We start from the raw sequence: 54,271 nt of genomic DNA on the forward strand, positions 1-54,271 counted from the left end.
CGAATATCCCGCCTCCGGCGGGGAGTTGGGAAAACGGCCTCCGGCCTATTTCCCAACTGCGTTCCTCCGGAACGAACAACAAGGGCGAGTTTTGCGTTCCTCCGGAACGGAACTAGAACGGAACTAGGCTAGTTTTGTAGGTGAGTTGAGTAGTTGTGTGAGGGAGAGTCATGTCTGTTCCCTGAAGGAGGGGTCGGGAAATCTCCGATTCCCTTTTAGGCGAGGCAGTTGCAATTCAGTATTCCGTGAAAGGAATTACACCACGGAATATGTGTGTGGGCTAGGGCCCCTCCGGGGCCAACACCCCTGTGCCGGGACAGACCCGAGGGGCGGGCTGCCTCCGGCAGCAGGACACAGTCAGAAGAGAAGCAACAGGAGACACCATCGAGACGTCACCGGAGCCGCCGTAGGAGCCCACGCACAGAACCTCACTGACACACCCTCACAGACCCCACCCACCCACGCGCGGGCACCCCGTGACCGCGCAACCTACAACTACACGGCTCCATCCCCGCCGCGCCCGCAGACCAAGCCCCACCCTCCTTTTCTTGATCATTGGGCGTAGGGAGTCGGGTAGAAGGGGATGCCTGACCCCCCACCACACTCCGCAACGGGTCTGAGCTGGTCTTTTCTGCTGTGTGCCGGGATCGGGGTGTACCAGATGTTGAACCAGATCCCCGTGCCAGATGGTGTAGCAGATCCCGTACCAGATACGGAGGTTCGGTGTGTTGCTTCACTTCCGGGCACTCTTCCACTATTATTGAAGACGCCGAAGGGGTTGGCACCCCAGACGCTGCCGAACCATCAACAGAGAGGCACCATCATGGAGATCACGATCTCTGAGGGAATCGTCCGCCGCACCGAGGGCGGACAGGGTGCGCCGAACACTCCGCAGGCGATCCAGGCGCGCACTATCGCCAACTTCCTTCCGCTGCACTGCCAGCGCGCCGGAGCGAAGATCGTGCACAATGTCGACGCCCGGTACACCGGCATTCGCATGGAGACGAGTGCAGGCCCGGTAATCATCGAAATGCCGACGGAAGCTGGCGGCGTGTTCCGGGTCGTTCAGGAATTCATCGAGCCGGTCAACGGGAAGACGGAGCGGGAATTGGTCCGCTTCCCTCAGATCTACAAGGCTCAGGGGATCGCGTACATGACGTCTGAGTTCCTGCGCAGTCGCGGGTTCCTCGGCTAGTACCTCACGCGAAGGATGCGGGGAGGGGGGGTTCCCCTCCCCGCATCTTCCACTATTATTGAAGTCATCGGGGAGCGGCACTCCCCGACACCGCCGAACATCAACTCCGTTGAGGGGAACCACACATGACCCAGCAGGCGACCGAAAACGCGATCTCCCGCACGGCCCGCACCGACACCCGCAATGCCGACCTGAACGACTTGGCCCGCATCCTGAAGGACCAGCACGGCCGCAAGGTCGACATCGTCACCCCCGCGTCCGCGCTCGGCGTCCAGGACGGAAGCCTGACCGTGCGCGGTGTAGAGGCGATCATCGACGAGGACGGAGTGACCGACCCGAACGGTTTCTACCGTCCGACCGCCGTCGCGGAAGAGGGCCTCTCGGCGAAGCTGCGCATCCCGGTCGGCTACCTGCGCCGGATGCGGGTGGAGAACCTGCCGCTGTACGACCTGAACGTTGCCGGGTGGCTGGAGCAGGAGCCCGAGCGCCGCTTCCTGCTCCGCACGTTCAAGGGCGATGACGGAGGGCAAGGCGTTGCACGGGCCTTCCTGTCCGACAGTTACAAGCTCATCGACAACTTTGATCTCCTGGTGGCCGCGCTGGACGGTGTCCGCAGGTCGGGTCACCCGGTGAAGGTGACCGGGTGTGACCTGACAGACCGCCGGATGTACGTCCGAGTGGAGTCGGAGACGGTCGCCGTGCAGGCTCGCGAGCTGCTGAAGGGGTACCGCTCCCCTTACACCGGGCAGACCGGCGACGAACTGCCCCTCGTCTCTGCCGGGTTCCTGATCACCAACAGCGAAGTCGGAGACGGAGCGTTCACCATCACGCCCCGCGCCGTGGTTCGGGTCTGTGAGAACGGCCTGACGATGACGAAGGACGTCATGCGTGCCGTGCACCTGGGCGGGAAGCAGGACGAAGGCATCGTCCAGTGGTCCGGTGCCACTCAGCGCAAGATGCTGGAATTGATCGCGGCCAAGACCACCGACGCCGTGACGCAGTTCCTCTCCCCCGCGTACGTCGAGACCAAGCTGCGAGCGCTGGAAGGCGCAGCCGGACGCCCGGTCACCGACCCGGTCAAGACCATCGAGGTCGTGTCCAAGCAGCTCAACATCACGGACACCGTGCGCGACAGCATCCTCGGCCACTTCATCCAGGGCGGGCAGCTCACCGCCGGAGGGGTCATGCAGGCCATCACCTCTGTTGCCCAGACCCTGCCCGACGCCGACGCGGCGCACGAGCTGGAGGGCCGTGCCCTGCCCGCCCTCGCGGCCGCCGCCGCTCTCTAGTCACCCTCCCCAGCCCCGGGGAGAACAGCTCTCCCCGGGGCCCATCCGGCAGACCGAAGGATCGCCATGGCTGACTACTGCACCAATAAGCGCCCTGCCACCGGGAGTGTCCGGCAGCTGCGCACTGCGCACCTGGGGAGCAAGTTCTCGAAGATGCACGGCCGTTGGGTCGGCGACTGCCCCGAGTGCGGCCGCCAGGGTCTCGGTGTCACGGCTCAGGACAACCTGCCCCGTCACAAGCCGATGACCGCCAACGCCTGACCCGCAAGGCGTGCGCGCGCTGATCCGTGGCGGCTCGCACGCCTTGCCCTTCCCATCGGGGGCGCCGCACCCCGGGGTGCGGCGCCCCCCTCTCCCCGAGCGTCGTACAACGGCGCGCGCATCAACTAGCCCCGCTGGAGGCTCCGCCATGCCTGAAAACAACGACGGCCCCGTTCCCCCCGCCGTGCCGCGCCCCCGCCACCCCTTCGATGCTCCCGCGCCCCGCATCCCCTCCCAGGGGCGCCCGCACGAGGAGTAGTCCCGCTCCCGCCGGCCGAAGGCTGCCCGCGCTCACCGCCCCCGAGGAGGCACCGCCATGAACCACCACGAGATGGAGTTCCACCGCCCCACCGCCCCCGCGAACACCGACTCAGCAAGTCTGCGGCGTGCTGTCACCGCCCTTTCGCGTCTGCTTGCTGTGCTTGGCCCCGGTGAGCACCACATCGTGGGTTCTCGCGGTTTCGCAGATGTCGCTGCCGCGCACATCACACTCGCCCCGCTCAGTACGGGAATGGTCATTTCCCACAGTCCGCTAGAGACGATGGAGCTCACCGCAGTGCTCGCTCGGGCGTTCAGCGATCCCAAGGGGATGGGGGGCGGACTGGTCGTGCGCACCCAGGCTTCCCGGGGCGAGGGGGAGCGGGTCCGAGGGTGGCGGCTGCGGGATGGCTGGCTGCTCCCGCTCACCGAGGGAGAGGTGTTCTCGGCGTATTGCACAGATGCGCTGACAGGTGACCCCCTCTCCCCTGAGTCCGACGTCGAGTACAGCGCGGGTCTGTCGATTCCCACCCCGGAAGAGATCTCCTAGTCCGCTCCGCTACCGGCCACCGGCGCCACCTGCTCACCGGCATGGGGACGCCGGACCGGCTGCCGAGCGCAGCGCCACCCCCGTCCGGCGCGAAGCGCGGGACATTCGCCAGCGCGCAGCGCGGGGCCCGCACTGCCTTCAGCAGTGAGCGCAGCGAACTGCCCTCCCTGGAACAGCGCGCAGCGCTAGGCCCACCCGCTCCGCGGGGACCAGTGAGGCCGCCCCGCTCCCCCTGCGCCTCTTGTCATCTGCCCGACCCGTTCTCTCACTTGAGGAGGCTCCATGCCCACCACCCTCACCGTGCCGCTCCTCGACCTCACCGCCCTGCGGCGCGGCTACACCGCGTACAACATCACGGCAGCCCTGAAAGCCATTGGCCACATCGTCGGCCAGGGCTGGACTCCGCTTGCTCCCTATCCCGGTTCGGACACGTTGTGGCTCGTGCGGTGCGAACTGTGTGACACGGTAGGCCTACGGTTCTACTCCCACCTGCGCCGGGGACGGCCGCTGAAGCGGCATCCGGGATGCCTCCCTCTCGCCGAGCAGGCCGCCGCCCTGGCCGCGCTGCCCACCACCCCCCGGGCCGTGTTCCGGGTCGAGGAGATCCTGCGCGAGGCGCTCACCGCAGCAGGCCATGACACCCGCGTCTTGCAGGCCCGCGAAGCACTGGTGGTTCGGCTGCCCGGTGGACCGGCGGAGATCTGGATCAACGGCACCGGCGCCAGCATCGGATACGAGCCGGACGAGCACACCGGATGGATGGCTGTGTTTCGGCCGGACGGCGACGACACGTGCGGCCCCGACGGGCAGCTCCTGTACCGCTCCGACAGCCGCACGTTCGGCGCGGACACCGAAGGCCTTGTGAAGGCCGTCCGGGGCCGCGCCGCCACGTACGCCGCCGAGCAGGCCGCATCGGCGGAGGCCGCCTGATCCGGCACCCCTCCCCGCAGGTAGGGGCCGCACTTCGCGCCCCTACCTGCCACCCCACCCGCGATCTGCCCTCCAGGAGTTGTGATGTTCAGTCTTGCGACCGCATCCGGGCCCGTCCGCATCGTGCCGGCCGAACCGGACCCCAGCGGCGCCGTCCGCTACGCCCTCACGGGCGCGGTGAAGGGCACCGTGCACGTAGTCGCCTCGCACAACCCGCGCCAGTGGGACGACTTCCGCGCGCTGCGCATCAGTCTCGGATCCGAGAACGGCATGCGAGTCATGCCCGCCGAGCCCCTGCCCCGTATTCGTGGGCGCGCCTACACCGGGGTCATGACCCGCATCCTGTCCGAGCCCGCCGACCAACCCGACTCTTGGAGGGTGAGCCCGTCCGGGCTGCGGGATCTCTTTGACCGCGACGCACCGCCCCAGGCCGCAGCCACCCTGCACGCTGTCATGCGCGCATGCGGCGAGCACTACGCGGCCCGGGATGATCTGCCGGATCTGCAAAGCCTTGCCCGGTGGCTGGAAGCACCCATGCTGTGCGGGTGGCTTGAGCCGATGATCAGCACCGCACGGGCGCACGTCGCTCGGTACCAGCGGGACGAGCTCCAGCACCGGCAGGATGCGCGGCAGTGCGTCCGAGCGTGGTGGTTGCTGGCACGGCTCGGTGCCGCGCAGCCGTCCCCTCTGCTCGCCTACCTCCTGGGCGGTCACCGGGACTCTCTTGCTCACCGCGCCAGCTATCTGCCGCGCTGGGCCGAGATCAGCGCTACCGGCGCCGCCGACGTACAGCGCCGCCTCACGCATTTCATGTCCGAGTACGAGCAGCTGCGCCACCGCGGCCGCACACCGCTGCGCGTGGTCCGCGCCGCGCAGTGCGCCTCCTGACCCGATCACCCACCAGGCGGGCCCACTCCACTGCCCCTTGATCACACTGGAGACCCTCATGCGCTTGCTCACCGCATCCGAACTCACCGCGCTCGCCGGGCAGGTGGCCACCCAGTTGGGAAGCCAGTGCCACGTTCTGCCCGACGACCGCCAGGACGACGCCGTCCGGATCGTCGACGACGAAGGGCGCGCCCTGATCCTGTACCAGGAAGAGGCGAAGCCGGAGCGGCTGTTCCTCACCGCTTGCCTGCCCGAGGCCGCCACCGCGCAGGGATTCGCCCTCCGTCCTGTCACCGTCGCGGCCAGCAGCGCAGCAGCGCACGTGGCCGCGCACATCCGTCGGCGTCTTCTGCCCGCGCTCGCCCAGGTCCTGGCCGATTACGAGAAGCGCCCCACGCCGCAGGCACCAACCGCCACCACCGAATCCGCGTCTGATCCCGCTCCGGCCCTCGCCGACGTCCTGGACGCATTCGCCTCGCCCTACATCCCGGGCCGGTGCGACGGGTGGGTGATCGGCGAGCTTGTCAGTCGCCGCCGCTCCCTGCCCGCCGTCTGGTGGCAGACCCTCGCCGCCCCAGACGACAACTGCCGCCTCGGAACGGACGGCCGAGGTATGGTCCCCTTCCTCGGGGATGCGCTGCGCCGTGCAGGATTCCACACGACCGAGCCGCGGCACGGTCGTTGCGTGTACGTCGCCCCGCCGCGGCCGGAACTGCCGCATCCCCGCTACACGCTGCGGACCTCTGCGGGGCGCAGCGGCTCTTGGGACGTAGTGGACAGGTACACCGGAGCGGCAATCCGCAGTTCCTCCGATCTGGAACGCGCCGGGTACTTCGCCGAGCAGTTGGAGTCTGAGCACGGCGTTCAGCGGGAGTCGCGGGTTGCTTCGCTGGAGCTGCCGGGCATTCAGACTGGCGCTGCGGAGTCGACTCTGCTGCGTGTGGTTGCCGTCCTGCTCGCGCGGCAAGGGTTCATCCCGTACGGCCTGGACTGCGTCGACCATGCGGACGTTCCCGGCTTCCTGGCGCTGGCCTCCCCCGTCAGGCCCGGCCAGGTGGAGGTACACCGGGTGCTGGAGCCGTGGGGGAGCGGACGGCCGGCGCCGGGGGGTGGTGCCCTCGGTGCCGGGCATCGCTTCGACCGCGACCTCGCTTCCTACGCCCGGTGCCTGACAGCGTCTGGGTTTCAGGCAGTAGTAGACCGCGACCGCGTGCGGGCGGAGTTCACCGTAGGGCCCACGCTGCTCGGCGGTCCCGGCGACGCTCGTGCCGGGGAAGAGGCTGCGGCGCGGCTGCCCGTGTGGATCAGGCCCACTGAGTGGAGCCAGTAGCCCGGCGCCTGAGCGGTTCCGCACGGATCAAAGGGGGGGGTTCACACCCACCAATGTTCCACTATTATTGGAGATGCGGCGAGAGGCCGACTTCCCCTCCGAGCCCCTCGCCGCTCCCCCGCCACGCGATGCCATCCGGTGCACTGTGCCCCCTTGGAGACGACATGCTGCGCACCCTCCTGCGTGCCCTCATCCGCCCCCGCTCGATTCTGATCCGCACGTCCAGCCGGTGGCTGGCGCTGCCCCCGATCGCACGGGACTTCCTGCCCGAAGCCACAGCCGAGGAAGCAGTGGCCTACAACCGGGCCCGCAAGGCCGCAGCGATCACCCTGTACCTGTTCCGCGCGGGAAGGCCCGCATCATGCCGCGCCCACGACATCGAGGCCGCCGCCACCGCCCTCGGCTGGGTCACCGTCTCGGCGGAAACCCGAGCAGCCATCCGCGCGAACCTCGGCGTCCTGTACGCCGATTCGGAGATCTGGCGCAGTTCACCGGCGGCACAGCGGTGACGCCGCAACAGCACTCAGGGCGGGTCTTTCTTCCCGAGGACTTCGACGAGCCGTGCGAGGACTGCCAGGCCCCGGCCGGAGCCTACTGCCGCCCCGGGTGCGGGTCCGGCTACACCGCCGACGACGCCCGCGCGGACGCACAGGAGCGGACCGAGAACCCTGCTTGACGCTGACCCAGCCGCCTCCCAAGCCGGCCCCGGCACTACCACTTCTTAACAAGGAGCTGTCCGATGCGACTTGCCAACCTGCCCGCAGGGACCGTCATCCTGACGGCCCCCGTCGCCACCGTCGAGGCTGGAGAGCTGGTCGAGGGCGACCTCATCACCATCGACGGGAGCACGGTCACCGTGACCGGCACCGAGCCGTGCGACCTGCCCGGGATGGTCCGGCTCTTCATCAGCTACCGCCCGTACGACAACGACATCATCCGTTGTCAAGGGTGGGTCCTGCCAGCCAACGCCTGCTTCACCCCGCTCCGGCTGCTGCGCACCGACCGCGTTACCTGCGTGCCGTGCAGCACCACGTATGACGTTCGGGTCGACCGTGCGAGCGAGGGCCGCATCCGCTCGTGGGTCTGCTTGATTCACGCCGCCCTGCCCGTCAGCTGAAACGACAACAGGAGACGGCCCCCGGCCCCGCAAGTCCCCTGCCTGTACCGCCGTCGGCGTACAGCGGACCCGCGAACCCGCACCCCCAAGAGAACCCAGCGCTCCAACGCCCGTTACCGAACCGCCCGAAAAGACCCCGCGCGACGGCCGGTGCCAGTTCTGCGACTGCCGAGGCGGAATCGCACCGAGGGCGCCACGCCCTGCCGCGCCGCTCGTCCATCCCCCGGAAAGCAAGCCTCCCCGGTCACTCCGTAGCGACCCGGTGACCGATCCGACGGCCCCCTCACACCAGCGGACAACTACGAGTGCCTGTCCGCCACCCCGCCATGCCTGGAGGACCCCTTGATCACGATCACGCACACCCATGCGGAAGGCACGCTCGCCGACGGCACCTCGAAGGGCGACGGCTCCGGCGACGTACTCAAGCGGTATGGCTTCCGCTGGATGCCCTCCATCGGCATGTACGGCATCCCGGGCACCATCGACCGCGCCGCCACAGACCTGCGCGCGGCCGGTTTCGACACCGAACTCAGCGTGGACGACACCCCCCGCCCCTACGACATCGTGCAGGCCGCCGCCCGTCGCCGGCTGGACGAGCGGCGCGCCGCGATCGGTGGGCGCGCCGACCGACTGGCCCAGGAGTCAGCTGCTTTGCTGCGTCGCTCCGATGAGCTGGTCGACGGCATCCCCATGGGACAGCCAATCTTTTCCGGCAAGCGCGGCCGCTGGCACCGCAAGGCACAGACCCGGGCGGCCGACGCCTTCCTCAAGGCCGGTGCCGCCGGGCGTGAGGCCGAGCGGCAGGCCGACCGGGTGCAAGCCTCGCTGAACCAGCAGGAACGGCGAGCGACGTTGCAGGTCACCGCCCGGCGTATCGCTCGCCTGGAACGCGAATTGCGCACCATCGAGCGGGCGTTGACGGGGCCTCAGGACGGGCCGCCAGCTGGCGGCCTGCGCGCCGAGCAGCTCCGGGCGGAGCGTGCCGTGGCCGAGATCCAGCTTGCCGGAGACCGGTCCGTACTGGAGCAGGCGCGCGGTGCGGGCGGGTTCGGGCAGTGGAGCCGGGACACCCTGCACGTGGGTGACCGGGTTCAGATCCGTGGAGAGTGGCGCCGCATCGTGCGGAGCAACGTCAAGACCGTGTCCGTCGACACCGGCTACTCCTGGGTGAGCCGTTACGGGTTCGAGGAGATCACCCAAGCAGCCTGCCCGCACCCGCATGCCCCCGATGCCCCCGAGGCCCAGACGGGAGCGGTCCGCAGTCCCAAGCCGCGCCGCAGCACACGCCACCGTCCCGCGGGAGTTTCCCGCGCGGACACACAGGCGACGACCTGCGCGGACGGCGCCCTGTATGTGCAGATCACATGCTTCCTACTGGCCGGGCCCGCTGTCCGCCTGATCTGCGGATGCGGAGGCAAGCACTGGTCCAGGGCCCTGGACGGCTCCCACACGACGGCCGCTGCCGTGCCCGCCACCCTGGTGGAAAGCCTGATCGCGGCAGAGGGCTATCAGGTCAGCGGCGACTGGGCCGACCACAAGGTCACCGGCGAGTGGGCACACACCGCACGACGCGCCCCGGTTCAGCGTTTCATCCAGCCCGGCAACGAACCCAGCGCCGGTGTCGGCGAGCTGCTGCATCACTGGCGGGCCGACCGCTGGTCCCTCAAGCTCGCCGACGGATCCGCCTACGAGATCACCTGGGTCCCCGAGGGCCCGGACCACTTCCAGGCCCGCCGGCGCGGCAGCACCACCTCCCTCGGTGCCGCTCCCTCCTGGCCTCAGGCGCTACGCCTCATCCGGGCACACGCCGCGCCGATCGTCCCGGGCGGCGAGGGCTGACCGGCAACCCGACCGCGCATCCCCGGCTCCCGGCGGCGTGCCCCCGCACCGCCGGTGCCCGAACGCGCCTTCGCCCGCTCCTGCCTCCGGCCGTTCGGGCCCGCACCACCGCAGGAGTTCACGGTGTCCGGTGCCGGCGTCCGCGCCGTCCCGGTCACCGTCCTCGCCCGCAAACCGCCCCTGCCCCTGCCCCTGCCCCTGGAAGGAAATGCCATGAGACGGCACAGCAAGCGCCATCTCCCTCTGCCCACCCCCAGTGATACCCGCACGGTGACACCCGACAAGCGCTGCGTGGACTGCGGGGAGAACGGGACGGTCGAAGTCGCCGTCCTTCCCCGGCGCGACGGCACCGCACGCCGCGTCCTGGCCTGCACCGCCCACGCCGCAGTCCGCCGAAACTGACGCCCCAGCCCGCACGCACCGCCTGAGGGAAGCAGCGCTGCGCGTGAGCCCTCGCACGACGACCAGCCGCAGGAGACCCACCGTGCCTTCCGCAAGCAGCCCCTACACGACGATCGAGGAATGGGAGGAAGCCGCTGCCACCCAGCGCGCAGCGGCCCGCGGCGTGGCCCGCCTCATCGCCGACACCCTGCGTCGCCAGTTCGCTGGGGCCGCCTACCTCGTCCTCTATCTCGCTCCCGAACACGACCGCGCCACGCGCCTGTTCCCTCACTCCGTCCGCGATGTGGGGGGCACCATCCTCCACGACTTCGAAGACCACCTCATGCCGCCGGTCGGGCATGGCACTGCGATCAGTGCCGCATGGGGGGACCTCTCCCCCCGGGACCCCTTCGACCTGCGGCGAATCCTGCGCTGCCTCGACACGACCGGAGCCGTCTTCGACAACTACCCCGAGGACCTGCGCACTGACGATGACCCAGCGGAGACCACCATGCCCTGCCTGTTGCTCCACGCCACCGCGCGCCCCGCACCCTTCCATGACGAGAACGACGCCGACGCCAGCGGACGGCTGCTCAGGCCCCACAGCCCGCTCTCGTTCGCTGAACACGGAAGGGCGGATCGTGATGACTGAATTGTTTAGCCTGCCGGGCCGCTCCACCGCCGAGCGGCAAGGGCTGATCTCCCATGACCAACTGCCGAAAGGGGAGGCGGTGGGCAAGCAGGGTGTCTTCGCGGCGCTGGAGAGGTCCGGCCACTACGCCGGCCTGATGGTCGCACTGGCCGGGACCGAGTCACGGATGCGAGCACAGGAGAATTCGGTGGCGCTGGAATTCTTCGGGGACCGGAGCACCGGGTTCATGTGCGGCGACGTCTGCGTCTCGTATGTGAGTTGCGGCCTCCACGTTAGTGTCGCCCATGCCCCGGCGGGTCGCTGGTTTCTGGCGCTCGGCGCACTGGGAACCGTGGGTGTCCTCGGTACCGACTCCACCACTGCCGTCCCAGGGGCTCCGCAATGGTCGTGGGCCCCCGGGGGGCACGGGCTGGCCGAAGGCCTGTGGGGCGGTTCCCTCGATCTGGGGGACGGGCTGGACTGCTCGGTCAGGATCCAGCCCGCACACCAGCAGAAATCCCCGCAGGCCCAGGTGACGGCCGCGTTCTCGGTGGTCCCCAACCGGATGGAGCAGCGCGACGCGGCATGGGGATACGGGGCCCGGTTCCTCGGTGCGCTCTGCTCGGGTGATCCGGCCTGGACCGCGAAGGCCGCGACCCGGCGCATGGTCGCGGAGTCACTTGCCCGCTGCGCGGCATATGAGGAGCCCGTACGCGACGGGGCCCGTGTTCCGTCAGAGCCGTCGGACAGCGGTTCCACCGGCAATTTGGTTACCGAGCCCCGGGGTTGAGCGGATGTGGGGGTGGGTTCACACCCCCACATCTTCCACTATTATTGAGTCATGCCGGAGAGGGGCACCGCACCTCTCCGCGTTCCACCGCCAGTCCGAGGAGGACTCCATGGCTACCGCCACCAAGCCCCCCACCAGCGCCCAGCACACCGAGGTAACTCCCGACCTCTGCGAGATGGTGGTGGTCCACCTCGATGCGGACCGCATCGTTCGCGACAGCTGCAACGCCCGCGAGACCGACACCGCCCCGGACGACACCCTGATCGACTCCGTCAAGGCCGTCGGGATCCAGGACGCGATCAGCGTCCGGCCGCTCCCCGGCGGCACATACGGGGCGTTCAAGGGCTGGCGCCGGGCCCAGGCCCAGCAGGCCGCCAACGCCACCGCCGCCGAGGAGCAGCGCGAAGTACTCCAGGTTCCCGCCTACGTCCGTGCCGACCTTGTCGGCCGGGACGGGTGGACCCGGCTGCTGAGCCTGATCGAGAACGACCACCGCGAAGGTATGGCCGAGCGGGACAAGGTCAAGTCCGTGGAACTCGCGCTCGTGGACATGAGCGAGGCGGAGCAGACCCAGGCCGCGAAGGCGCTCCGTGTGAGGCGAGGAGCGGTCAAGCACGCCCGCCGTGCCCAGAAGCTGGACGATGCGACGCTGCGGCGCGCGTCAGCCGGAGGCATGGATCTGGAGCAGACGGCGCAGCTCGCCGAAGTGGCGGACGTGCCGGGGGCGGAACGGCGGCTTCAGAGCGCGCTGGGCCGGGACCAGGAGACGGGTGAGGGCGGCCGGGGGCACTGGGACCAGGAGATGGCCCTGCTTCAGGCCGAACTCGCCGACAAGCAGGCGCGTGCAACGGCGCTCGCGGCGCTGAAGGAGGCGAAGATCCCGCTCCTTCCGAACCGCAACCACGTGCCGTTCGGGGAGAAGGATCTTTCCCGGCCCCTGTCGGAGCTGACCACCCCGCTGGGCAACCCGCTCACCGAGGCCAACCACTCCGGCTGCCCCGACCACAGCGCCCGCCTGGACGAGGCGCATCAGCCGGTGTGGCACTGCGCCGACCCCGCCGCCCACGGCCACAAGGTGCGTCCCGAGGCCCGCAAGCCAAAGAACTCCCTCTCCCCGGAGGAAGCGGCCAGGCGGAGCAACTCCATTGCCAGCACGCGGGCATGGAAGGCCGCCCGCGAGCCCAGGTATGCCTTCCTCGCCAAGCTCTGCCGCGCCAAGACCCTGCCCGAAGCCGCCCGCGCCTTCGCCCTCAAGCACTTCGTGACCCGCTGCTCCGACCCCCGAGACCCCGAGGTCCTCGGACTGATCCTCGGAGCCAAGACCGACGACCCGGCGCCGCTGAACGTGCCCAAGGCCCGCGACACCGCCCTGGTGTTCGCGAACGTGGCCGCCGCATTCGAAGACGACCTCCGCCCCGACAAGGCATGGACGTCCCTGCGCCCCAGCGCCGCAGCCTGGCTGCTCCTCCTGGAAACGCTCCGCCGACAGGACAACGCCTACGCCCTGTCCGAGGTCGAGGCTCAGGCCGTCGCGGCACACCGCCACCGGACCGACACCGCCGGTCAAGCCGCCTGACCGTGCCCCTGGGTGCAGCGTGCACCAACACGCCGCACCCAGGGCCCCGCACCGAAAGGGCACCACTGTGAAGGTCACTGCCCAGCACGTCGGAACCTGCGTCGCCTGGAACATCCGTTCCGGCGCAACCGTCATCGTCCGGCTCACCGGTTTCGGCCCGGACGGCGTCTCCTACACCTGCACCGACGGATTCCGCGAGTACCAGCCCACCTCGTTCGCCATCAGCCTGGACGACATCACCGGCCGCTGGCGCCCGGCCACCGCCGAAGAGACCGCCGAGTTCGAGCGCCTCTACCGGCCCGCGCCCGAGAACTGGGACTGACCCCACCCCGCACGGCACCGGTGCGCGGGCCAGCCAGCCCGCGCACCTGCTCCGGGCTGCCCCGGCAGCTCCCACGGCACATCCTCAGGAAGGCCACCCCATGGACGTCTTCGCCCTGTTCTCGATCTACATCCCCGTAGCTCTCGGCCTGTGCGCGCTCGCGGGCGCACTCACCGGCCGCCTCTCCGCGCGCCATTTCTACGCCCTGCTCACCACCGCAATGCTCATCCGGAGCATCGCCAACATCGCCCAGGGCAAGGCGCTGTACGCCGCCACGGACGCCGCACTCACCGCCTACTACGCCTGGCGCTGGTGGAAGAACGGCGGCGGCGACGACACCAAGCGCCGCCTGCGCAGCGTGGCCAAGGGCTTCACCCCGACCCGCCGTACCGCCCCCACCACGGCCTGACCAGCCCCCCACCGGCACGGTCGGTGCCCCGTCCGTTCACCCGGCCCACCCGGGCCGGGTGCCCCTTCACCCACCGGAGATCACCATGTCCGAGACCACGCTCACCGACGTCTGCGCCTACATCCGCACGCTGCCCGGCCGCGCCGACATCGCGGCCGTCCAGGAAGCCTGCGCCCAGCAGATCCTCACCCTCGACCGCGCAGCCCGGCCCGTCATCACCTCCGGCCGCCGCGCCAGGATCACCGACATCCGGCCCGCCTTCCTCGCCGGGCTGACCGGGACCGTCCAGGAACCCAACAAGACCGTCACCCGCTGGCACTTCCTCCTTGACGAGGAGTCCACCATCGCCCTGCGGCGCGACCCCCGCACCACCTACACCGTCCCCGACGACACCACCCGCTTCCTGCTGCCCGGCAAGGGCATCCCCGCCGGGTGCATCGAACTCCTCGACGCGTAGACCGTGTTCGCGGGGACGGCTCGCCGCCGTCCCCGCTCGGGCCCCGCCTCCGTGGCACCCCCAGGAAGAACCCGACCATGGACGACGGCGGCCCTGAGACGAAGCGCCGGCTGCGCCGACTCGTGCGCCACTGCACCCCGGTCCCGCACCGCACCCATCACGTCGTGAGTCCAACCCACTGCCCTGCCTTCGCCTCGTGGCCCCCACCACGAGCGGATGAGTCTGGAACCGCGGATCGGCATCAACCCCTGCCCAGGTCCCGGCGCCCCCCGCCCTCCTGGAAGGCCTCCACTGCGGCTGGCCTGTCGTTTGCGGTACCGGCCCTGCCATCTGGGCCCCTCCCGGCGCACCCGACGCGTACTGGCTCTCGGCGGCCGCCGTGGCGACTCCGCTCCCGATGCGGTGTGCCGGTCCGCCCACCGCCGGGCGTACGCGGGGGGGGTTGACCTTCACCTCTCTTCCACTATTATTGAAGACAGAGGAGGGTTTCATGCCATCTGAACTCGTCATGCCCATCAGCGGGACCGTGACCGGAGACGTCGAATGCCGCATCACCGAGACGGGCACCGTCATCGCCCGCTTCCGACTCACCGCCCACCCCCGTGAGTGGGACCCCCGCGCCAAGGCCTGGCGCGACTCAAAACCGGTCTCCTACGTGTGCACCGTGTGGCGGGACCTGGCACGCAACGCTGCCGAGTCCCTCACCGACGGCGTCACCGTCCTCGTCCACGGCCGCGTCACCGACGTCCGCGACAACACCTTGTGGCTCAGCGTCAACGACCTCGGCATCAGCCTGAGCCAGCGCATCGCCTACACCGAGCAGAGCCTGCCCGGCCCCCAAGCCGCCGCCCCCGTCAGCGCGCCAAAACCCGCCGCACCCGCAGCTGCCACCACCGCCTCCCAGCCCGCCGCCCGCGCATCCGCCCGCCCCACACCGACAGACTCCCGGCCGCCCTGGTGGACAGCCGAACGCACCCAGGGCTGGCCCGCCTTCACCCCCGCGCACGCCGACCAGCGCGGCTGACTGCACCACCAGCCGTACGGCGACTGCTGCGCAGTCATGCCCTCCCCACCCGTTCGCCCCGGAGACTCATCATGTCCTGCACCGCGCCGGGCCCTCAGTTGCCCTTGTTCGGCCACGCCCCCGACGACAACGCCGATGTCGACGTCGTCATCAACTGGGGGTTGGGCGTCGAGTCGACCGCCTATATCGCTCGGATGCTCACCGCCCCCGCCACGCACGGCATCGACCTGAAGCGCACCGTCGTCCTCTACATGGCGACCGGCAGCGAGTGGCCCGAAACCCGGCTCCTGGTCGAGAAGTTCATGCTGCCCCTGCTGCGCGAGCACCGCGTGCGGTTCGTCCAGCTGGCCCGCAACGGCCACCTGCGCCAGGACGGCTTCACCGTCCTGGACGACTCCCGCACCCCCGAGCGGCTCTTCGCCCGCGGGCCCTGGACCTTGTGGGACGACCTCGAGTCCGTGGGCACGGTCCCCCAGCAGGCCGGCACCCGCAAGTGCAGTCTGTGGGCGAAGGGCGACGTCGGCGACTGGTGGCTGGGGCAACTCTTCGACGGCCGTCCCTTCCGGCAGATCATGGGCTTCAACGCCGACGAGGAAGGCCGCCGCTTCGGCGACCAGGCCGCCTCCAAAATGCCCGGGCGCACCGGCGAGTTCCCTCTCATCGACTGGGGGTGGGGCCGGCAGCGGTGCGAGGACTACCTGCTGGAACGGTTCGGCGTCCACTGGCCCAAGTCGTACTGCACATTCTGCTGCTTCCCCGCCTCCATGGGCGCGCTCCCCGCTCACCTGGAGCGCATGCGCTGCCACCCGGAGCTCGCGGGCGCCGTGCTGCGCCTGGAGTACACAGCTATGAGTCTCAACCCCAACGCCAGGCTCTACGGCCGCCGGAGCCTATTGGAGCTCCTCGACCCGGACCAACCCCGAGACCGGGCCTGCCTGGACGCCTTCGAACGCGAACTGGACATGCCCTGGGCCCTCTACCGGGTACGACGGCTGTTCCTGCTGTCCCACGACGGCCGCCGGCGCCCGGTGATGTATGCCCCCGCGGCGCCGCCTGGCCGATGGCCGAGGACCTCTTCACCACCGCCCCCGCCCGCGTCATCGACAAACAGGACAAGGGCTTCGAGCGGGAATGGCACGCCCTGCTCACCGGTGCCGCCGCCCAACTCCCCCTCACCTGAACCCACCGCGCCTGGAAGGAACGTCCCCATGCCCACCCGATTCCCAGCCTCCGCTCTCGCCACGGGCCAGCGCAGTGCGGTACCTCGCGACTCCCTCGGGACCTGAGGCCCGAGCGGCGATGCGGGCCGGCCTGCTGGCCTGCATGACCCCCGGCCCAGGGCAACGTGATCCCGGACGGCGCGCCGTACGCCTGCGACAACGGGAAGTTCGGCAAGGGGTGGCCCGGGGCCGAGCAGTGGTTTTCCTGGCTGCGAGCGACCGTGGACCGTTATGGCCGTGCCCGCTGTCTGTGGGGCGTGGCTCCCGACGTCCCCATGGACGCCGAGGGCACGCTGGCCGAGTCGTTGCCCTGGCTCGAGCCGATCCGCTCACTCGGCGTTCCCGCCGCCTTCGCCGCCCAGGACGGCAGCGAGCACGGGCTCATCCCCTGGGACCGCTTCGATGTTCTGTTCCTCGCCGGATCCACAGCCTGGAAGACCGGGCCTGCCGCTCACCGCCTGGCCGCCGAGGCCCGCGGACGGGGTCTGACTGTGCACATGGGCCGGGTCAACTCCCTCCGCAGGCTGCGCATCGCGCAGGCCTTCGGCTGCACCAGCTGCGACGGCACCTACCTCTCCTTCGGACCCTCCACCAACCTCCCCCGCCTTTTGACGTGGCTGGACGAACTCCACGCCGCCCCGACCCTGCTCGGAGACCACACATGACCACGCGACTGCGCTACATCGGCGCATCGATCATGGGCATCCTCGACCCCAACCCCTCCCCCACCCCCTCCACGATGAGTGACACGGAAGGAGCCTGGGTCCGGGCTCATGCCTGGACCGAGGGACTGCAGCGCATCGAGGACGCCTACCCGCACGGATTCCACCGCTGGTGCTCGTGCGAGCGCGGCACCTGCACCTCCTGTGCCGCAGAACGACACGAACAGTGCATCAGCGCATCAGGCCCCCGAATCGACACGGATGCCGGCACCGTCACCGACCGCCGCGGCTTCGTCGTCGCGCTCATCCAGTACAAGGCTGGTGAGCGTCCCTGCCGTTGGATCTGCCCCTGCACGCACGCTGCAGACGTCGGCGCCGCCGAGAAGCGCCCTGCCGTGCGGTCAACACCTCCCTCATCGAGGGCTGAGCCCGACCCGGCCGGACAGCTCTCGCTCTTCGGCGGGGCCGCCATGCCGCTGAAGCCAGGGAACGGGCAGGCACGGTGATGGCCCCGGTCCAGGAGATGCTGCCTTACGAGGACCTGCCAGAGTTCCCGACGGCCTCCCCATGGTGCCAGCGGTGGCGCAAGGGCCAGCATTCCTGGCGACATGTCCGGGACGGTGGCTTCGACGCGCGGCTCTACCAAGTCGACGCCATCCGCGAGGACGAACCAGGCAAGGAGTTCGTGCTCGCGCACCACTATTCGCGCTCGTACCCGGCGGTGAAGGTGCAGTTCGGCCTGTACAACATTTCCGGAGGCGAGCGCCAGCTGAGCGGCGTTGCCGTGTTCGGGGTTCCGGTCAGCAAGGCCGTTCTCACCAACCCCCTGCCAGAGCTCCAGCCCTACACCGAGTCTCTGGAGTGCTCACGCTTCGTCCTACTGGAGGAGTGCCCGGGCAATACCGAGAGCTGGTTCCTGGCCCGCTGCTTCGACGCGCTTCTCGCCGACGGGGTGCGCGGCGTCGTCTCGTTCGCCGACCCCGTCCCGCGGCGGACCGCATCCGGAGTCCTAGTCATGCCCGGGCACGTGGGAACGATCTACGCGGCGACGAACGCCTTGTACACGGGGCGGGCAACCGCGCGAACGGTGAAACTCCTGCCGGACGGCACCGTTTTCCACGCACGGACGGCGCAGAAGATTCGTCGGCGGGAGCAGGGCCACGAGTACGCCGTGGATCAGCTCCGCGTGCTGGGTGCTCCTCGGCCGCAGCCGGGCTGCGACCCGGCCGTGTGGCTGCGCGAGGCCCTGACGTCGGTGGGCGCCCGCAACGTCCGCCACCGCGGTGCGCACCGGTACGTGTTCCGGCTGGGCCGAACCCGCCGCGAGCGAGAGGAAATCAAGGTCGAGATGCCCGTCCTGCGGTCATATCCGAAGCAGCCCGACCCCGAGCCGATGGTCCGCTGACCGCGAGCGGTTCGCTTTTTTGCCGCTCTCGGCCTCCCTTCTCTATTTCCTTCTTGGAGTCCTCATGTCCGCGTGTCTCGCTGCGGGCCCGGCCCGGGGTCCTGATCTGGCCTCGTACGACCTCATCGCCCCTCAGCTGTCCGGCGGAAATGACAGTGCCCTGACCATGTGGCTTCTCATGAACGCCGCCCGTGCGGCGGGGGTGACAGAGCGCGTCCGCAGCTTCCACGCCTGTCTCGGCCCCCTTGACTGGCCTTCCGTGACCTACCAGGGCACAGTCTGGCCGGGCGTGGCGGAGCTCGCCGCGCTGCAGAGCACGGCCTTCGGTCTGCCCGCCGGCCAGCACACCCAGGTGACCCGTACGCTGCCCGGCCCCGGCGGGAGCCGGATGCCGCACTCGCTGCTCACCGAGATCGCGGCCTACGGCCGCTTCCCCCGAATGGGCAGCAAATTCTGCACGAAGGCCGCAAAGGAGTCCGTGGTCTCCATGGCCTGGACCCCCTACGTCACCGAGATGTCCCGCGAACTCGGCCGGCCGGTACGGATCCTGAAGGTCCAGGGCCACCGCCGCGACGAGAGCCGCCTCCGCAGCACCATGGCCGCCTTCCGTACCGTGCAGGTCAACAGCGCCCGCATCGTCGACGAATGGCTGCCCGCCCTCGAGTGGCCGCGCCCCGCAGTCCGCGAGTGGAGCCAGGACCACCCCCGTCTACGGCACTGGACCTACGATTCCGTCCCCGGCGCCGGGGACTTCCAGGGCACCTCACGCTGCTCGTGCAGTCTGTGCGGTTTCGCAGGCCTGCGCGACCTGCTGCTTGCCGTCGCCCGCCGGCCCCGCCTCGCCGCCCTGTACGCAGAAGTCGAGACCGCCCGCGGCGACCGCCTCCGGCCCGACTGGAGCATCACCGACCTGATCCGCCATGCCTCCACCTGCGGCATACCCGACCCCGGCGTCATCTGCCCCGACAACGGACCCGACTTCACCGCCCTCGAGCGCCAAGTCCGCACCCAGCTCACACAGCCGCCCCGCAAGCCCGTCGGTCTCGCCGCCCACCACACCGGTCGGACGCTATGTGAAGGCTGCCAGGCAACCACCTGACCACCGCCCTCCCCGCCACGGAAGAATCGGACCGATGACCTACCCCACCGAACACCTCATGGACCTGGTCGCGCTCGCGTACACCACGACCGACCCCGACGAGCTACTCCGGCTGCTCCGCGACAGCCACCAGCTCTACTACCAAGGCCTCGCCGAGGCCCGCGCCGCGGTCACGGCTCGATCCCAGGACCTGCCTGATCCCATGCTCCTTGAACAGTGCCGCACGCAGCAGCTCTTCCTGCCCGCCGACGCCACCCGTGAGGACGCCCTCTCCGCGCTTTCCTTCGCCCGCTGGGAGAACACTCCCACCGCCCTCGCCTACAGCTCCATCGCCGAACGCGCCGCAACCCACGGCGTGAGCCTCCTGCCCGAGGAGGGAAACCCGTAGGGGCCGTCCGCCTGCCTCGGTCCGGCTCTGCTCGGGCGATCGCCTTGTCGGAAGTCTCCCGTAGCTTCCTTCCACGAGTTCCTCATTTGAGCGCCTACTGCTTGATGTTGCGGCGACCCGAGCTCTGGCCGGATCCCGCGATGAGCAGTTTCTGAGGCTCATCCGCGACGAGTCCGCCGACGAACTGGCCCGCGACGACCATTACTTCTAAGACGAGATTGCCCAGGCGCGCCCACGGCGTATGAGGCTCTGCGGGCCGTCGTCCACGGCGGACCCTTCAGCAAAATCCACGAGCACGCTTTCCAGTACGGCTACGGGTACAGGCATCTGTGCGAGCTGACCGTATCGTTTCTCGACAACGACTCGTTCACCCCTCACCGGGGTGACTGCGTGTCCACGGTCGACCAGGGCCTCAAGGCGCTAGGCATCACGGCCGTATCCGTTGAGAGCTTCAGTGACAGCGATCTCCCCAGCCCCCTGCCCTACACCTTCACGCCTGGCTGCGGCGAGTGGACATCGGGCCAGATCGCACGCGCGCTAGAACAGTTCGAGACCACCAAGCCGGCGGCGTCATCGGTTTCCGCGCCTGACGGGAAGCCCACAAAGAAGCCCACGTAAGTGGACGGCGAGGCCTGGCCGGACGAGCGTCCGGCCAGGCCTCGCTGCTCATTGCAGCTGCCGTACTTTCCCCTGGAGGCAGCCGGCTCTTCATCGGCCGCACGGAAATTGCGTCGTCTCCGATGGACCGACGCCCCCATCTTCTGCCATTATGGAGGAACCAAGGGGGGCTTGACCGCCCCGCCAACTCCTGTGGGACGGATCTCCGCATGCCCGCCACCGCCAACCGCGCCCGCCTTGTGGGCACCGCCGAGATCGGCGAAGAGTTCGGTGTGAGCACCGGAAGCGTCACTCTCTGGTACAACAACCGGGCCACCACGGGATTCCCGGACACCGTCGGCACGAAGGGCCGGGCACGCCAGTGGGAATACGGCGCGGTCAGTGACTGGTTCGCGGCCAGGGAGAAGCCCCGCCTGCAGGAAGCCGGCGTGGCGATCGGCGGCGACCCGGACGAGCTCCTCAATGCCACTCAGGTCGCCAAGGCTCTCGGCTACAAGAACGCCAACCAGATCACCAACTACCTGCGCAACAACCCCGGCTACTTCCCCGAGCCTGACGTTGTCGAGGAGCTCGGCACGCCCGATCGCCCCTGGACCCGTAAGCAATGGCGGCGCTCCACCGTCGCCGAGTGGGCTGCTACTCGCCGCGGGAAAGGAAACCGGCGCGACCTTGCCCGTGAAGCGACTCTGCCCGAGGTCTCTCCCGAGGGTGATGCCGACGAGCTCTTGGCCGCCCCCGCCGCGGCCGCGCTCCTCGGCTATAAGAACGCTGCCAGTTTCAGCAGTTCCCTGTCGCAGGGGAATCTCCCCCTCCTCAAGGAGACGGACGGGATCCTGCCCGCCGCCCGCGGAAGCAGCCCAGCCTGGACCAGGCGCCGTATCCTCGACCAGGCCGCAGAGCGCTCGAACAGAGTAAGAAGGACTTCGTCCCCCGCAGGGTGACGTACAGACACGGTGTCTGGTCAGGGCTGTTGATGCCCAGGCGGGCCAGAACACCGTCCGGTGGCCGGCACGGAGGAGTCGCCAACTCCTCCCCCGCGGCGGCACACGCCGCCGCGGACCGGCCACTGCGAGCTCCAGAGCCCCACCACCCGCGTCTCCCCGAACACCCTGCATTCCGCGCTCCTTGCACCCGGAGCGCGGCAACCATGTGCGTGTCCCGCTGGGCTGCGCCCTTGCCGCGGGTAGTCGGGCAGCAGCGCGGGACGGGGGCTCCGCACCCTGCGATTCCCCCGCCCCTGCGGTTGCCGTGTAGGCGCTGAGAGTGGACTGGCTGCTAGAAGTGGTCGGGCAGCCAGGGCTCGAACTCGGTGGTACTGCGGACGACGGTCGTGAGCGCCCTATCCGATACTGCGTGGACGCCGGCGAGGCGGGCCGAGGTGGTGGACCGGTAGCCGCCGGCGTACCAGACCGCGAGCTGGCGCCGGGTGAAGAAGACCTGACCCTCGACACGGGTGGGGGCGATTTCGGCTTCGCCGGTCTTCACCTGGAACATCCATCGGCCCCACTCACCGGCCTCGTTCTCGATCTCGATAGGTACGGCGGCAGTGAGGTCGGCAGGCCATCCCCGAAGCCGGATGGCCTCGGGGATGTTGAGAATGCGGAGCATCCAGGGGTGCCAGGCTTCGGCGGTGGTGCGGTGGTGGCGGAGTCCCTGGAGGAGGGTGGGGTACGGCGGGAGTACGCCGCGGCGGAACTCGATCGTGTGGGCGCGGGTGTTGTGGCGGCCGAGGAAGGCGAGCATGGCGGCGGCTGTTGGGTGGCTGGCGGCCCAGAAGTCGTGGACGACCAGGCTCATGCCGTGGCGCTCGTGCCGTTTGGTGGCCAGGGTGAGCAGGCCGGTGGTGGGGTGGCCGGGCCGGGCGAAGCGGTAGGCGGTGAGGTTGCTCTTGGCCTGCTTCCACCGGGTCCACCAGTCGGGTCGGTGGACGGGGCCGTTCCACTGACGGGCGAGACGCTGCTGGAGGGTTTCGGCTTCGTCGGTGAGTCCGTGCTCGACCTCGAAGTCCTCGTTGGTAAAGGACCGTTTGAGGTCGTCGGTGGCCACGGTCCTGGCGAGGACGTCGACCGGGGCTTCCCATCCGAGGCGGCGGGCGTAGCCGGTGGAGGAGGTGACGATGGCGGAGATCACTGCCCCGCGCTCGACCAGAGGTCGCAGTCGCTCGGCGGCCATCGCGGCGGCCAGGTGGTCGCCGCGCTCTTCGGGTGCCACGCAGCCGTCACCGAGGCAGGCGCTGGAGACGGGTGCGCCGCCGAAGAACTGATCGACGAGGAGGCCGAGGCCGCCGGCGACGACGCGGCCGGCGCGGACGGCGACCTGGAGGTCGGCGTGCTCGCGCAGGTGGGTGATGTCTGCGATCCGATGGCCGTAGGCGCGGGCGGCGAGCTGGTCATACTGCTCCCACAGACCGTCGACGGCCGGGGTGAAGGTCAGATGCTGGTTCATCGTCGCCTTCTAATAGTTGGTGGCGTCGCGGACGGCGTTGGCGTCCAGGGGAACCAGGAAGGCCCGGGCGAAGGCCAGGACGCTGGTGCCGTCCTGGTTGTGTGCCGTGGTGTGGCAGGTGATGACCCCGGTGTCGGGGCGGCTGTCGCAGGCCCGGCGGGTGAGGATCTTCGTCTCGGCGTACAAGGTGTCGCCGATGTGTACGGGCGCGGTGAAGCGCACGTGGTCGACGGCGAGGTTGGCCGTGGTCAGCCCGCTGACGCTACGGACGGTCATGCCGGCCACGAGATTGAGGGTGACACCGGAGCAGACCAGGATGCGGCCCCACTGGGTCTTGCCGCTGTAGTGGGCGTCGGTGTGGATGGGCGCGACGTTGCCGCTCAGGGTGGCGCCGAGGAGGCTGTCGAGTTCGGTGACGGTCCGGCCGGGGCGGTGCTCGATGACCAACCCGGGGGCGAGTTCAACAAAAGAGAGGCCGACGCTTTCTCGGACCCGGTCCTCCCCGAGGGACCGGTATCCCTGGGGAAGGCTTGCGGCGCTCATTCCGCGTCCGCTTTGGCGACGAGCGCGCGGGCGGCGTTGAAGAAGGGGGTGCCGCGCATCTGCCCATCCACGGTGGTCACTGAGCCGCCGCTGGCGTCGGCGGCAGCGACGATGGCGCGGGCTTGGGCGATCTCTTCGGCGGTGGGCGTGAAGATGTCGTTGATCACCTTCACGTGGCGGGGGTGGACACAGCCCTTGCCGTAGAAGCCGAGTTCTTTGGCCCGCTCGGCGTCGCGGCGCAGGATGTCGGGGTTGTCGAGTTCCCAGGTGGGGGCGTCGATGGCCGGGATGTTCGCGGCGGTGGCGGCGTTAATGAGGGCTGAGCGGGCGTAGCGGAGGGCGTCCCAGCTCAGGCCGCAGCGGACAGAGGCGGCGTAGTCGGCGGAGCCGAAGATGACGCCGCCGAGCCGGGGCGCGCGCATGATCGCGGGGAGGGTGTCGAAAGCGCGGGGGCTTTCGATGAGGGCCCAGATGTCGGGGGTGTAGCCCTCGGCGTCGAGCGTGGCGGCGACGAGTTCGATGTCGCGGGGGGACTCCACCTTGGGAACCACGATCAGGTCCGGCCGTGCGGCGTAGGCGGCGAGGGCGATGAGGTCCTTGATGCCGTCGAGCGTGGTGAGGCTGTTCATTCGAATGCCGAGGGTGCACGGCGAGCCAGGGAGGGCAAAGAACGCTTCGGAGGCGGTGCGGGCGGTCTGCTTGTCGGGGAGGGCGACGGAGTCCTCGATGTCGACGACGGCGACTGCGGCGCCTGACTCCTGGGCGGCCTCGAAGCGGTCTCGGCGCAGGCCAGGGGTGATGATCCAGGCCCGTCCGGGCCGACGGCTGGTGCTGGTCATGGGTGGTCTACCTTCCGTTGCGCCTGGTGGTGATGAGGACGTCGAGCTGGCCGAGGGTGGCGGTGTTCTTGATGTCGCTGTCGCTGATGTCGATGCCGTAGCGGTCGGTGAGGATGACGGACAGCTCGACGACGGCGAGGGAGTCGAAGCCGGCGTGGTCGAGGGTGGCGGCGTCGCTCAGCCGGTCGGGGGGCAGCTTGAGGTCGTCGGTCAGGATTCGGGTGAGGTCACCGGTCATGTCCGGCTCCTTCCGGAAGGCGGCGGGGGGCAAGGTCGGGCCAGGTGAGGGTGGTCGCGCCCCAGGTCAGTCCGGCGCCGAACGCGGTGAGCAGGGTGCGGTGTCCGGGCTTGAGTTGGCCGTCGGCCACGGCGGAGGCCAGAAGCAGCGGGATGGACGCGGCGCCGGTGTTGCCGACCTCGGCCAGGTTGCTGAGCTGGCACGCCTCTGGAATGCCGAGCTGGCGGGCGACGAAGGACGTGATGCGGCTGTTGGCTTGGTGCGGGACCAGCCGGTCGACGTCTGCGAGGTCCCATCCTGCGGCGGCGGTGGCCTTCCGGGAGGCGGTGGACATGCGGTCGGCCGCGTGCCGGAAGACGTCCGCTCCCTCCATGTGCAGGGCGCCTGGACACTCGGCACGGATCAGATCCGCGCCCGTGCCGTCGCTGCCCAGCACCACGGGGCCGAGCGCTCCCGGCTCGTCCGGGGTGCCGTGGCGGAGCAGCACGGCGCCAGCTCCGTCGCCGAACAGAGGGACGGTGGTTCGGTCGTCAGGGTGGGGCAGACTGGCCAGGCGGTCCGCCCCGACGACGAGGACCGTGCGCGCGGCGCCTGCAGCGATAAGTCCGGCGCCAGTGGCCAGAGCGTAGAGAAACCCGGTGCAGCCGGCCGCGAGGTCGTGGGCGGGGATTCCGCTCAGTCCGAGCCGCGTGGCAACGGCGGGCGCGGTGGCCGGACAGCAGCGGTCAGGGGTGGTCGTGGCTACCACCAGGGCCTCTACGTAGTCCGGTTCGGTGCTGGTCAGGGCCATCGCGGCGGCCTGGACAGCGAGCTCCGTGGTGGACTGGTCCGCTCTGGCGATGTGCCTACGGGTGATTCCGGTCCGCGAGCGAATCCACTCCTCGGTGGTGTCCAGGCGGGCGGTCAGGTCGGAGTTGGAAACGACGTCCGGAGGCAGGGCCGAGCCAACCGCACTCACCACGGCGGCCGGCCCCCGTACGGTCGGCGTCATCGCGTGGCCGCCTTCAGCTGCCGGGCGACGTCGCCGATCAGGTCCTCCTGCCCCGCGACAACCTGCCGTCTGCCGAGGGCGAGAAACACGTCGATGGGGTCGACGCCCTCGGCACGGGCGGTCTCCAGGACGGGCCGCTTGAAGCCGGAGAACACCCCGGCCACCCCGCTGGCCACGGCGATCGAGTCGATAGACGGCGGCGCCTTCATCAGGCGGTCTGCGGCGACGTCGGCGGCGGCCAGGACCTCACGCAGACCGATCCCCGTATCGAAGCCCCGCCGTTCGAGGACGGCCACGAGGGCTTCGAGCTGGGTGTTGCCCGCCCCCGCACCAAACCCGCGGGCGGTCGCGTCGATGACGCAGGCCCCGGCGTCCATGGCCGCGAGCGAGTTCGCCACGGCCAGTCCCAGGTTGTTGTGGCCGTGGAAGATCACCGGCACGTCCACGGCGGCGGCGATGGCATGAACGCGCTCGATGACATCGGCCGGGAGATAGTGCCCGGCGGAGTCCATGATGCCGACGGCCTGCGCGCCGTACTTCACCATGAGGGCGCACTGCTCGGCGAGGCGGCCGGGGCCGGTCATGTGGCTCATGAGCAGGACGCCCTGGGCTTCGGCGCCGAGGTCGCGGACGGTACCGAGGTGGCGTTCGGTGACGTCGGCCTCGGTGCAGTGCGCGGCGATCCGTACAACGTCAGCGCCGCAGCGGACGGCGGCCGCCAGATCCTGGGACGTGCCCCATCCCGGGGCCATGAAGACGCCCATCTTCGACGAGGTGAGGACCTCGCGGACGGTGGTGAGCATCGTTGCGTCGTCCAGGAGGGCGCGTCCGATCTGGAGGCTGGAGGCGCCCAGGCCATTGCCGTGACCGACCTCTACAACCGGCACCCGGGCCGCGTTCGCGGCGGTGGCGTACGCGCGGAGCTGGTCGGCGTCGAGCTGATGGCCGACCGCGTGGTGGCCGTCACGCAGGGTCGGGTCGTAGATGAGGATGGACGGCCGGTCGTGCGGCGTGCTGTTCATGGGCGTGGTTCCCTTCGGCGGGAGACGGCGACCGACTGCTCGGCGAGCAGGACGGCAGCGGCGTTGATGATGTCGACGCTTCCGGCGTGGCGGGGCAGTCGGTCGCCGGAGGCGGTCACCTCCACCACGACCGAGATCCGGCCCGGCTCCACGGTGAGCGCGCTCAACGTGAATCCCGGTGCGTAGGCCCGCACCGCGTCGACGGCGGCCGCGATGCTCGTGCGCACCGGCGCAGGGCGGATGTCGTCGACGAGGACGGTCATCGCGACCCGGAACGGCGGGGCGGGGCGGGCCGGGCGGGACTGATGTTGACCATCACCTTCACGTTCCGGGTACCGGTGAAGGTCCGGATTGCGTGGGAGGTGGTGGCGATGTACTGGTCGAGGTTGAGGCGGGTGGCTCGGCCGGCGCTCGCGCTGGCCCCGGTTGAGACCACCTCGATGTAGGTGGGGGTGCAGCGTTGGGCGATGGCGTGCAGGACCGGGATGGACGCCTGCCCGCCGCAGCTGACGAGGTTCAGGTGCTGGCGGGCAGTCGAGTGGTGGCCTTTGACGCCCGGGACGATGACGGTCCCGAGAGCCGTGGGGGTCAGGTCGATCAGGGTGGTGCCGGTCGGGCGGAGAGCCGCCCAGTGCTCGGCGTGGCTGTCGGCGTTGGTGGCGTCGAAGACCACGTCGAACGGTCCGGCCTCCACCACGGCGTGAACTCCGCCGGTGGTGGTCGGCAGGCCCATCTCGGCCGTTCGGCGCATGCCCAGGCTGTCTCTGTCTCGGCCTGCTACCAGTGCCAGTTCCAGCGTCGACGTCCGGGTGATCTTGTCAGCGAGGTCGATTCCGATCAGGCCGGCGCCGAGTACGGCGACGCGCCTGCGTTCTTTAGCAGCCATCGGCCGCTCCTTCAGTCAAGGGAGGAGGTGCTAGAGGTTCGGGCACCGGATGCCTCGGATTAGCGGACGTGCAGTTCGACCGGCGGCAGGTGCGGCGAGTGGACGTGGACCGTGGTGTTGGCCTTCAGCGGGAGGCTCGCGTGCACGGCCCCGGCGAGGACCATCTGACCGGCTCGCAGTCCTTCGCCGAAGCGGTGCAGCCGCCGGGCGAGCCAGGCCAGGGCACGGAGCGGGTCACCGAGGACGGCCCGCCCTTCCCCTGTGGCGACGGCGGTTCCGTTGACGCTGACGACGAGCGGCTCGGCCGACAGGTCCAGGTCCGTATTCAGGGGCACCATGGGCCCGGTGACCACCCGCGCGCAGGACGCGTTGTCGGCGATGCTGTCCGCGAGGGTGATCTGCCAGTTGGTGAACCGGGTGTCGATCACTTCCAGGGCGAGGAAAGCCTCCTTCACCGCTGCCCGCGCTTCCTCCACGCCGATGCTGGGGCCCACCAGGTCGCAGCCGAGCCGGAAGGCGAGTTCCGCCTCCACCCTCGGCTGCATCAGGGCATCCCGGGACATGGTGCTGCCGGTGGGCAGCACCATGTCGTCCAGGAGGACGCCGGAGTCCGGCTCATCGACGCCCCCCTGCTCCTGCATGGCCTTGGAGGTCGCTCCGGCTTTGTGTCCGATGACACGGGCGCCGCCCGCGATGCGCCGTTCGACCGCGGCGGCCTGGATGCGGTAGGCCGTCTCCATCGACAGGCCCGGCCGCAGAAGGGTCAGCGCGTCGATCGGCACTCTCTCGTACTCCGCCGCCAGCAGAGCCGACGCGGTGGCGGCGATCCAGCGGTCATCCCGCTCATCCATGGAGATCCCTCCCAGGGCATGGGCATCCGTACGGTTCGCAGACATGGGCAGAGCAGATCCGTGGCGCCGCTGATGCGGCCGGCCGCCGGGGCTCGGGCCTGATGAAGAGTCAACCGGGGGGCGCTTCGCAGCGGTACGGTGGCGGGCAGGCCAAGCGGTATATCGCGTATATACGGGGCAGGTGCTCATGACCACGCGCACGCCGAACGTCCGGCTCAAAGACCTTGTCGCAGAATCCGGCCTCACCTACGAGGCGTTGGCCAAGGCGGTTTGTGCGGTCGCCGCCGAGTGCGGCGAGCGTTTACGCACCAACAAGTCGAACGTCGAGCACTGGATCTCCGGCTCGTCCCCCCGGGGGGACACCCCCCGCTTCCTCGCCCTCGCCCTCTCCCGGCGCCTGGGCCGCCTCCTGACCCCCGCCGACCTCGGCCTGACCTCCACAGCCGAGGCCGAAAGTGACACCATCGGACTGTCTCTCGGGAGCGACCCGCTGGACGCCCTGCTGCCCATGTGGAGGTACGAGTTGGACCGCCGCCGCTTCCTGACGGGCTCCGCCTACTCCGTGGCTGCCGCAGCCTTACCCCTCAACCACGTTCAGGACATCGCCGCACGCACCGCTGCTGCGCGCACTGGCCACACCGTCGGTATAGCCGAGGTCGCCGCCGTCCGTGACATGATCAACGCGTTCTCCGAGATGGATGAACGCCACGGCGGACAGCACGGCCGCAGCGCTCTGGTCACCTATCTCCGCGACGATGTCGCGCCGTTGTGCCGAGCCCGGTTCCGCACTGATGAGGTTCGACAGCAGATGTTGTCTGCCGCCAGCCGTGGCGTTCACCTGCTGGGCTGGAAGTCCTACGACGCCGGTCAACAGGGTCTCGCCCAGCGCTACTACCTCCAGTCCTACGCTCTGGCCACCGAGTCCGGTCTGCGTGGGCACGACGGCTTCGTGATGCGCACGATGGCCATGCAGGGCCTCAAACTCCACCGTCCCGAGCACTGCCTGGGCCTGGCCGAGGCCGGCCTGAACCTGGCCAAGGGCCAGGTTGACGCCCAGACCGAAGCTCTCTTCCGCGTTGTCCACGCCCACACCCTGGCCAAGAGCGGCAAACACCGTGCAGCCCTGGCCGCTGCCGAACACGCCCGCGCTCTGCTGACCGGCGCCCCCGGTGACGAAGTGCCCTTCTGGGCACTGGCCTGGGGCCCGCCGGCCGCGTCGGTGTACTCCCGCACCGCCAAGGTCCACGAGACCCTCGGCAATCACCGGGCTGCCGCCGAACACTATGCGCTCGCCACCACGGCCCGCCCCGCCGATACGTACGCGCGGATCATCGCCCTGGACCTGGTCGCGGGCGCCGAGATGCACCTCAAGCGCGGCAGCATCGAGCAGGCGTGCGCCACCTGGCACCGGGCCATCGACCACATGGACGGCGTCCACTCCGTCCGGACCCGAAAGGCCGTCTCCCGGATGCGCGGCAACCTCGCGCGTTTCCGAGCCCGCGGCCTGCGCTGCGTGGCAGAACTCGACGAACGCGGACGCGCTTTCCTCACCGGCAAGTGAGCGGAACCGCCGGACTCAATGCCCCGCGGTGTAACGACGGATGATCGGCTCCAGGTAGTCCGCATGCGGCCCGGCCAGGCCGTCCAGCTCGTCCGTGGAGCGCACCAGAGCGATGTCATCGAGTTCGGGCTTACGCCCCTGGGCCCGCTCGTCGGCCACCGTGGCGGCGAAAGCCGTACACACCGCCGCCTCGGGAAGGGCCGGGGCAAGGTAGGTCAGGCCGACGCTGCTGTTCTCTCCACGGGTAACCGCCCACAGCCTCAGCGCCTCGGCGGCCACGCCGATGCCTAGCTCCTCAACCAGCTCCCGCGCGGCCTGGCCGGCCAGCTCCGACTCGTCCAGGACTTCGCCGTCCTTGGGTGGCTCCACTGAACCACCCGGCAACTGCCAGCGGCCAGGCGCAGCCGTGGAGGGCGACATTCTGGCCACCAACACGCGACCATCGTCGGCCGGCTGGACGACATTCACGAACAACGAGGGCAGCGCCGTGGCGCCGGGCACCCGGCGCAGGGCGTAGTGCCGGTAGGTGACCCGCACCCAGGACAGACGCAAGATACGCGCGCCCGTCCGCTCCAGTTCTGCACAGGCCACCACAGGCCCGTCGAAGAGGGTCGGGTTCGCCTGAACCGCCGTGTCCCACACGCGGTCTCTGGCCAACTCGTCCGAGGGTGAGAGAGGCGGCTCCTCAACCTCCACGAGCTGGAGCCGTTCAACGTCGAAGAGGTCAATACCCACGGGGGGCAGCGTCTCGGTCACCGGCTCATCGTAGAGCGGCCCGGGCCTGCTAGAGGTGCACTGTGCACCCCGCCCGCTCGGCCGCTACTCGGAAGTATTTCCCCCGAGGCCGCCCCACTCCTTCGCAGCCCTGGTCTCCATGTCCTGGCAGGCCTCCACGGTGAGCAGGAGTTCGGCTTCCAAGGCCATCTGGTTGGCGATGCCGGCCCCGCCGCGGGAGGCCTGGTCAAGTTCGGCGTCGTCGTGCTCGTCGCAGCAGGCCCACTGTCGGATGTGCACTACTGAGAGGGCTGGCCCATGCTTCGGTCAGTTGAACGTCGTCGCTGTGCCGTCTAGCCAGGCATGAAGCGCGGTGCGATCCGTGTCCTCGGTGAGCGCGGGGTCCAGCGCGCGGGGGTCGGCCCACCCGATCTCGGAGCAGCGGCCAGGTTCGCGGTTTCTCGGCTCGCCGGCCCAGCGCCGGGTGTGGAAGTACCAGCCGACGACGGGCACGCCTGCTTCGGTGACCTTGTTCAGCACGTGCGCGGTGCGCAGATCGAGGGTGTCGATGTCGACGCCGAGTTCCTCCTGGGCCTCGCGGGCCGCCGCCTGAACGAGGAGCTCACCGGGGTCAACGACGCCTCCCGGGAGGGACCACAGACCGTCGGCGAAGCCGGTGTTGGCTCGCCGATGAAGCAGTACGTGGCCGTGCTGGTTTTCGAGGATGATCCCGGCGAAGACGATGGCGGAGAGTCTGGGTGCGGTAGCACGGCGCGCAGCCGCGCGGAGGTCACGTCCTTAACGTAGGAGTGGCCGGCAACGAGCTGCTGGATCCGGTGAGTATCCACGTCGTAGCCGACGACGCGATGCCCCACTTCCGCGGCACGTACAGCCAGCGGAAGCCCTACATAGCCCTGACCAGCGACGACTATCTGCATGTCAGCTCCTACTCGGTTGCGGTGCTTGAATGAACCGTCATTCCTGACCTGGCAAGGAGATGTGCTGTGCCTTTGGTGTCTGTCGTGATGCCCGTCTACAACTCGGCGGCCACCCTCGGCGCGGCCGTCCGATCGGTGCTCACACAGACGCACAGCGACGTGGAACTGCTGGTCACCGATGACCAGTCCTCCGACGGCTCGATGGATCTGCTGTGCGACTTCGCCGCCCAGGACGAGCGCGTACTGCCGCAGTCGGCGCCCGAGCGGGGCGGCGCCGGCCGGGCCCGCAACCTCGCGATCGAGCGGGCCCGCGGCGACTACGTGGCGTTCCTCGACTCCGACGACATGTGGCTGCCGGAGAAGACCGAGAAGCAGCTCGCCTTCGCCGCCGAGGCCACTGCGCCGTTGACGTTCACCTCGTACTTCAAGATGGACGCCGACTACGATGGTGAGAGCACCGACTGGGTCCCCAACGGGCGGGTGATCCGTGCACGGGAGCACGTGAACTACCGCGCGATGCTGCGCCGGGACTACATCGGCGCCTTGACGGCCATGTACGACCGCAACGTCCTGGGCACCAGGCTCATGCCGGAGATGCGCAAGCGCCAGGACTACGCGTTGTGGCTGAGCATCATGCGGGACGGCGCTGACGCCCGGGGCCTGGCCGAGCCGCTTGCGGTATACCGGGCGGGCCAGGCGGGATCGCTGTCCTCCAACAAGATGTCCCTGGTCAAATACAACTGGTCGCTCTACCGCGAGCACGAAAACCTGTCGGTCCCGCGGGCGACACGGGCGCTGGCCGGCGCTGTGTGGCAGTCGCTGCGCAACTCGCGTATCTAGTGCACGCAGCGCCGAGAAGCCATGCATGGGTCGGCTACGCGGCCGAGCCGTCGTCGGCCCTCGCACGCAGGAAGAGCTGGAGGAGAAGCCGCCGATCCGCGACCGGGATGGTCTCCTGACCGCTGTGGAGCGCTTCCCGGCCGTGCAGGAAGCGGCGCTGATTCACGATGAGGTAGTCCCCGGGCTGGAGCATGAAGGAGACCTGACCGCGGACGAGCTCCTCGGCGAGTTACCGGGCGGCTTCGGCGTGCGCCTGGCCGAGCCGGGACCGCTCCAGCATCTTCGCGGTGTACCGGACGAACCCGTTGCCCGGGTCGGAGCCGTCCAGGATCGGAAACGGCTTGTACTCTTCGCCCACACTGAACAGGTCGAAGAACGTCCCGTAGTGATAGGCCGACTCGGCCAACGGGCTGCGACTCGGGGGGCGGGCCAGCGAGAACGCGCGTTCCACTGGCCCGGTTGAAGAAGGTCGATCAGCTCGCTGTCTGGGCCTGGTCGTCGGGCGCGCCGAGGATGTCGGACCGCTTGGCGTGCCAGGCGAGGGAGTCGCGTACTGCGTCTTCGAGGCTGAGCTTCGGGGTCCAGTCGAGGAGCTGCTGGGCCTTGGCGCTGTCGCTGTAGGCGCCTGAGGGGTCGCCGGGCCGGCGGGGGACTTCGACGGTCTTCAGGCTCGTGCCGGTGACCTTCTCGAAGACACCGACGAGTTCGCGGACGGTGGTGCCGTGTCCGCTGCCGAGGATGATGACTGTGCTGTCGGCATCCTCCCTGTCGAGGACATCGTCAAATCGCTTCAGCGCGGCGACGTGGGCCTGCGCGATGTCCCAGACGTGGACATAGTCGCGGATGCCGGTGCCGTCGCCGGTCGGGAAGTCGGTTCCGGTGATCTTGAACGGTTCGCCGCTGTGGTGGGCCTCGATGATCCCGCCGAGCGCGTGGGTGGGCCTGAAGATCTGGAGCCCGGTCCGCAACTGGGGGTCGGCGCCGATCGGGTTGAAGTAGCGCAGGGACAGGACGCGGAGCTGCTTGGCCGCGGCGATGTCGCTGATGATGGTTTCCAGCATGGCCTTCGTTTTGGCGTAGGGGCTGCCGGGGTCCAAGGGCGACGTCTCATCGACCCTGAGGGTGGTGCCGTCGGCCTGGAAGATCGCCGCCGAGGAGGAGAACAGCAGCCGGGTGCAGCCATTGCGGTGCAGGTGGTTGAAGAAGCTGATGCCCTTGGCGACGTTCTCCGAGTAGTAGCGCAGCGGATCGGCCATGGACTCGGGGACCACGATCAGCGAGGCGCAGTGGATGACCGCCGTGATGTCCGGGTGCTCGTCGAAGATCTGGTCAACGAGCTCGCCGTCGGCGACGTCGCCCTCGTAGAAGGCGCGGCCGGAGGTGAACTCCCGGCGGCCGGTGACCAGGTTGTCGAGGAGGACCGGGGTGATGCCGGCGTCCTGGCAGGCAGAGGCGATGGTGCTGCCGATGAAGCCGGCCCCGCCGGTGATCAGAACCTTCATGTGCTGCTCTTTCTCTCGGAGTTCAGGCTTCCGCTGCACAGCGGAAGCCCAGGGCGAAGGTGGCGTAGGAGTCCTCGGCGGCGAACCGCTCGCGCGTGCGCGACTGGAACCGGAAATTCATCCAGCCGCCTCCCCGTACCACCCGGTATCCGGCCCGCTGCACCTGGTCGTAGGTGGGCCCGTATGAGCGGGAGCGGTCGTAGTGCCGGTAGCGGCTGGACGTCCACTCCATGACGTTCCCGGCCATGTCGGCGACTCCCCACACGGAGTCGCTGGACGGCAGGGACCCTACGGGCGTGGTGCCGGGCAAGGTGACGGTTTCGTGGTATTTCACCCACCAGGTACGCCAGGCCTCGCCGTTGGTGATGGGACCGTTGCTGGTGCGCTCGGCAGTATTCGCCGCGGCCGGATCCCAGATGTTTCCCCAGGGCCACGTCCAGCCGTCAGGGCTCGCCGCGTACTCCCATTCAGCCTCGGTGGGCAGGCGCAGCCCGGCCCACTGGGCATAGGCATGGGCGTCGGCCCAGGCGATGTGCACCACGGGGTGGTCGGGGCGGTCCGCGACCGCACACGGGCCGCCGGGGCCCGTGGGGCTTCGCCAGTCGGCGCCGCGTACCTCGTCCCAGAACTCGCGCCCGTAAACGAGTCCGAAGCCGCGCTCCTCGACCACGGTGCGGTAGCCAGTGGCCCGGGTGAACGCGGCGAACTGAGAGTTGGTAACCGGGGTCCGGTCGATACGGAACGCATCCAGATGGACGGGCCGCTGGGGGCTCTCGTCCTCGAACCAATCGCGCGCAAGGTGCTGGGATTCCGCGATGTCATCGAGGTCGTCGTCGCTGCTGCCCATGAGGAAGGTGCCGCTGTCCACCTTCACCATGTCGTGTGCGTGCGTGGTGGCGATCACCGGTCACCCTCCCGCGATGGCGTTGAGGACCAGGACCTGGTCGTCGTCGGCGAGCGGCGTGTCCGTGCCGGCGAGTTCACGGATGTTGGTGTCGCCGACGTAGATGTTGATCCAGCTCGCGATCCGGCCCTGGCACAAGAGCCGCGGGGTCAGGGTCGGGTGGTCCATGAGGAGCCGGTCCAGCACGCTTTTAACGGTGTCGGCGCCGTCTATCGACAGCTCCGTCTCTCCGTCGGTCAGCGGCGCGAACGCGGCGGGCAGGGTCAGAGTCGGCATGACCACTCCTGAGGTTGGGTGGACAGGGATGGGTGTCGTACGCGGGGAGTTCGGCGTCAGGGCGTACGCCGTGGGCGGGCGTGCTGGGGCGATGACCAGAACGGAGGGCGGGTGAAGGGGACGGGTCCGGGGGCGCCCAGGAGGAGCGCGCACACGGGCACGGGCCCGGCACCGGTGTGCGGTCCGTGGGTGTAGGCGGGGCAGGTGCCGCTCCACGAGCTGATGGTCGCCAGGGACCGCGGCCACAGCCGTATGCCGGCTTCGAGGTAGCAGCGGACCAGCGGGGTCGTGGCGTAGGGAGGCGGGGAGGGGATGAGGTGGGTAACAGAGATGAAGCTGCCGGGAGCCAGACGGCGGCGTAGCTCTGTGAGCAGGTGGGCGGCCTCCTCGTCCGGCAGCCAGGGAAGTACGTCATGCAGAAGCACAGCGACGGGGCGCCGAAGGTTGAGGACTTGGAGCTCGGGGTGCTCGAACAGCGCGCCGGTGTCGGTGATGTCGGCGAGGATGGAGGTCGCGCCGTGTTGGTCGGTCAGGTCGATACAGCGGCGAATGTGCGTGTGGGGATCGTGATCGACATAGACCGTACGTGCGCCTCTCGGCCCCTGGTTGAAGGCCGCGGCGATCTGGTGGATCTGCCGGCCGCGGGGTGAGGGCAGCCCGCTCCCCAGGTCAAGGACTTGGTCCAGGCCTCTCGCAGCGAGGTGGGCCACCATCCGCTCCCCGTAGTGATGCATGCCCTGCACGGCTGAAGGCCACCACGGAGCTGCCTTCGTCGCGTGGCAGGCCACGGCGTGATCGAGGGGGAAGGCGTCCTGGCCGCCCAGAAGGTGGGAGTGGATACGGGCCGCCGACACGGGCGGCAGGGAGAGGGTCATGGCGTCCTCGCGGCGGGGCTGTCACCGGGGGCCGCTTCGAGGGCGGCGGTCAGGCGGTTTGCGGCCTCACCGCTGAGCCATCCCCAGGCGACATCGTGGGGGCCCTTGCACGGCCAGTCCAGAGGCCTACAGCAGCGGGAAAGCTGTGCGCTGGTGTCCACCCCGATCTGGGCGAGTTCGTGAGTGAGGCCGGCGAGCATCTGCGTGATGCTGTCGTCCTGCGTCAGGTCGAACGTGGTCCCCACGGGGCCGTGCACCGCGGTGTAGAGGGCGTGCGTGCTCCGCACGCTGAGCGGGCGCGGCCGTAGCCCTCCATGCTCGATGTCGAAGTGCCAGACGATGCCCAGTCGCACGAGCTCCTGGCGCAGGCGGTAGCGGTTAGCGTGCGGGGCTGGGAGGCGTTCCACGAGCAGAGCCGCCAGGCGGAGCGCGGCCTCGGGCTCAGCCAGCACGATGACCACTCCGGGGAAATGGCTGGTGTACTGCATGGGGGACACCGTGCTGTCGATACCGGCGGCCTTCAGGACAGCCCGCATCCGTGCGGCCCCGGCCCGCGAGGTGTCCTTCTCCGCGCCCGGCAGCAGCACACACCCCCCGTTCGTGATCTTCAGGTCGACTTTGAAGACCGGATCATTGCTGAAAGTGCCGTAGTTAATGAGGGGGCGGTGGTCAGTGGCGTCGAAGGCGTCCTGGAGCGTTTCCTTGACCTTCGCGCGGACCGTCTGGACGTCGCTCGGTAAGTACTCGCCGAGATCGCGGAGCTTGAAGCGGCGCATCACGCCTCACCGCCCTGCACGGGTTTGACGGCTACACCGGCGAACGCCGCCGAGCGAGCCGGCGGAACGCTCCGGTGGGGCCCATCCTCGGGCCAGCGACCGACAGCCGTCAGGCCGGGCCCCTGCTGGACGAAGTCCCCGAACAGGTCAGCGATCTCCCGCTCGGAGCGCAGACGGCAGGCGAGGCCGTGTTGGGTGTAGATCGCCGCAGCAGCCGCCATCGCGTCGGGCTCCCAGTGACCGGTGAGGTGAGTGAGGGACAGGGTGCTGCCCGGGGGCATCCACGCCCGGAGTACCGCCAGTGCCTTGCGCACCGCGTCGTCGTCCGGACACCACGGCAGGACGTCGTGCAGGAGCACGGTGACCGGCTGCGCCCTGTTGAACGCGGACCGCACCAGCCTGTCGGCCAGGAGCTGGTCCATGGCCATGATGTCGGCGTGCACGGCGACCGCTCCGGGGCCGTCCTCCAACGTGGCCCGTGCATGCGCCCACACGCGAGGGTCGTGGTCCACGTAGATGACCGGGGCCGCGGCGCCGATGGTGTGCCGGGTGAGGTCGTAGACGTTGTCCCGGCCGGGGTATCCGCAGCCCAGGTCGAGGAACTGACGCACCCCCAGGTCGAGGGAGTACTGGACGGACCGCAGCAGGAAATCGCGGTTGATCCGCGCCGCGGTGATGACCGCTGGCGCCGCGCGGGCCGCGGCTTCGGCAGCCGCGCGGTCCGGCTTCCAGGTGTCGCAACGACCTTGAAGATGCTCGTAGACACCGGCCGATGACGCCACGGTGTACAGAGAGTCTGGGATCCGTTGCCCGGCGCTGTAGCCGGTGCCGCTGGTCACGATGCCTTCTCGCCGTGCAGACTCACGGCCAGTGAAACCCGTATGCGGTCGGTGTGCTGGCTGAGAGCGTCGGCGAGCCGGTTTGCCGCCTGCATGTCGAGGCCGGAGAAATGGACGTCGTACGGCGCAGTCCTCACGAGCGCGCAGTCCACTGCGATGTCGGCGAGCGCCTGTGTGAACGCGTCCAGCATTTCCTCGACCGCCTCATCGTCCTCCGGGTCGAACTCGGGAATCGCGAGTTGCGGAACCAGGGCGCGGTAGAGGGTGTGGACGGCCAGGGGGGACAGGTCGCTGGGCCAGAGGGTCGGGGCCGTGACGGTCACCGACCGGATGGTGGAGTACCAGGAGACACCAACGGCGTCGGCCGCCCTGCGCAGTCGGTAGCGGGCCGTATCGGGCGCGGTGAGCCTCGCGACGATCAGGGCCGTAAAGAGTCGTACGTCGTTCACCGTGGCGAAGGTGATGGCCTGGCGCGGATAGGAGTAGGGGCAGTGCTCGACCTTGGCCCTCACGTTGTGACGGTGCAGAAACTGCCTGGTCTTAGCCAGTTGCTGGTCCGGCGTCATCCGGTCAGGGCGCGGTAGGTCGATCCGGATAGTGAGGGCTGAGTGCTGCGCAGACGCGCCCCTGGCGATGTCGGAAGGCGAAAGGTCGTTGGCCCACAGGGCCGTGGCGAGGTCGCAGCAGGCAGCCCGGAGATCTTCCGCGCCAAAGACAGGTAGAGAGGACGTCGGCATGAGTGAGTGGCTTTCCGATGAGTCACGACGGCGATAGACGAGGTCCGCGAACCGGTCCAGCTCGGTGGCGGCAAGCTGGCTCATGACCGGTGTGCGGCCGGCGCGCAGGCAGGACCAGAAGCCTCGGTCGGAGTTGTCCAGCGTCGTGGCGGAAGTCGGCCACCGACAGCCGGACGGACGGGCCCTGGTCACAGCGCGGACTGGAAGGCAGAGGCCGACGGCACCGAGGCCCAGGCCACGGTGACGCGGTCGAGGATGTTCGGCGTGCCCCCGGCGCGCTGCCTGGAGGCACGCTCGGCCAAAGACAACTTCCTTCGCGCCGAAGGGAGTTCGCGGCGGTGGGCGACTGCGGAAACGAGGGTGTTCAAGGCGTGGTCCATTCACGGGCGAGGTGGGGAGCGCTCGGTGCGGCGCGACGCCGGCAGGAGTGACCTGGGTGGTCCGGCGTCGCGCTGCACCGGGGCCTCATCCGCTGTCCAGCCGGGCGCCTCGTCACGGGCATCGGGCCCCGGCAGCCGGTCCAGGACAGCGGAGGCTTACAGGTGGTGCTGGAGCAGGACGGCTGTGATCGACCCGTCCTCGGCGACGTTGTAGCGGCTCACGTGCTTCCAGCCCTCGCCGAGCATGCCGATCTGCTGCTCGGTCAGGCCGCGGTGCTTCACGGTGGGGTCCAGCCGCTCGTGCACAGGGGTGACGATGTGAACGACCCCGTCCTTCGTGAGCCAGCGAACCGCGTCGGCCAGGAAGCGCTGCCGGTCGAGGAAGGCCGCCGTCAGGCGGCAGGTGACGATGTCGACGCTGCGCGGGGCGAGGTAGGGAGGGATCGCGTCACTGTTGACATCCCATTCAGCGAATCGAAGGTTGTCATGCCCGCTGCTCAGGCTGGTCGCCTCGGCCACGGCCACATCCGAGAAGTCATAGCCGGTGACCGACAGGCCCAACGAGGCCAAGGCCCGCGACCAGTCGCCCGTGCCGCAGGCGATATCGACGGCCACCATGCCCGGCTCGGCCTTCACGAAGTACTGGAACAACTCGGTCTCCAGAGGCGTCACGCTCCGGTCCGTCCGGCCCTCCTTGTAGGCGCGGTTCCAGTACTCGGCCGTCGCGAAATCGTTGATGATCATGGCGCCCCTTCGGGGTCGTCGGACAAAGAAGTGAGGTGAGGCCGGCCTTCGCAGGGTCCCCACTCGGCGAAGGCCGGAGCCGACCGCGCCTGCGTCTGCCGAAGCCCGGCAGCGGAAAGGCGGTACGACCGCCCCTGCCCCGGTATGCCAGGGGCAGGGGCCCGTTGGTCAGCCATCTCCCCGGCACGCTGCGGAACGGGGGGATCCGGCTACGCCGGGGAGATGGCGGCTATGGGGAAGGCGGCCTCAGCGAGGGCGCCCGGACCAGATCAAGGTGGAGGCGACGAGGCCGAGACACAGCAGCGGGAAGGCGGCACAGGACTTGAGGTAGTGCTGCCAGAAGGGGAGCGGGAGGCGTCGCGGGGCAGCAGGTGCGGTATTGCGGCGGTGCGCGTTCCGCACCGCGACGAACAGCCACACCCCGTAGCCCGGCAGCACGCCGTAGGCCCAGAGCGAGTAGAGCAAAAGGAGTCCGAGAAGCTGGGGGGAGTACGACCGTGCACGTCATCGCGCGTCGCCTCCCGCGGGTAAGCGGCCGGCGAGGCAGACCAGGCGTATGCCGCAGCTCCCCAGCCACGCCTCGATCATCTCGCGGCCCCAGCCGGGATCGTGGAGCTGCGCGGGCGGGACCAGGACGTCGGCAGAGTCCACGATCAGCATGCCGATCTGCCGGTCCTGCACGAGGCGCTGGACCCGCAGCCAGCCCGGTCGTTCCGACAGCGGCCAGTCGTGCAGGTGCCGGTCACCGTGGGCGAACCGCAGCTCACCCGCGCGCTCCGCGGCCGCGTCCGCAAGGCGCCGGTACAGGGGCTCCAGGTCGACACGCTCGGCCGTGCACGTATACGCGGCGGCCGGCACCCGGTGCCGCAGCAGTTCCTCCACGCACCGGGCCAGCGCGGCTGCGTACTTCACCCGGGGAGCGTCAGGATGGACGGGCAGGATCTGCCGCATCTGCTGCGCCCGCCACAGGGCACGGGCGAGAGCGGGCGACGGATCGGACACATGAGCCAGGGTCCGTACGGCCTCGAACAGGCGCCGCCGATCGGCGCGCACCCTCTCCGCACGTTCCGCCGGCCACTCCTCGGCCGTCAGCATCTCCTTGAGCCGCTCCAGGAGAGCGGTGTCCGCGCGAGCGAACTCACGGTTCAGCGCCGCCCGGTACTCGACGGTCGGTGTCGCCATCAGCGCGCTCCCATCTGGGCGGGCGCGCTGAAAGCGGCCCACATCCACTTACCGGCTGCGTCGCTACGAGGGCTGGCCCCCCAGGCGTCGGCGAAGGCACCGACCAGAAGAAGCCCTCGGCCGTTCTCGGCCTCCAGGCCGGCGTCCACGACGTGCACCAGTTCCGGCGAGCTGTCGGCCACCTCGACCAGAAGGCCCGCCTCAGCGAGGGTCAGCCGGAACCCGATGGCGGGGCCGCCGCCGTGCAGCACGGCATTGCTGACCAGTTCGGTGAGCACGATGTCGACACGGCCCGCCAGGTCCTCAAGTTTCCAGTGCCTGAGCAAGCCCCTCGTCTGGTGGCGAAAATACTTGGGCCACCTCTTGTCCTCGTTGGCGAGCGCCAGCCGAGGCCACGAAGTGCGAGCGACCCACGTCTCGTGCGCCGACCGGACCTGCTCCCGTGCGGGCTCCAGGGCCTCCCATGGCGCCCCAAAGGCACGTTGAACGGTCGCTACGCCCGGGGCAGCAGCACCTTCCCTGCTCTGCGCGGCTAGGAACATTGCCGGGCCTCCGTGAGTAAGTGCGCCGTGGCAGCTCGGTCTGATGCTGCGCGCGCCGGTTTCCATCACGACGTATCCGGACCGACACGCTCAGCAAGGTCGCTAAGAGCGTGGCAACCCGTCCCCGGCAGAGCTAGACCCATACCGCCCTCGGCCTTTGCCCAAAAAAGCAGGTGAAACCTCGGAATCGCCTCGGAGTGACCTCGGAATCGCTAAGTAGCCTGATTCATGGGCAAGTTGAGGGCGTAGCGGACCTACCGTCGATGCATGCGGCGCACCGGGCGTCCTGGGCGAAGGGGGCACCATGGGCACATTTCTGCGGCGTCTGCTCGATGAACGGCAGATGCAGGACTACGAGGCCTTCCTGCCGCCTTTCAAGCAGGCCGCTGCCGAACTCGCTCAAGTCGAGGCCAATGAGTCTCTCCAGACTCTCGTCCCGGCGTTCAAGACCTTCCAGGCGTGGTACCTCGGGGCGCGTCAGCCTCAGCGTGATGCACGCCGAGTCCTGGTCCACATGCTCGGTTACACCATCGAGCAGTTGTGGTCGACGGTGCCCGAAGGTTCGACGCCCAGCATGACGCCGTTGGTCGGCGACAACCGCATAACGTCCCACGCCGTACCCGGCGTGGACATCATCCAGATGAGAAGGACAGGTGCCATGGCTGCACGCCGTGCGATGGACTTCGCCTTGGGGGCGGAGCGCAACTTGGTTGGCGAAGAGACGCTGGGGTTCCTCGGTGACGAGGTGAAGCGCATCGCAGAGATCTACCCAAGGGTCCCTCTGTCCGAGGTGTGGGAAGACCTCGCTCAGGCGCAAGACGAAGCCTTCCGGCTCATGGAAAGTGGCCGCGCCCGTCCCTCTCAGTCCCGTGATCTCCACTTCATGGCCACCGTTCTGTCATTCCTGATGGCCAAGGGATCCCACGACATGGGAGACCCCAGGACAGCGATGATGCAGGCCAGGACCGCTGGTTTCTGTGCTCGCCAGGCGGAGCATTCCGGACTCATTGCCCTGGTGGACGGACTCCAATCCCTGATCTCGTATTGGGCTGACAGGCCAGAGGACGCTCTGCACTACGCACGCAAGGGCGCCGCGACCGGAGCCGACCTTCGAGGGACCGTGACGGTTTGGCTGACCGGTCTGGAGGCACGCGCAGCTGCCTTGTTGGGCGATGCGGAAACAGCGCGGGCCGCCGTCGAACGCTCCGACACCCTGCGCGAACAGGTCGTTGCAGACGACCTCGACTCCCTCGGTGGCCTGTTCACGTACCCCGTGATCAAGCAGAACTACTACGCCGTCGAGACCGAAGTACTGCTCGGCCACGGTGACGCCCGGATCGCTGCGCGGGCAGAACAGGCCGTACAGGACTTCAGCAACCGCGAGAACCCAGCCTGGGCCTTTGGCGATCAGGCAGGTTCGCAGTGCAACCTGGCCCTCGTTCGCCTCTTCGCCGGCGACCTGGACGGTACGGCCGAAGCCATCCGTCCCGTACTCGAACTCACGCCCAGCCACCGCAACAACGGCATCGTGGTCTCCGCAGAGCGTGTGCGAGCAGCACTGGCACGAAGCGACGCCCGAGACGCAGCAGCCGCCCGTGATCTGAGCACTGAAATTGCGATGTTCCGGCCGTCCCGTCCCGCCCTTCCCCGCTGACCCCCGGCATAGCATCATCCCGTGCATGTACCCGATCAGCCGCCGCCACCAGCGCCTTGCCCTTCGTGAACTGACTGCCGACGATGTCGAAGCAGTTCTGGCGATCTACGGCAGCAGCACGGCCACCGAGCACCTCTCGTTCGAACCACGCTCCAGGGACGAGGTCGCCCGGCTCCTCTGCCACACCATCACGGCAGCAACGATCACGCCTCGCTCAGAATTCTCTCTCGCCGTGACAGAGCAAACTACGTCGCGCCTCATCGGCTTCGCGCGCCTCGCCCTGGACCCCCACCAGCAGCAAGCGGCGACGATCGGCTTCGCCCTGCGCCCGGACACATGGGGGGTTGGCTACGGACTTGAAACCGTCCAGCTCCTGCTCGGTCTCGGGTTCGACGAGCTGGAGCTCCACCGCATCTGGGGGGCGCGTTCACCGGAGAATGCCGCATCCGCCCGCACCATGATCGCAGCCGGGATGCGCGAGGAGTACACCATCCGCGAGCACGTCAAAAAGGCTGGTCGATGGCGCGACTCCGTCGTTCACACCATCTTGGATCGCGAATGGAAGGTGCAGCAGAGCCCTGAAGCCTGATCACGCATCAGCACCGCAGCACCCGACAGAAGGGTCTAGCTATGAACCCTGTCCTGACGTCCACCGACGTCGCACCCGAAGGTGCCTGGTTCAAGTCCTCCTACAGCGGTGCCGAGGGCAACTCGTGCATCGAAATCGCCCCCCTGAACTCCGGAGTCGGCATCCGCGACTCCAAGGACAAGGAAGGGCCGGCCCTCGTCGTCAGTCACACGACGTGGGCGGCCTTCGTTCGCCCGGTGCGCTCGGGCCATCTCGGCATCTGAGCTCAAAGCACCACCGTGCTCCGCCCCCAGTCCTAGTGGGGGCGGAGCACTGCTGTCTCACAATGACGCATGCGTCTGACAGCCACCAGAATGCCTGCAGTGTCGCCTGGCGTCGTTAGACCGGGCCGGGTCCGTCACTTCCTTTCCCCGGCCCGGGGCGTGTGGTCAGCGGCGGTCGCTGAGGAAGTCGCGGGCGCGCTCGTCGAGTTCGGTGGCGCAGCGCAGTCCGCGTGTGCGCAAGCGGGACAGGTCGCGCCGCATGTTGCCGACGGCTTTGCGGGTGCGCGCGGACTGGACGCCGTCCATGTGGTCGATGGCCTGGCCCCAGGTGGCGCACGCCTGCTCGATGCTGCCTTCGGCGGCCTGCATCTCGGCCTGTGCGACCAGGTCGAGGGCGACGATCCGTGCGTAGGTGCCCGGCGGCCGGCTCGATGCCGCCGCTCCGTACATCGCGGCGGCCCGGCGCCGGTCGCCAAGGGTCTCGAAGACTTTCGCCGACCGGCTGTGGACCGTGGCGGCGGGCGGGCCCCACGATAGGGCCCAGAACGGTACGTCGTCGCCTTTCGCTGAGTGCAGGGCGGTGCGGGCGCGCTCGACTTCCCGTACGGCTTCCTGGCGCTGGCCCGCTTTGGCGAGGGCGTGCGCGTGGGTGACCGCGAACAGTGCCTCGGTCTGGGTGTCGACCCGCCCGTGCACCTTGTCGACGGCCGAGGCCGCCAGGGCCAGGCAGTGCTCGGGCCGGTGCAGTTTCATGCCCTGCTGGGACATGGTCCTCATGACGAACGCGTCGTGGCCGGTGATCCCCGACTCGCGGGCCAGGGCGTACGACTGGAGGTAATACCTCTGCGCAAGGCCCTGCTCCCCGCCGTCGTACGCCCGCCAGCCGGCCTGGTGAACCCCAACGGCCGCGGCGGACAGCATGTGGCGGTGGTCGTCCTCGGAGCTGAACCGGACCCGGCACAGGGTCGCAACGTCCGACATCAGGTACTGCACGAGCGCGGAGCGGCCGTGCTGCCCGCCGTGACGTTCGTCCATCACCGCGAATATGCCGACCATGTCCCGCACCGCGGCGACATCGGCGTGCCCGACGCGGGCACCGGTACGGGCCTTGGCCGCGCGGGAGGCGATGTCGGTGACGTGTTCCAGCGGCAGGACGGCGGCCGCGACCGAGTACGCGGCGCCGGACAGGAAGCCTCGGCGGTCCAAGTCACCCCTCCAGATCGGCATCAGGGCGTCCAGCGGGTCGTCGCCAATGGACAGTCCGATGCTGTCATTCTCCCAGCCGGCCGGCGTCGGCAGGCCCAGATCTTCCGGGGGTCAGGGTCCGTCTCAGGCGGCGGGAGAGAGCGATCGTCAGGTAGCGGCTGGTCTGTCCTGAGGGCGTCACCCCGGCGATCCAATGGTCCACCGCCGACTTGTTCGTCCGCAGGGAGTCGCCTGTCTCGGCCGCGACCTGGCGGACTGACTGGGCGAGCGCCGCATAGGTCCAGCCCGACTCCGCGATGGCGTCCCGGAGCCTCGCGTTCGGTAAGCGCCCGGAACGCTGAAGTGTTCCGGGCGATAGCGGCTGCGCCCCTGGCCCGTGCTGTCCCCGAAGCCCATGACCGCGCGGTGGCGGCTCACTCCTTCGAGGGGTACGCGGCCGGGGACGTACGGCGCAACCGGGCCCGGCTTGAGACCCTGAGGCTGGGGCTCGCAGCATCGGCGGATGAATGCGCAGCGCCCTGAAGGCGCCCCATTAGGTGTGTGAGCAGCGGGATTTCGCGACTGTCGGCCACGTGTACGACACCGTCTGTATGCTCACGCCACGAGACCGTATCGGGCCGGACCACCACACCGTGATGGAGTCCTACCGTGCAACTCCGCTGCGCGCTTCTTGAGTTGCCGCCGGAGAACGCGCCGGGCTCCCCGCGCGCCGGTCCCGCTAGCCGTTTTCGGGGAGGCAGCTTGCCTTCTTCTCCTGAAGCAGGGGCATCAGGCCGGTCCCGGCGTCTACAGCTGCTGTAGGTGGGCGCTGGCCCGGGGGCTCTGGGGCCGCCCGCTCGCCCAGTCGTAAGGTGACGGCGCGCCACGCGTGTTGGTGGCGCGACATGGAGGAAGGGGAAGCCATTCAATGAGGACGATCGTGCCGCTCGTCGCACTGTGGGCGGTCACGGCCGCGGTCACCCGGTGGTGCTGGAAGACATGGCGCCGAGGCAATGACTCTCTGTGGGCCGCCCGATGGGGCTCGATGGGCTGGACCCTGCTGATCGGTGACCTCGCGGTCATGACGACGCTCGCCGCCCTGAACGTCGTACATCTAGTGACCGAGACCGTTAGTGTGGTCCTGCTCCTGGCGGCCGCCGGGTGCGCGGTGGCCAAACCCGTAGCCACCCGACGGGCCGACACCTCCACCCGATCCCTGCGCAGCGGACTCGGTCTCCCCGTTGCCCGCCCCTTGTGGCGCCCGATGACCGTGGGCGCCTGGTGGCTGGCTGGCGGCACCGTGTCCATGGCAGCGTGGCTGGTCAGCGATGCGTTCCATTCCGGCCACGACGCTCCCCACCCTGCATTTGACGCACCGGGTGGATCGCCGCTACCTCAAGGCTTCATGGCCGCCGGAGTCGTCCTGACCTTCCTCGCTCTGGCACACTGCGCCATCCAGGAGGAACGGATCCGCCGCGAGCAGCGGCGCGTACGCGCCGCCGAACAGCACTACCTCACTCACAATCCGACCTCAGAAGCCGATCACCCCAACTAGCGTTGGCCTTCCGCGTGCCGTCCTCGGCGCGGGCCTTGGGGGCTTTGGGGCCTGGTGCCGCCACGGTGGTCAGGCCGTCGCGCCAGGGTCGCTACGCATCGTCGAGGACTGTCAGGCTGATCCCCATCCGGCTTCTTCTGCCAGGGCGGGCCAGGCCAGGTACACGGTATGGCCGGGGGTCAGCGGGGTCGTCGCCGGTCGTTCGGGATCCAGGACGCCGCAGAGTCGACCGCGTAGGTTGGTTCGGATCCTCTCTGCCTCCCATGTGCCGATCTCCCTCGCGAAATCCTTGAAGGTCTGTCCGCACGCCATAGACCACAGCAGAGCCATGCCCTCGTCCGGGAGGCGGCCGGGGTGGTGGGGTCGTGGGTGGTCTACCAGGCGGTGGCGCAGCGCGAGAGCGACAAGGCCGGCGCGGGTGGTCCGATGGCCGACCCGTTTGATCAGTTTGCGGACGCACCACGACACTTGGTCGGGACTGACGGCGAGTGCTTCTGCGATGGCCCTGTCCGTGCTGCCGATGAGGAGGAGTTGTAGGACCTCTCGTTCTGGCGTGCCGAGGTCCGCGAGCCCTGCGGGGCACGTGTCGTCGAGGACTCCGGGGGGCTTCGCCCGGCAGAGGCGTGCGTGGTCGTAGTGATCAGAGGCGCCGGCAGGTCCGCCGTGGGGTGTCTCCGCACGGGTGGGAGCTGTACGGGCTGTCTGTCTGCTCACGCCGAGCCTTGCGGCAACGGTTGGTTCGCTGGTGTCGGTCTTGCTCTTACCACCGGTTGCGCTGGCCGCTTGTCTGCCGGGTGCTCGGTAGTCAGGCGGAGGAGGGTGCGGCAGTGGCGTGCGAGGTCGCGTACAGCGTCGTGAGCGAGTTCCGGGTCTCCGGGCAGGGCGGCCGTGGCCTTGTCCTGGATGAACAGGAGGGCGAGTGCGAGTAGTTCAGCGGATGGGTTGCCCTCGCGGAGTTCGACACTGATGCGTTCGGCCATGGTGGAGGCCAGGGGGCGCAGGTACGCGCGCAGGCGTTTGTGCCGGCGAGCACTCGTTTCCGGCGACGGGACAGCGGAGCAGCGATCGAGGATGGTGTCGATCGTCTCGGTGATGTCGTCGGTGTCCAGCGGCGTCGGTGTCCCGGGCGTGAGGCCGCCAGTGGGGCAGTGGAGCTGTGGGGTGTGCGCGGGAGAGATGGAGAGTGTCACGGCTCCCTCTGGTCGAGCTCGACCCAGAAGACCGACTTCTTGTCTGCGGTCAGGTCGTGTCCGAAGCGGACATTAGTGCTGGTGAGGGTGGCGAGGAGTCTGGTGTGGGCTGTCTCGCTCAGGTCGTCGGGCACGTCGGCCTCTATGCGGATCAGATCGGGCGTCTCATCAGTGCGGGGGGTCGTACCGAGCTCGGATTTCAGCATCGAAGCGAGCGCTGTGGCCGCGGCACTCCCCGACGACTTCACAAGTCCCCCCGCACACCATCGATTACCTAACGTAGTGCTGATGCATTAGTTTGTTCCTAATGCATTAGCTTGTCAATGGAGGCCAGCAGCCGTCCCACCACTGTCGTTACGAGCACTACGGAGATCCCCGGATGGTCCCCGACGAGCCGCCGCCCTATCTGAAGGTCGCCGACGATCTGCGCCGCAGGCTGGCAGCCGGGGAATGGGCCGTCGGCGACAAGCTGCCTTCCCGGGCCCAGCTCGCCGCCTACTACAAAGTCGGCCCTAACGTCCTCCAGAAGGCGCAGGAGCGCCTGATCGTCGAAGGGCTGCTTGAAGGGCGCTCGGGTTCTGGCACCTATGTGCGGGCGCCCCGGGAGCGGCGGCGCCTGGTGCGCTCACGCCACCGGGAGCAGCGTGGGATCAGTCCGTTCAAGGCCGACATGGCCGAGCTAGGCGTCAACGGCAGTTGGGATGCCCACTCAAAGGCCCGCACGCCCGCCCCGGACGGCATCGCGCAGCGGCTCGGCATCGCCCCGGGGGACCTTTGCGTACGCACCGCTTACGAGTTCCTCGGCGACGGCCAGCCGGTGCAGACCTCTGTCAGCTGGGAGCCCATGGCGATCACTGGTGATACGCCGGTGTTGCTACCGGAGATGGGGCCGATGGCCGGCAAGGGGGTGGTCGAGCGGATGCAGTCCATCGGGATCAGCGTCGATGAAGCAGTCGAGGTTCCCCGGCCCGCCCGTGCCACTCAGGCGCAGGCCAACCTGCTCGGCATCAGCCTCGGCGACCTCGTCCTGGTCATCGAGCGCACCTTCTACGACTCCGACGGCCGCCCCGTGGAAACCGCCGACATCGTTGTTCCCGATGTCCGGTGGGAAGTCGCCTACGAGTACGGCGTCCGGCCCCGTACCGAGTAGTTCCGCTCAAAGGGCGTCGTCGGCTTCGGGGCCTGCGCGAAATGACAGGCACCCCTGTAAGCGGCTCCTGCCGCGAGGTGGCGCAATCAGGCAGCCGACTGGCGGCCCGAGCCCAGGGATCGGTGGAAGCGCCTGCCCGTGGGCCCTGCAACCATCCGTGCTATTGCCGGGCGAGTCCGGCCGGGTCGATCTCGAAGAGGAACGGGGCCTCGATCCGGGTGGCGGTCCCGGGGAGCGCGATAACGGTTTCCGTATACCGGCCGCTGTCCAGTTCACTGACGATCAGGCGGGGTGCCGGGTCGAATTCCAGGCGCCAGTAGTGCGGGATCGCGGCCTCCGCGTACAGCAGGGGCTTGAGCTTGCGGTCCATCGTCTTGTTGCCGGGTGAGACCAGTTCGATGACCAGTTGGACCGCGTCGGCGTCGATACTGACCTGGTCCTCTGCGGTCGCGCCCGCGTCGGCGATGACGATGTCCGGCACGACCAGCCCGGAGGGCAGCGTGACGTTGATGGCTTCGAGTACCTCGACCGGGGCCGCAGCGGCCCGTACCGCGGCGTCGAGGGCGACATGGAGCCGGAAGCTGGCGCGCTGGTGCCGCAGCCCGGGGGCGGGAGACATCACGAGTGACTCCCCGAGCAGTTCGTAGCGCACGGTCCGGTCTTCGGGCAGGGCCAGGACGTCGGTGACGGTCCAGGGCCCGTTGTGGTGCGTGAAGCTGGCAACGCTCATTCCTTCCACCTCCTCATCGCGTGGCACTGCCCAGTGTGGCCTGCCAGGCGGCTGGCGTCTTGGGGCAATTCCACGGTCCACCGGGTGGCGGTGTCCGGTTCAGCCGCCGTGGCGGCCCTGGGCCAGGTCGCGTCGCAGGTCGTCCAGGGTACGGCCGTCCGGCAACTGCCACAGGGTCCAGCCGTTGATGACGTTGCCGGTGATGGCCTCGGCGGCCTTGGACGGGGAGGGGAAGACGGCGGCCTGGCCATCGACGATGAGTTGGCCGTCGCTCGTGACCACGGCGCGCCCCTGGCGGCCTGCCCGTCGCTGATGGAACGCGAGGATGGTGCCCTCGGCGAGCAGCCCCGCCTTCATGAGCTCGGCGAGCGGTCCATGGGGGGCCGCGGGCGCGGCAGGAGAGCTGTTGCGATCCCCTCCGCCCAGGGAGAGCGTGACGTGGACGGTGTCGTCGCCGCCGGCCTTGACGAGGTGAGCGAGCACGGCGGGATCGAAGTGGATGCTGAGTGTGGGCATGTGCGGCCTTCCGGGTCGGTGCGGAGCCGGCGGCCGGCCCCTTCCTCCTGCTGTTCGCTTCTGACACCAGGTACTGAGAGCTTATATCTGCTTCCATGGCCAGTGGTAGAGCAGTGCTCATGGGGCCGCAGATCAAGAGCATGTAGCGGCGCACAACCCCCTATCTCCCGCTGCCCAGCCTAGCCCTGGTGTGGATCGTGATGCAGAGCGAGACCTCCGGGCAGGAATATCGCAGCCGTGATGTAAGTTCTTCTTAACTACTGAGCTTCGAAGATGTTTCGAGTGGTTGGGGGACTTGGTGAGAGACAGTGATGTCGTGCCGGTGGTGCTCGGCGACGACGAGCACCAGGACATCCTGAACAACCTGATCCTGCCCGAGTGGACGCGCGGCGCGGTCCGCCAGGAGCAGCCGGTCCTGATCGTTGTCGCCGGACCTCCGGGCAGCAACAAGACGGGCGTCGCGGACGTGATCCACGCCGTACTTGGCCGGCGTGGCGGCGCGGTACGGATCGGCTCCGACCTCTACAAGCACCGCCACCCCCGCTACACGGCGCTGGTCGTGGAGGACGACCGGACTGCGGGGATCCGGGTGCGGCCCGACACCCGCCGGTGGCAGGCCGAGGTCGAGGAGTACGTACGGCGCCATCGGTTCGACGCCGTGGTGGAGAGCGCCGCGGCCGATCCCGACCAGTTCCGTGCCGACGCGCTCGCCTACCGGGCATCCGGGTACCGGATCGAGGTCGTGGCCGTCACCGCGGCCGAGGCCCTGACCCAGCTGCGAGCGGTCAGCCGCTACCTGAGGGAGCGCCGCCATGTGTCGTGGGAGAACCACGACGACTGCGCCCGCGGGCTGCTGGAGACCCTCGCCATCATCGAGTCCGAGCAACTCGTCGACCAGGTCACCGTGGTGCGGCCCGGCATCGACTTCGTGTACCGCAGCGAGGTGGTCAGCGGAGCGTGGTTGGGAGAGCCCGCCGCCGCGGTGAGGGTCGTGCAGACCGAGCGCTGGCGGCCGTGGTCGGCCCGGCAGACAGCCGCGTTCAGCACGGAGCTGTACGAGACCCAGGAGCAGGTCCACCAACCGCAGGTGACGCGGGATCAGCGCCTGGTGGTGGCCGGGCCGATCGAGCGGGCTCGCGCGCTGGCCGAACCGGTCCGCAGGATCGCCCAGGTCCGCCCCGATGCCCCCGGGGTCCACTACCACCAGTTGTCGCGGGGCGAACACCAGTGGCTCTACGACGAGTTGATCGCGCCGTCATATCTGGACGGCGTCACCGCCCAGGAGGAGCCGGTGGCGGTGATCGTGGTCGGCGAGCCCGGCGCGGAGGTGAGCCGGACCGCCAACCTCGTGCAGCGTGCGATGGGTAGCCGGGCCCCGGTCCGTTTGGTCTACCAGGATTTCGAGGCGTTTCACCCGGACTCCGAGCAGGTGTGTTCCGAGCATCCGCTCAGCGACGGGGCAGAGATCCGTGCCGATGTCGAGGCGTGGATGGCGAGGATCGCCACGGCTCTCCGAGGCCTGCGTGCTCATGTGATCGTGGAGAGCTTCCCGGGCAGCGTCCAGGAAGTGCTCGGTGAGGCCGAGTTGTACGGCTCGGCCGGTTTCCGGGTTGACCTGGTCCTGCTCGGCGCGCGTGCAGCCGACAGTCGCCAGGCCACCGCCCGCATCCACGCCCGGCTGCAACAGCGAGGGGTCCCGAGCCGCTACACCTCGCGGACTCGCCACGACCAGGTCCGTCACACGGTCGCTCAGCTCGCACGGATCGCCGAGACTCACCCCGCCATTGCCTCCGTGCTCGTCCTCGGGCCGGACGGCGACGCTGTCCACCGCAACGAGCGGACCGCCCGTGGAGGACTGACCAGGCCGATCCGCGCGGCAGCGGCGCTGGGCGGGGCGCGGGTGAAGCCCTACACCCTGACGGAGGCGAACCGCTTCCTCACTACCCACCGCGCCCTGCGGGCCGCGCTCCCGCAGCATCGGGACGACCTCCACCGCACCCTCGCACTCGCCCACCCGCTGATGCCCGCCGCACTTCGCCCGCCCTCCCTCCCCTGCCCGGCGCGGCCGCTCTATCTGCCCGTGCCGCTGCCGGGGCCGCTGTGGGGAAGGGACGCCGAGCCACCGAGTCATGGCATGCGCGGCGAGCACGAGCGCTCCCGGCATTCCGGCGCGTGTGAGAGGGCCGGCACGTGACCTACCGGGTGCCCCTGCGCCTTCGCCCTTCCGGCGGGCCCGCGGTGGCCGGCACCTGGGAGCCCCCGGGCATCACGCAACTAAGTCCTCGGCCAGGCCGGCTCCTTCGGCGGTCACCCCACCGTGATCATCACGTTGGCCGAACGGCCTGACGACGGCCGGGAGCTGGTCTTGAACACCCGGACGAAACAGGACGGTCTCCAGCGGTGGCTCCACCTACTCGGCCCCCAGCTCGCTGAGCCGCGTCGTGTAAAGGGCGGTGATCCGGGCCGCCTGGCCCGGATCGGCGAGCAGCGCCTTCTCGTCCGCCTTGGCCGCCTTCACTGCGGCCGTCAGCTCCTCGATCCGTGCCGCATCAGGGCGCGCGGCACGCCGCTCCTCAAGGATCTGCTGCGTGCACCCGCGGATGAAACGGCGCAGCACCGCCCGGGCCTCCTCGAACGCGTCCCCCGCGTATCGGGAGTCGTCCGGCTCGGAGGCTCCCGGGGCGGCTTTCCCGGAGGGAATCCGACCGGACGTGGACTCGGGTTCGTGCACGGCTGCCACCTTGCTGTTTCGGGAAGGAAAGGGCCATTGTCCGCCAGTTGTCGGCCAAAGCATGGCGGTGGCGGCCACAGCGTTCCGCGATGGCGCGGCGTACGGTGCCAACGCTGCCTACAGTGGGGGCAGTTGATCTTCTACAGGGGGTGTCGTGGCCGAGCGGGGCATGGATCTGCGCACGCTGTTCAGCACGAACGACCGCGCTCTGCGCGCGGAGGAGGCGTTCACCAACCGGCAGGCCCAGTGGCAGATCATCGCCGAGGCGCTCGCGGATCACCTGCACACGATCTCGTCGCCGGGCTTCGACGTCGAGGACCTGGAGGCGGCCCGCCGCAATGTGGTGGCACTCCACGGTGTCGGCGGCATCGGCAAGACGGCGCTGTCCCGGACCATCGAGGCGGCGCTCGCCGACACCTCGCGCCGGCCCGCCCAATGGGGCGCGCCCTCCTGGCCGGAGCACGTGCGGATTCTGCCCGTCCGGATCGACCTGGCCCGCTCCGAGGGGATCGACTTCGAGCGTGTCGTGTTGCTGCTCCGCCTCGCCCTCGCCGCGACCGGCCGCCCGATGCCCGCCTTCGACTTGACGCTGCGACGCTATTGGGAGGCCGCCCACCCCGGTGAGCCGCTGGAGGAGTACCTGCGCCGCGGCGGCCTGCTCGCGAAATTCGGGAAGGCGCTGCCCCAGCAGATGGAGGGGGTGCTCGGCGAAGTCGCCCAGGCACTGCTGCTGCCCGGCGTTGTCGGCTCCGCCGTCGGGAAGGTCACTGGAGCGCTGGTCACCGCGCTGCGCGAGCGGCGCCAGGCCGTCCGCGCGCTCGCCGGATGTACGCGCTTGGCGGACCTCCTGGAGGCCGAGCCCACTCTCGACGCGCTCTCCTTCTACCCGCACCTGCTGTCCTGGGATATCTCCCAGCTTCCAGCCAAGGAGCGGGTCGTGCCGGTCGTGCTGTTCGACACCTGGGAGGAGATCGGCGACCGCACCCACCGCGACCTGGAGCGGCTCTTGCAGCGGGTCGTCTGGCTCATGCCGCAGACGTTCTTCGTCATCACCGGACGCGCCCGACTCCAGTGGGGCGACGCCGGCCTGGAGGGTCAGCTCGACTGGACTGGACCGGCTGCCTGGCCCGGACTCGCCGCCACTCCCCTGCCGTCCCCGCGCACCGCGGCCGCCCGCTCTGCGGCACCGGCCCCGGGCGGGCAGATCCTGATCGGTGACTTCAGCCGCGAGGACGCCGACGACTACCTCGCCCGGCGCCTGACCCGCGACGGCCAGCCCCTGATCGAGCCCGCGATCCGGGCTGTGATCGCGGAGCGCTCACATGGGCTTCCCCTGCACCTGGACCTGTCCGCGATGCGCTACCTGGAGATCCGCCGCTCCGGCCGGACCCCGCAGCCCGACGATTTCGCGGCCGACTTCCCGGCCCTGGTCGCCCGCACCCTG

66 protein-coding genes and 1 pseudogene (1 of these 67 cut by a window edge) are annotated in these 54,271 nt (G+C 69.3%); 35 read left to right on the forward strand and 32 right to left on the reverse strand.

Translation table 11 applies throughout. The features are described 5' to 3' along the window. Window positions 1-823 precede the first annotated feature (823 nt). From N4G70_RS31860 to N4G70_RS31980, 25 genes are all read left to right on the forward strand, one after another. A complete protein-coding gene (locus tag N4G70_RS31860) occupies window positions 824-1,195 on the forward strand; it encodes a hypothetical protein (protein WP_261716255.1) in 372 nt (123 codons plus the stop codon). Between the two features lie 125 nt (window positions 1,196-1,320). Further along, complete coding sequence (locus tag N4G70_RS31865) at window positions 1,321-2,484, forward strand: DUF932 domain-containing protein (protein WP_261716256.1); 1,164 nt, start codon at window positions 1,321-1,323, stop codon at window positions 2,482-2,484. Window positions 2,485-2,550: 66 nt separating this feature from the next. After that, complete coding sequence (locus tag N4G70_RS31870) at window positions 2,551-2,745, forward strand: hypothetical protein (RefSeq protein ID WP_261716257.1); 195 nt, start codon at window positions 2,551-2,553, stop codon at window positions 2,743-2,745. A 316-nt stretch (window positions 2,746-3,061) separates the two neighbouring features. Beyond that, window positions 3,062-3,553 (forward strand): hypothetical protein, encoded by a 492-nt coding sequence (locus tag N4G70_RS31875; protein ID WP_261716258.1) that lies wholly within the window; start codon window positions 3,062-3,064, stop codon window positions 3,551-3,553. Between the two features lie 282 nt (window positions 3,554-3,835). After that, window positions 3,836-4,483, forward strand: coding sequence for a hypothetical protein (locus N4G70_RS31880; RefSeq protein ID WP_261716259.1), 648 nt, complete (start codon window positions 3,836-3,838; stop codon window positions 4,481-4,483). A gap of 84 nt (window positions 4,484-4,567) precedes the next feature. Beyond that, window positions 4,568-5,371: a hypothetical protein gene (locus N4G70_RS31885; protein WP_261716260.1), complete on the forward strand. Its 804-nt coding sequence runs from the start codon at window positions 4,568-4,570 to the stop codon at window positions 5,369-5,371. Window positions 5,372-5,429: 58 nt separating this feature from the next. Beyond that, window positions 5,430-6,701 carry a hypothetical protein gene (locus N4G70_RS31890; protein ID WP_261716261.1) on the forward strand — a complete coding sequence of 424 codons (1,272 nt, stop codon included), beginning with the start codon at window positions 5,430-5,432 and terminating at the stop codon, window positions 6,699-6,701. Window positions 6,702-6,865: 164 nt separating this feature from the next. Further along, entirely contained in the window at window positions 6,866-7,210 is a 345-nt protein-coding gene (locus N4G70_RS31895; RefSeq protein WP_261716262.1) for a hypothetical protein, read from the forward strand. Between the two features lie 230 nt (window positions 7,211-7,440). Next, a complete protein-coding gene (locus N4G70_RS31900) occupies window positions 7,441-7,818 on the forward strand; it encodes a hypothetical protein (protein WP_261716263.1) in 378 nt (125 codons plus the stop codon). A 342-nt stretch (window positions 7,819-8,160) separates the two neighbouring features. Further along, window positions 8,161-9,657 (forward strand): DUF3560 domain-containing protein, encoded by a 1,497-nt coding sequence (locus N4G70_RS31905; protein ID WP_261716264.1) that lies wholly within the window; start codon window positions 8,161-8,163, stop codon window positions 9,655-9,657. Window positions 9,658-9,780: 123 nt separating this feature from the next. Then, the gene (locus N4G70_RS31910; protein ID WP_261716265.1) at window positions 9,781-10,059 is read left to right on the forward strand and encodes a hypothetical protein; all 279 of its coding nucleotides are present in this window, start codon (window positions 9,781-9,783) and stop codon (window positions 10,057-10,059) included. Between the two features lie 82 nt (window positions 10,060-10,141). After that, a complete protein-coding gene (locus tag N4G70_RS31915) occupies window positions 10,142-10,690 on the forward strand; it encodes a hypothetical protein (protein ID WP_261716266.1) in 549 nt (182 codons plus the stop codon). After that, on the forward strand, window positions 10,683-11,459 hold the full coding sequence (locus N4G70_RS31920) for a hypothetical protein (RefSeq protein ID WP_261716267.1): 777 nt from the start codon (window positions 10,683-10,685) through the stop codon (window positions 11,457-11,459). The genes N4G70_RS31915 and N4G70_RS31920 overlap by 8 nt, the downstream gene beginning before the upstream one ends. A gap of 109 nt (window positions 11,460-11,568) precedes the next feature. Then, window positions 11,569-13,035, forward strand: a complete 1,467-nt coding sequence (locus N4G70_RS31925; protein ID WP_261716268.1) for a ParB N-terminal domain-containing protein — start codon at window positions 11,569-11,571, stop codon at window positions 13,033-13,035. Between the two features lie 67 nt (window positions 13,036-13,102). After that, window positions 13,103-13,357, forward strand: a complete 255-nt coding sequence (locus N4G70_RS31930) for a hypothetical protein (protein WP_261716269.1) — start codon at window positions 13,103-13,105, stop codon at window positions 13,355-13,357. A 100-nt stretch (window positions 13,358-13,457) separates the two neighbouring features. After that, window positions 13,458-13,766 (forward strand): hypothetical protein, encoded by a 309-nt coding sequence (locus tag N4G70_RS31935; RefSeq protein WP_261716270.1) that lies wholly within the window; start codon window positions 13,458-13,460, stop codon window positions 13,764-13,766. A gap of 85 nt (window positions 13,767-13,851) precedes the next feature. Further along, on the forward strand, window positions 13,852-14,223 hold the full coding sequence (locus tag N4G70_RS31940) for a hypothetical protein (protein WP_261716271.1): 372 nt from the start codon (window positions 13,852-13,854) through the stop codon (window positions 14,221-14,223). Between the two features lie 490 nt (window positions 14,224-14,713). Beyond that, complete coding sequence (locus N4G70_RS31945) at window positions 14,714-15,247, forward strand: single-stranded DNA-binding protein (protein ID WP_261716272.1); 534 nt, start codon at window positions 14,714-14,716, stop codon at window positions 15,245-15,247. 71 nt (window positions 15,248-15,318) lie between these two features. Beyond that, window positions 15,319-16,533 (forward strand): hypothetical protein, encoded by a 1,215-nt coding sequence (locus N4G70_RS31950; protein ID WP_261716273.1) that lies wholly within the window; start codon window positions 15,319-15,321, stop codon window positions 16,531-16,533. Window positions 16,534-16,592: 59 nt separating this feature from the next. Beyond that, window positions 16,593-17,132, forward strand: coding sequence for a hypothetical protein (locus N4G70_RS31955; RefSeq protein WP_261716274.1), 540 nt, complete (start codon window positions 16,593-16,595; stop codon window positions 17,130-17,132). After that, on the forward strand, window positions 17,129-17,635 hold the full coding sequence (locus N4G70_RS31960) for a DUF6248 family natural product biosynthesis protein (RefSeq protein ID WP_261716275.1): 507 nt from the start codon (window positions 17,129-17,131) through the stop codon (window positions 17,633-17,635). Before N4G70_RS31955 ends, N4G70_RS31960 begins: the two co-directional genes overlap by 4 nt. Before the next feature lie 17 nt (window positions 17,636-17,652). Next, window positions 17,653-18,534 carry a hypothetical protein gene (locus tag N4G70_RS31965; protein WP_261716276.1) on the forward strand — a complete coding sequence of 294 codons (882 nt, stop codon included), beginning with the start codon at window positions 17,653-17,655 and terminating at the stop codon, window positions 18,532-18,534. A 64-nt stretch (window positions 18,535-18,598) separates the two neighbouring features. After that, window positions 18,599-19,633: a phosphoadenosine phosphosulfate reductase gene (locus tag N4G70_RS31970; RefSeq protein WP_261716277.1), complete on the forward strand. Its 1,035-nt coding sequence runs from the start codon at window positions 18,599-18,601 to the stop codon at window positions 19,631-19,633. A gap of 34 nt (window positions 19,634-19,667) precedes the next feature. After that, on the forward strand, window positions 19,668-20,021 hold the full coding sequence (locus N4G70_RS31975) for a hypothetical protein (protein ID WP_261716278.1): 354 nt from the start codon (window positions 19,668-19,670) through the stop codon (window positions 20,019-20,021). Between the two features lie 827 nt (window positions 20,022-20,848). After that, window positions 20,849-21,580, forward strand: coding sequence for a hypothetical protein (locus tag N4G70_RS31980; RefSeq protein WP_261716279.1), 732 nt, complete (start codon window positions 20,849-20,851; stop codon window positions 21,578-21,580). A 334-nt stretch (window positions 21,581-21,914) separates the two neighbouring features. Here the strand turns inward: N4G70_RS31980 and eis are convergent, their stop codons facing one another. Genes eis through N4G70_RS32020 form a run of 9 tightly spaced genes read right to left on the reverse strand, consistent with a single transcriptional unit; the run spans window position 21,915 to window position 28,454 of the window. After that, window positions 21,915-23,084, reverse strand: coding sequence for an enhanced intracellular survival protein Eis (gene eis, locus N4G70_RS31985; RefSeq protein ID WP_261716280.1), 1,170 nt, complete (start codon window positions 23,082-23,084; stop codon window positions 21,915-21,917). Between the two features lie 9 nt (window positions 23,085-23,093). Further along, entirely contained in the window at window positions 23,094-23,627 is a 534-nt protein-coding gene (locus N4G70_RS31990) for a MaoC family dehydratase (protein ID WP_261716281.1), read from the reverse strand. Further along, window positions 23,624-24,466 (reverse strand): CoA ester lyase, encoded by an 843-nt coding sequence (locus N4G70_RS31995; protein ID WP_261716282.1) that lies wholly within the window; start codon window positions 24,464-24,466, stop codon window positions 23,624-23,626. The genes N4G70_RS31990 and N4G70_RS31995 overlap by 4 nt, the downstream gene beginning before the upstream one ends. A gap of 7 nt (window positions 24,467-24,473) precedes the next feature. Continuing rightward, window positions 24,474-24,704, reverse strand: coding sequence for an acyl carrier protein (locus N4G70_RS32000; RefSeq protein WP_261716283.1), 231 nt, complete (start codon window positions 24,702-24,704; stop codon window positions 24,474-24,476). Then, window positions 24,694-25,695 carry a beta-ketoacyl-ACP synthase III gene (locus tag N4G70_RS32005; RefSeq protein WP_261716284.1) on the reverse strand — a complete coding sequence of 334 codons (1,002 nt, stop codon included), beginning with the start codon at window positions 25,693-25,695 and terminating at the stop codon, window positions 24,694-24,696. The genes N4G70_RS32000 and N4G70_RS32005 overlap by 11 nt, the downstream gene beginning before the upstream one ends. Continuing rightward, window positions 25,692-26,717 carry a 4-hydroxy-2-oxovalerate aldolase gene (dmpG, locus tag N4G70_RS32010; protein ID WP_261716285.1) on the reverse strand — a complete coding sequence of 342 codons (1,026 nt, stop codon included), beginning with the start codon at window positions 26,715-26,717 and terminating at the stop codon, window positions 25,692-25,694. Before dmpG ends, N4G70_RS32005 begins: the two co-directional genes overlap by 4 nt. Then, complete coding sequence (locus N4G70_RS37085; RefSeq protein ID WP_315904317.1) at window positions 26,714-26,980, reverse strand: hypothetical protein; 267 nt, start codon at window positions 26,978-26,980, stop codon at window positions 26,714-26,716. Before N4G70_RS37085 ends, dmpG begins: the two co-directional genes overlap by 4 nt. After that, on the reverse strand, window positions 26,977-27,603 hold the full coding sequence (locus N4G70_RS32015; RefSeq protein WP_315904318.1) for a hypothetical protein: 627 nt from the start codon (window positions 27,601-27,603) through the stop codon (window positions 26,977-26,979). The genes N4G70_RS37085 and N4G70_RS32015 overlap by 4 nt, the downstream gene beginning before the upstream one ends. A 59-nt stretch (window positions 27,604-27,662) precedes the next feature. After that, window positions 27,663-28,454: a 2-keto-4-pentenoate hydratase gene (locus tag N4G70_RS32020; RefSeq protein ID WP_261716286.1), complete on the reverse strand. Its 792-nt coding sequence runs from the start codon at window positions 28,452-28,454 to the stop codon at window positions 27,663-27,665. A 187-nt stretch (window positions 28,455-28,641) separates the two neighbouring features. Here N4G70_RS32020 and N4G70_RS32025 point away from each other — a divergent pair, with 187 nt between their 5' ends. After that, the gene (locus N4G70_RS32025) at window positions 28,642-30,015 is read left to right on the forward strand and encodes a hypothetical protein (RefSeq protein ID WP_261716287.1); all 1,374 of its coding nucleotides are present in this window, start codon (window positions 28,642-28,644) and stop codon (window positions 30,013-30,015) included. A gap of 15 nt (window positions 30,016-30,030) precedes the next feature. Here N4G70_RS32025 and N4G70_RS32030 read toward each other — a convergent pair whose 3' ends face one another. From N4G70_RS32030 to N4G70_RS32045, 4 genes and pseudogenes are all read right to left on the reverse strand, one after another. Continuing rightward, window positions 30,031-30,771, reverse strand: a complete 741-nt coding sequence (locus N4G70_RS32030) for an NUDIX domain-containing protein (protein ID WP_261716288.1) — start codon at window positions 30,769-30,771, stop codon at window positions 30,031-30,033. Window positions 30,772-30,834: 63 nt separating this feature from the next. Continuing rightward, a complete protein-coding gene (locus N4G70_RS32035) occupies window positions 30,835-31,029 on the reverse strand; it encodes a hypothetical protein (RefSeq protein WP_261716289.1) in 195 nt (64 codons plus the stop codon). Between the two features lie 27 nt (window positions 31,030-31,056). Next, window positions 31,057-31,473 (reverse strand): NUDIX domain-containing protein, encoded by a 417-nt coding sequence (locus tag N4G70_RS32040; RefSeq protein ID WP_315904321.1) that lies wholly within the window; start codon window positions 31,471-31,473, stop codon window positions 31,057-31,059. Then, a pseudogene (locus N4G70_RS32045) lies at window positions 31,461-31,625 on the reverse strand (nucleotide sugar dehydrogenase); the annotation flags it as partial. The pseudogene N4G70_RS32045 and the gene N4G70_RS32040, both read right to left, overlap by 13 nt. Here N4G70_RS32045 and N4G70_RS32050 point away from each other — a divergent pair. Further along, a complete protein-coding gene (locus tag N4G70_RS32050; RefSeq protein ID WP_261716349.1) occupies window positions 31,566-31,700 on the forward strand; it encodes a hypothetical protein in 135 nt (44 codons plus the stop codon). The pseudogene N4G70_RS32045 and the gene N4G70_RS32050 sit on opposite strands and share 60 nt — an antisense overlap. A 33-nt stretch (window positions 31,701-31,733) precedes the next feature. Then, complete coding sequence (locus N4G70_RS32055) at window positions 31,734-32,507, forward strand: glycosyltransferase family 2 protein (RefSeq protein WP_261716290.1); 774 nt, start codon at window positions 31,734-31,736, stop codon at window positions 32,505-32,507. 34 nt (window positions 32,508-32,541) lie between these two features. Here N4G70_RS32055 and N4G70_RS32060 read toward each other — a convergent pair whose 3' ends face one another. From N4G70_RS32060 to N4G70_RS37220, 13 genes are all read right to left on the reverse strand, one after another. Next, window positions 32,542-32,700, reverse strand: a complete 159-nt coding sequence (locus N4G70_RS32060; protein WP_261716291.1) for a hypothetical protein — start codon at window positions 32,698-32,700, stop codon at window positions 32,542-32,544. Between the two features lie 36 nt (window positions 32,701-32,736). Beyond that, window positions 32,737-32,958 carry a hypothetical protein gene (locus N4G70_RS32065; RefSeq protein ID WP_261716292.1) on the reverse strand — a complete coding sequence of 74 codons (222 nt, stop codon included), beginning with the start codon at window positions 32,956-32,958 and terminating at the stop codon, window positions 32,737-32,739. A 22-nt stretch (window positions 32,959-32,980) separates the two neighbouring features. Further along, window positions 32,981-34,009 carry a UDP-glucose 4-epimerase GalE gene (galE, locus tag N4G70_RS32070; protein ID WP_261716293.1) on the reverse strand — a complete coding sequence of 343 codons (1,029 nt, stop codon included), beginning with the start codon at window positions 34,007-34,009 and terminating at the stop codon, window positions 32,981-32,983. Between the two features lie 22 nt (window positions 34,010-34,031). After that, window positions 34,032-34,913, reverse strand: a complete 882-nt coding sequence (locus N4G70_RS32075) for a formylglycine-generating enzyme family protein (RefSeq protein ID WP_261716294.1) — start codon at window positions 34,911-34,913, stop codon at window positions 34,032-34,034. A gap of 3 nt (window positions 34,914-34,916) precedes the next feature. Continuing rightward, a complete protein-coding gene (locus N4G70_RS32080) occupies window positions 34,917-35,189 on the reverse strand; it encodes a MoaD/ThiS family protein (RefSeq protein ID WP_261716295.1) in 273 nt (90 codons plus the stop codon). A 56-nt stretch (window positions 35,190-35,245) separates the two neighbouring features. Next, window positions 35,246-36,064, reverse strand: a complete 819-nt coding sequence (locus N4G70_RS32085; protein ID WP_261716296.1) for an SAM-dependent methyltransferase — start codon at window positions 36,062-36,064, stop codon at window positions 35,246-35,248. Beyond that, entirely contained in the window at window positions 36,061-36,840 is a 780-nt protein-coding gene (locus N4G70_RS32090) for a hypothetical protein (RefSeq protein ID WP_261716297.1), read from the reverse strand. The genes N4G70_RS32085 and N4G70_RS32090 overlap by 4 nt, the downstream gene beginning before the upstream one ends. Further along, window positions 36,840-37,679: an SAM-dependent methyltransferase gene (locus N4G70_RS32095; RefSeq protein WP_261716298.1), complete on the reverse strand. Its 840-nt coding sequence runs from the start codon at window positions 37,677-37,679 to the stop codon at window positions 36,840-36,842. The genes N4G70_RS32090 and N4G70_RS32095 overlap by 1 nt, the downstream gene beginning before the upstream one ends. Beyond that, window positions 37,676-38,500, reverse strand: a complete 825-nt coding sequence (locus N4G70_RS32100) for a hypothetical protein (protein WP_261716299.1) — start codon at window positions 38,498-38,500, stop codon at window positions 37,676-37,678. Before N4G70_RS32100 ends, N4G70_RS32095 begins: the two co-directional genes overlap by 4 nt. 452 nt (window positions 38,501-38,952) lie before the next feature. Beyond that, entirely contained in the window at window positions 38,953-39,540 is a 588-nt protein-coding gene (locus N4G70_RS32105; protein WP_261716300.1) for a class I SAM-dependent methyltransferase, read from the reverse strand. A 246-nt stretch (window positions 39,541-39,786) separates the two neighbouring features. Then, a complete protein-coding gene (locus tag N4G70_RS32110) occupies window positions 39,787-40,005 on the reverse strand; it encodes a hypothetical protein (RefSeq protein ID WP_261716301.1) in 219 nt (72 codons plus the stop codon). Between the two features lie 39 nt (window positions 40,006-40,044). Then, the gene (locus N4G70_RS32115; RefSeq protein WP_261716302.1) at window positions 40,045-40,722 is read right to left on the reverse strand and encodes a hypothetical protein; all 678 of its coding nucleotides are present in this window, start codon (window positions 40,720-40,722) and stop codon (window positions 40,045-40,047) included. Continuing rightward, on the reverse strand, window positions 40,722-41,330 hold the full coding sequence (locus tag N4G70_RS37220) for an ATP-binding protein (protein ID WP_399037623.1): 609 nt from the start codon (window positions 41,328-41,330) through the stop codon (window positions 40,722-40,724). The genes N4G70_RS32115 and N4G70_RS37220 overlap by 1 nt, the downstream gene beginning before the upstream one ends. A gap of 238 nt (window positions 41,331-41,568) precedes the next feature. Between N4G70_RS37220 and N4G70_RS32125 the strand changes: the two genes are divergently transcribed. Genes N4G70_RS32125 through N4G70_RS32135 form a run of 3 tightly spaced genes read left to right on the forward strand, consistent with a single transcriptional unit; the run spans window position 41,569 to window position 43,770 of the window. Next, on the forward strand, window positions 41,569-42,918 hold the full coding sequence (locus N4G70_RS32125; protein WP_261716304.1) for a hypothetical protein: 1,350 nt from the start codon (window positions 41,569-41,571) through the stop codon (window positions 42,916-42,918). 25 nt (window positions 42,919-42,943) lie between these two features. Then, entirely contained in the window at window positions 42,944-43,507 is a 564-nt protein-coding gene (locus tag N4G70_RS32130; RefSeq protein WP_261716305.1) for a GNAT family N-acetyltransferase, read from the forward strand. 41 nt (window positions 43,508-43,548) lie between these two features. After that, window positions 43,549-43,770, forward strand: a complete 222-nt coding sequence (locus N4G70_RS32135; protein WP_261716306.1) for a DUF397 domain-containing protein — start codon at window positions 43,549-43,551, stop codon at window positions 43,768-43,770. A 165-nt stretch (window positions 43,771-43,935) separates the two neighbouring features. Here N4G70_RS32135 and N4G70_RS32140 read toward each other — a convergent pair whose 3' ends face one another. Next, on the reverse strand, window positions 43,936-44,997 hold the full coding sequence (locus N4G70_RS32140; protein ID WP_261716307.1) for a hypothetical protein: 1,062 nt from the start codon (window positions 44,995-44,997) through the stop codon (window positions 43,936-43,938). A gap of 886 nt (window positions 44,998-45,883) precedes the next feature. On the opposite strand from N4G70_RS32140, the gene N4G70_RS32145 reads away from it, so the two are divergent. Next, the gene (locus N4G70_RS32145; protein ID WP_261716308.1) at window positions 45,884-46,510 is read left to right on the forward strand and encodes a hypothetical protein; all 627 of its coding nucleotides are present in this window, start codon (window positions 45,884-45,886) and stop codon (window positions 46,508-46,510) included. Window positions 46,511-47,220: 710 nt separating this feature from the next. On the opposite strand, the gene N4G70_RS32150 is transcribed toward N4G70_RS32145, so the two are convergent. Together N4G70_RS32150 and N4G70_RS32155 are read right to left on the reverse strand one after the other, a co-directional pair. Beyond that, window positions 47,221-47,700 carry a DUF6415 family natural product biosynthesis protein gene (locus N4G70_RS32150; RefSeq protein WP_261716309.1) on the reverse strand — a complete coding sequence of 160 codons (480 nt, stop codon included), beginning with the start codon at window positions 47,698-47,700 and terminating at the stop codon, window positions 47,221-47,223. Then, window positions 47,697-47,906 (reverse strand): hypothetical protein, encoded by a 210-nt coding sequence (locus N4G70_RS32155; RefSeq protein WP_261716310.1) that lies wholly within the window; start codon window positions 47,904-47,906, stop codon window positions 47,697-47,699. The genes N4G70_RS32150 and N4G70_RS32155 overlap by 4 nt, the downstream gene beginning before the upstream one ends. 173 nt (window positions 47,907-48,079) lie before the next feature. Between N4G70_RS32155 and N4G70_RS32160 the strand changes: the two genes are divergently transcribed. Next, on the forward strand, window positions 48,080-48,850 hold the full coding sequence (locus N4G70_RS32160) for a GntR family transcriptional regulator (protein ID WP_261716311.1): 771 nt from the start codon (window positions 48,080-48,082) through the stop codon (window positions 48,848-48,850). 160 nt (window positions 48,851-49,010) lie between these two features. On the opposite strand, the gene N4G70_RS32165 is transcribed toward N4G70_RS32160, so the two are convergent. Together N4G70_RS32165 and N4G70_RS32170 are read right to left on the reverse strand one after the other, a co-directional pair. After that, window positions 49,011-49,580 carry a Uma2 family endonuclease gene (locus tag N4G70_RS32165; protein WP_261716312.1) on the reverse strand — a complete coding sequence of 190 codons (570 nt, stop codon included), beginning with the start codon at window positions 49,578-49,580 and terminating at the stop codon, window positions 49,011-49,013. A gap of 99 nt (window positions 49,581-49,679) precedes the next feature. After that, on the reverse strand, window positions 49,680-50,096 hold the full coding sequence (locus tag N4G70_RS32170) for a DUF4357 domain-containing protein (RefSeq protein WP_261716313.1): 417 nt from the start codon (window positions 50,094-50,096) through the stop codon (window positions 49,680-49,682). Between the two features lie 298 nt (window positions 50,097-50,394). Here N4G70_RS32170 and N4G70_RS32175 point away from each other — a divergent pair, with 298 nt between their 5' ends. Further along, complete coding sequence (locus N4G70_RS32175; protein WP_261716314.1) at window positions 50,395-52,290, forward strand: zeta toxin family protein; 1,896 nt, start codon at window positions 50,395-50,397, stop codon at window positions 52,288-52,290. A 216-nt stretch (window positions 52,291-52,506) separates the two neighbouring features. On the opposite strand, the gene N4G70_RS32180 is transcribed toward N4G70_RS32175, so the two are convergent. Next, window positions 52,507-52,827, reverse strand: a complete 321-nt coding sequence (locus N4G70_RS32180) for a hypothetical protein (RefSeq protein ID WP_261716315.1) — start codon at window positions 52,825-52,827, stop codon at window positions 52,507-52,509. Between the two features lie 154 nt (window positions 52,828-52,981). On the opposite strand from N4G70_RS32180, the gene N4G70_RS32185 reads away from it, so the two are divergent. Beyond that, window positions 52,982-54,271, forward strand: partial view of an ATP/GTP-binding protein gene (locus tag N4G70_RS32185; protein WP_315904319.1) — the 5' portion only. Its footprint extends 1,419 nt past the window's final position; 1,290 of the gene's 2,709 nt are visible here — the first part of the coding sequence; it begins with the start codon at window positions 52,982-52,984; its stop codon lies off the right edge, out of view.

It is taken from the genome of Streptomyces sp. ASQP_92 (assembly GCF_025399895.1).
Classification (GTDB): Bacteria; Actinomycetota; Actinomycetes; order Streptomycetales; family Streptomycetaceae; genus Streptomyces.

Coding starts and splice junctions, on each gene's coding strand:
- N4G70_RS31860 (WP_261716255.1), top strand. CDS start 824: ATGGAGATCACGATCTCTGAGGGAATCGTCCGCCGCACCGAGGGCGGA.
- N4G70_RS31865 (WP_261716256.1), top strand. CDS start 1,321: ATGACCCAGCAGGCGACCGAAAACGCGATCTCCCGCACGGCCCGCACC.
- N4G70_RS31870 (WP_261716257.1), top strand. CDS start 2,551: ATGGCTGACTACTGCACCAATAAGCGCCCTGCCACCGGGAGTGTCCGG.
- N4G70_RS31875 (WP_261716258.1), top strand. CDS start 3,062: ATGAACCACCACGAGATGGAGTTCCACCGCCCCACCGCCCCCGCGAAC.
- N4G70_RS31880 (WP_261716259.1), top strand. CDS start 3,836: ATGCCCACCACCCTCACCGTGCCGCTCCTCGACCTCACCGCCCTGCGG.
- N4G70_RS31885 (WP_261716260.1), top strand. CDS start 4,568: ATGTTCAGTCTTGCGACCGCATCCGGGCCCGTCCGCATCGTGCCGGCC.
- N4G70_RS31890 (WP_261716261.1), top strand. CDS start 5,430: ATGCGCTTGCTCACCGCATCCGAACTCACCGCGCTCGCCGGGCAGGTG.
- N4G70_RS31895 (WP_261716262.1), top strand. CDS start 6,866: ATGCTGCGCACCCTCCTGCGTGCCCTCATCCGCCCCCGCTCGATTCTG.
- N4G70_RS31900 (WP_261716263.1), top strand. CDS start 7,441: ATGCGACTTGCCAACCTGCCCGCAGGGACCGTCATCCTGACGGCCCCC.
- N4G70_RS31920 (WP_261716267.1), top strand. CDS start 10,683: ATGACTGAATTGTTTAGCCTGCCGGGCCGCTCCACCGCCGAGCGGCAA.
- N4G70_RS31925 (WP_261716268.1), top strand. CDS start 11,569: ATGGCTACCGCCACCAAGCCCCCCACCAGCGCCCAGCACACCGAGGTA.
- N4G70_RS31935 (WP_261716270.1), top strand. CDS start 13,458: ATGGACGTCTTCGCCCTGTTCTCGATCTACATCCCCGTAGCTCTCGGC.
- N4G70_RS31940 (WP_261716271.1), top strand. CDS start 13,852: ATGTCCGAGACCACGCTCACCGACGTCTGCGCCTACATCCGCACGCTG.
- N4G70_RS31945 (WP_261716272.1), top strand. CDS start 14,714: ATGCCATCTGAACTCGTCATGCCCATCAGCGGGACCGTGACCGGAGAC.
- N4G70_RS31950 (WP_261716273.1), top strand. CDS start 15,319: ATGTCCTGCACCGCGCCGGGCCCTCAGTTGCCCTTGTTCGGCCACGCC.
- N4G70_RS31960 (WP_261716275.1), top strand. CDS start 17,129: ATGACCACGCGACTGCGCTACATCGGCGCATCGATCATGGGCATCCTC.
- N4G70_RS31965 (WP_261716276.1), top strand. CDS start 17,653: ATGCTGCCTTACGAGGACCTGCCAGAGTTCCCGACGGCCTCCCCATGG.
- N4G70_RS31970 (WP_261716277.1), top strand. CDS start 18,599: ATGTCCGCGTGTCTCGCTGCGGGCCCGGCCCGGGGTCCTGATCTGGCC.
- N4G70_RS31975 (WP_261716278.1), top strand. CDS start 19,668: ATGACCTACCCCACCGAACACCTCATGGACCTGGTCGCGCTCGCGTAC.
- N4G70_RS31980 (WP_261716279.1), top strand. CDS start 20,849: ATGCCCGCCACCGCCAACCGCGCCCGCCTTGTGGGCACCGCCGAGATC.
- eis (WP_261716280.1), bottom strand. CDS start 23,084: ATGAACCAGCATCTGACCTTCACCCCGGCCGTCGACGGTCTGTGGGAG.
- N4G70_RS31990 (WP_261716281.1), bottom strand. CDS start 23,627: ATGAGCGCCGCAAGCCTTCCCCAGGGATACCGGTCCCTCGGGGAGGAC.
- N4G70_RS31995 (WP_261716282.1), bottom strand. CDS start 24,466: ATGACCAGCACCAGCCGTCGGCCCGGACGGGCCTGGATCATCACCCCT.
- N4G70_RS32000 (WP_261716283.1), bottom strand. CDS start 24,704: ATGACCGGTGACCTCACCCGAATCCTGACCGACGACCTCAAGCTGCCC.
- N4G70_RS32005 (WP_261716284.1), bottom strand. CDS start 25,695: ATGACGCCGACCGTACGGGGGCCGGCCGCCGTGGTGAGTGCGGTTGGC.
- dmpG (WP_261716285.1), bottom strand. CDS start 26,717: ATGAACAGCACGCCGCACGACCGGCCGTCCATCCTCATCTACGACCCG.
- N4G70_RS37085 (WP_315904317.1), bottom strand. CDS start 26,980: ATGACCGTCCTCGTCGACGACATCCGCCCTGCGCCGGTGCGCACGAGC.
- N4G70_RS32015 (WP_315904318.1), bottom strand. CDS start 27,603: ATGGCTGCTAAAGAACGCAGGCGCGTCGCCGTACTCGGCGCCGGCCTG.
- N4G70_RS32020 (WP_261716286.1), bottom strand. CDS start 28,454: ATGGATGAGCGGGATGACCGCTGGATCGCCGCCACCGCGTCGGCTCTG.
- N4G70_RS32025 (WP_261716287.1), top strand. CDS start 28,642: ATGACCACGCGCACGCCGAACGTCCGGCTCAAAGACCTTGTCGCAGAA.
- N4G70_RS32060 (WP_261716291.1), bottom strand. CDS start 32,700: ATGCTCCAGCCCGGGGACTACCTCATCGTGAATCAGCGCCGCTTCCTG.
- galE (WP_261716293.1), bottom strand. CDS start 34,009: ATGAAGGTTCTGATCACCGGCGGGGCCGGCTTCATCGGCAGCACCATC.
- N4G70_RS32080 (WP_261716295.1), bottom strand. CDS start 35,189: ATGCCGACTCTGACCCTGCCCGCCGCGTTCGCGCCGCTGACCGACGGA.
- N4G70_RS32085 (WP_261716296.1), bottom strand. CDS start 36,064: ATGACCCTCTCCCTGCCGCCCGTGTCGGCGGCCCGTATCCACTCCCAC.
- N4G70_RS32090 (WP_261716297.1), bottom strand. CDS start 36,840: ATGCGCCGCTTCAAGCTCCGCGATCTCGGCGAGTACTTACCGAGCGAC.
- N4G70_RS32100 (WP_261716299.1), bottom strand. CDS start 38,500: ATGAGCCAGCTTGCCGCCACCGAGCTGGACCGGTTCGCGGACCTCGTC.
- N4G70_RS32105 (WP_261716300.1), bottom strand. CDS start 39,540: ATGATCATCAACGATTTCGCGACGGCCGAGTACTGGAACCGCGCCTAC.
- N4G70_RS32115 (WP_261716302.1), bottom strand. CDS start 40,722: ATGGCGACACCGACCGTCGAGTACCGGGCGGCGCTGAACCGTGAGTTC.
- N4G70_RS37220 (WP_399037623.1), bottom strand. CDS start 41,330: ATGGAAACCGGCGCGCGCAGCATCAGACCGAGCTGCCACGGCGCACTT.
- N4G70_RS32125 (WP_261716304.1), top strand. CDS start 41,569: ATGGGCACATTTCTGCGGCGTCTGCTCGATGAACGGCAGATGCAGGAC.
- N4G70_RS32130 (WP_261716305.1), top strand. CDS start 42,944: ATGTACCCGATCAGCCGCCGCCACCAGCGCCTTGCCCTTCGTGAACTG.
- N4G70_RS32135 (WP_261716306.1), top strand. CDS start 43,549: ATGAACCCTGTCCTGACGTCCACCGACGTCGCACCCGAAGGTGCCTGG.
- N4G70_RS32140 (WP_261716307.1), bottom strand. CDS start 44,997: ATGCCGATCTGGAGGGGTGACTTGGACCGCCGAGGCTTCCTGTCCGGC.
- N4G70_RS32145 (WP_261716308.1), top strand. CDS start 45,884: ATGAGGACGATCGTGCCGCTCGTCGCACTGTGGGCGGTCACGGCCGCG.
- N4G70_RS32155 (WP_261716310.1), bottom strand. CDS start 47,906: ATGCTGAAATCCGAGCTCGGTACGACCCCCCGCACTGATGAGACGCCC.
- N4G70_RS32160 (WP_261716311.1), top strand. CDS start 48,080: ATGGTCCCCGACGAGCCGCCGCCCTATCTGAAGGTCGCCGACGATCTG.
- N4G70_RS32165 (WP_261716312.1), bottom strand. CDS start 49,580: ATGAGCGTTGCCAGCTTCACGCACCACAACGGGCCCTGGACCGTCACC.
- N4G70_RS32170 (WP_261716313.1), bottom strand. CDS start 50,096: ATGCCCACACTCAGCATCCACTTCGATCCCGCCGTGCTCGCTCACCTC.